Source organism: Burkholderia sp. BKH01 (genome assembly GCF_025685725.1).
GTDB classification, from domain to species: Bacteria; Pseudomonadota; Gammaproteobacteria; order Burkholderiales; family Burkholderiaceae; genus Burkholderia; species Burkholderia pyrrocinia_C.
In genome coordinates this window covers 55,808-108,601 of the sequence record NZ_JAOTQT010000025.1, presented here as the reverse complement: position 1 = coordinate 108,601, position 52,794 = coordinate 55,808, and the positions used below count along the sequence as shown (strand labels likewise).

The 52,794-nt window shown below is 67.9% G+C and carries 50 protein-coding genes and 3 pseudogenes (1 of these 53 running past the window's edge); 36 read left to right on the top strand and 17 right to left on the bottom strand.

Annotated elements, in window-relative coordinates; genetic code table 11:
• Window positions 1-597, bottom strand: a 597-nt coding sequence (locus OEJ37_RS28060; RefSeq protein WP_411859293.1) for an MFS transporter, incomplete at its 3' end; no start/stop codon positions are given.
• Window positions 598-726: 129 nt separating this feature from the next.
• On the opposite strand from OEJ37_RS28060, the gene OEJ37_RS28055 reads away from it, so the two are divergent.
• Window positions 727-1,236 (top strand): MarR family winged helix-turn-helix transcriptional regulator, encoded by a 510-nt coding sequence (locus tag OEJ37_RS28055; RefSeq protein WP_263347656.1) that lies wholly within the window; start codon window positions 727-729, stop codon window positions 1,234-1,236.
• Window positions 1,237-1,371: 135 nt separating this feature from the next.
• Here the strand turns inward: OEJ37_RS28055 and OEJ37_RS28050 are convergent, their stop codons facing one another.
• The 3 genes from OEJ37_RS28050 to OEJ37_RS28040 form a co-directional block, all read right to left on the bottom strand.
• Window positions 1,372-2,076 (bottom strand): glutathione S-transferase N-terminal domain-containing protein, encoded by a 705-nt coding sequence (locus OEJ37_RS28050; protein ID WP_072441031.1) that lies wholly within the window; start codon window positions 2,074-2,076, stop codon window positions 1,372-1,374.
• A gap of 198 nt (window positions 2,077-2,274) precedes the next feature.
• The gene (locus OEJ37_RS28045) at window positions 2,275-3,399 is read right to left on the bottom strand and encodes a porin (RefSeq protein WP_263347654.1); all 1,125 of its coding nucleotides are present in this window, start codon (window positions 3,397-3,399) and stop codon (window positions 2,275-2,277) included.
• A 354-nt stretch (window positions 3,400-3,753) separates the two neighbouring features.
• Window positions 3,754-6,447, bottom strand: a complete 2,694-nt coding sequence (locus OEJ37_RS28040; RefSeq protein ID WP_263347652.1) for a LuxR C-terminal-related transcriptional regulator — start codon at window positions 6,445-6,447, stop codon at window positions 3,754-3,756.
• Window positions 6,448-6,701: 254 nt separating this feature from the next.
• Here OEJ37_RS28040 and OEJ37_RS28035 point away from each other — a divergent pair, with 254 nt between their 5' ends.
• From OEJ37_RS28035 to OEJ37_RS27955, 17 genes are all read left to right on the top strand, one after another.
• Window positions 6,702-7,619 carry a universal stress protein gene (locus OEJ37_RS28035; protein ID WP_263347650.1) on the top strand — a complete coding sequence of 306 codons (918 nt, stop codon included), beginning with the start codon at window positions 6,702-6,704 and terminating at the stop codon, window positions 7,617-7,619.
• 18 nt (window positions 7,620-7,637) lie between these two features.
• Complete coding sequence (locus OEJ37_RS28030; RefSeq protein WP_174418955.1) at window positions 7,638-8,618, top strand: quinone oxidoreductase family protein; 981 nt, start codon at window positions 7,638-7,640, stop codon at window positions 8,616-8,618.
• A gap of 10 nt (window positions 8,619-8,628) precedes the next feature.
• On the top strand, window positions 8,629-9,477 hold the full coding sequence (locus tag OEJ37_RS28025) for a TauD/TfdA dioxygenase family protein (RefSeq protein WP_263347646.1): 849 nt from the start codon (window positions 8,629-8,631) through the stop codon (window positions 9,475-9,477).
• 117 nt (window positions 9,478-9,594) lie between these two features.
• Complete coding sequence (locus tag OEJ37_RS28020) at window positions 9,595-10,650, top strand: 3-keto-5-aminohexanoate cleavage protein (protein WP_263347645.1); 1,056 nt, start codon at window positions 9,595-9,597, stop codon at window positions 10,648-10,650.
• Window positions 10,651-10,804: 154 nt separating this feature from the next.
• The gene (locus OEJ37_RS28015) at window positions 10,805-12,133 is read left to right on the top strand and encodes an MFS transporter (protein ID WP_263347644.1); all 1,329 of its coding nucleotides are present in this window, start codon (window positions 10,805-10,807) and stop codon (window positions 12,131-12,133) included.
• A 17-nt stretch (window positions 12,134-12,150) separates the two neighbouring features.
• Complete coding sequence (locus OEJ37_RS28010; protein ID WP_263347641.1) at window positions 12,151-12,744, top strand: RBBP9/YdeN family alpha/beta hydrolase; 594 nt, start codon at window positions 12,151-12,153, stop codon at window positions 12,742-12,744.
• A 134-nt stretch (window positions 12,745-12,878) separates the two neighbouring features.
• Window positions 12,879-13,052 (top strand): hypothetical protein, encoded by a 174-nt coding sequence (locus OEJ37_RS28005; RefSeq protein WP_175920480.1) that lies wholly within the window; start codon window positions 12,879-12,881, stop codon window positions 13,050-13,052.
• 105 nt (window positions 13,053-13,157) lie between these two features.
• Window positions 13,158-13,439, top strand: a complete 282-nt coding sequence (locus OEJ37_RS28000; protein WP_263347638.1) for a type II toxin-antitoxin system death-on-curing family toxin — start codon at window positions 13,158-13,160, stop codon at window positions 13,437-13,439.
• 380 nt (window positions 13,440-13,819) lie between these two features.
• Window positions 13,820-14,995 carry an ABC transporter substrate-binding protein gene (locus OEJ37_RS27995; protein ID WP_263347634.1) on the top strand — a complete coding sequence of 392 codons (1,176 nt, stop codon included), beginning with the start codon at window positions 13,820-13,822 and terminating at the stop codon, window positions 14,993-14,995.
• Between the two features lie 49 nt (window positions 14,996-15,044).
• Window positions 15,045-16,124 carry an ABC transporter ATP-binding protein gene (locus OEJ37_RS27990; RefSeq protein ID WP_175920483.1) on the top strand — a complete coding sequence of 360 codons (1,080 nt, stop codon included), beginning with the start codon at window positions 15,045-15,047 and terminating at the stop codon, window positions 16,122-16,124.
• A gap of 37 nt (window positions 16,125-16,161) precedes the next feature.
• On the top strand, window positions 16,162-17,031 hold the full coding sequence (locus tag OEJ37_RS27985; RefSeq protein WP_175920484.1) for an ABC transporter permease: 870 nt from the start codon (window positions 16,162-16,164) through the stop codon (window positions 17,029-17,031).
• Window positions 17,031-17,954 carry an ABC transporter permease gene (locus OEJ37_RS27980; protein ID WP_263347630.1) on the top strand — a complete coding sequence of 308 codons (924 nt, stop codon included), beginning with the start codon at window positions 17,031-17,033 and terminating at the stop codon, window positions 17,952-17,954. The genes OEJ37_RS27985 and OEJ37_RS27980 overlap by 1 nt, the downstream gene beginning before the upstream one ends.
• Before the next feature lie 159 nt (window positions 17,955-18,113).
• Window positions 18,114-18,551: a hypothetical protein gene (locus OEJ37_RS27975; protein ID WP_263347628.1), complete on the top strand. Its 438-nt coding sequence runs from the start codon at window positions 18,114-18,116 to the stop codon at window positions 18,549-18,551.
• 683 nt (window positions 18,552-19,234) lie between these two features.
• Complete coding sequence (locus OEJ37_RS27970) at window positions 19,235-20,350, top strand: ABC transporter substrate-binding protein (protein ID WP_174418944.1); 1,116 nt, start codon at window positions 19,235-19,237, stop codon at window positions 20,348-20,350.
• A gap of 45 nt (window positions 20,351-20,395) precedes the next feature.
• Window positions 20,396-24,088 (top strand): response regulator, encoded by a 3,693-nt coding sequence (locus tag OEJ37_RS27965; RefSeq protein ID WP_263347625.1) that lies wholly within the window; start codon window positions 20,396-20,398, stop codon window positions 24,086-24,088.
• 57 nt (window positions 24,089-24,145) lie between these two features.
• Window positions 24,146-26,728 carry an EAL domain-containing protein gene (locus OEJ37_RS27960; protein ID WP_263347622.1) on the top strand — a complete coding sequence of 861 codons (2,583 nt, stop codon included), beginning with the start codon at window positions 24,146-24,148 and terminating at the stop codon, window positions 26,726-26,728.
• Window positions 26,729-26,879: 151 nt separating this feature from the next.
• On the top strand, window positions 26,880-27,092 hold the full coding sequence (locus OEJ37_RS27955; protein WP_006497261.1) for a hypothetical protein: 213 nt from the start codon (window positions 26,880-26,882) through the stop codon (window positions 27,090-27,092).
• Between the two features lie 292 nt (window positions 27,093-27,384).
• On the opposite strand, the gene OEJ37_RS27950 is transcribed toward OEJ37_RS27955, so the two are convergent.
• On the bottom strand, window positions 27,385-28,350 hold the full coding sequence (locus tag OEJ37_RS27950) for a D-2-hydroxyacid dehydrogenase (RefSeq protein ID WP_174418941.1): 966 nt from the start codon (window positions 28,348-28,350) through the stop codon (window positions 27,385-27,387).
• Window positions 28,351-28,619: 269 nt separating this feature from the next.
• On the opposite strand from OEJ37_RS27950, the gene OEJ37_RS27945 reads away from it, so the two are divergent.
• From OEJ37_RS27945 to OEJ37_RS27905, 9 genes and pseudogenes are all read left to right on the top strand, one after another.
• Window positions 28,620-29,810, top strand: coding sequence for a CaiB/BaiF CoA transferase family protein (locus OEJ37_RS27945; RefSeq protein ID WP_263347597.1), 1,191 nt, complete (start codon window positions 28,620-28,622; stop codon window positions 29,808-29,810).
• Between the two features lie 29 nt (window positions 29,811-29,839).
• The gene (locus OEJ37_RS27940) at window positions 29,840-30,802 is read left to right on the top strand and encodes a hydroxymethylglutaryl-CoA lyase (RefSeq protein WP_263347594.1); all 963 of its coding nucleotides are present in this window, start codon (window positions 29,840-29,842) and stop codon (window positions 30,800-30,802) included.
• 23 nt (window positions 30,803-30,825) lie between these two features.
• A complete protein-coding gene (locus OEJ37_RS27935; protein ID WP_263347591.1) occupies window positions 30,826-31,209 on the top strand; it encodes a VOC family protein in 384 nt (127 codons plus the stop codon).
• A gap of 90 nt (window positions 31,210-31,299) precedes the next feature.
• A pseudogene (locus OEJ37_RS27930) lies at window positions 31,300-31,866 on the top strand (alpha/beta hydrolase); the annotation flags it as partial.
• A gap of 59 nt (window positions 31,867-31,925) precedes the next feature.
• Entirely contained in the window at window positions 31,926-32,819 is an 894-nt protein-coding gene (locus tag OEJ37_RS27925) for a LysR family transcriptional regulator (protein ID WP_047900702.1), read from the top strand.
• A 469-nt stretch (window positions 32,820-33,288) separates the two neighbouring features.
• On the top strand, window positions 33,289-33,873 hold the full coding sequence (locus OEJ37_RS27920) for an RNA polymerase sigma factor (RefSeq protein ID WP_175944456.1): 585 nt from the start codon (window positions 33,289-33,291) through the stop codon (window positions 33,871-33,873).
• A 12-nt stretch (window positions 33,874-33,885) separates the two neighbouring features.
• The gene (locus OEJ37_RS27915) at window positions 33,886-34,194 is read left to right on the top strand and encodes a hypothetical protein (protein WP_175920492.1); all 309 of its coding nucleotides are present in this window, start codon (window positions 33,886-33,888) and stop codon (window positions 34,192-34,194) included.
• A 2-nt stretch (window positions 34,195-34,196) separates the two neighbouring features.
• The gene (locus OEJ37_RS27910) at window positions 34,197-34,493 is read left to right on the top strand and encodes a 4Fe-4S dicluster domain-containing protein (protein ID WP_263347585.1); all 297 of its coding nucleotides are present in this window, start codon (window positions 34,197-34,199) and stop codon (window positions 34,491-34,493) included.
• A 21-nt stretch (window positions 34,494-34,514) separates the two neighbouring features.
• Window positions 34,515-34,724, top strand: a pseudogene (locus OEJ37_RS27905) (hypothetical protein); the annotation flags it as partial.
• A gap of 65 nt (window positions 34,725-34,789) precedes the next feature.
• Here the strand turns inward: OEJ37_RS27905 and OEJ37_RS27900 are convergent.
• The 4 genes from OEJ37_RS27900 to OEJ37_RS27885 form a co-directional block, all read right to left on the bottom strand.
• Complete coding sequence (locus OEJ37_RS27900; RefSeq protein ID WP_174418935.1) at window positions 34,790-36,253, bottom strand: MFS transporter; 1,464 nt, start codon at window positions 36,251-36,253, stop codon at window positions 34,790-34,792.
• Window positions 36,254-36,492: 239 nt separating this feature from the next.
• On the bottom strand, window positions 36,493-37,407 hold the full coding sequence (locus OEJ37_RS27895) for a LysR family transcriptional regulator (protein ID WP_174418934.1): 915 nt from the start codon (window positions 37,405-37,407) through the stop codon (window positions 36,493-36,495).
• Between the two features lie 75 nt (window positions 37,408-37,482).
• Window positions 37,483-38,439 carry an agmatinase gene (speB, locus tag OEJ37_RS27890; RefSeq protein WP_263347583.1) on the bottom strand — a complete coding sequence of 319 codons (957 nt, stop codon included), beginning with the start codon at window positions 38,437-38,439 and terminating at the stop codon, window positions 37,483-37,485.
• A 33-nt stretch (window positions 38,440-38,472) separates the two neighbouring features.
• Window positions 38,473-40,011, bottom strand: a complete 1,539-nt coding sequence (locus OEJ37_RS27885; RefSeq protein ID WP_263347580.1) for a sodium:solute symporter — start codon at window positions 40,009-40,011, stop codon at window positions 38,473-38,475.
• On the opposite strand from OEJ37_RS27885, the pseudogene OEJ37_RS27880 reads away from it, so the two are divergent.
• Window positions 40,000-40,278, top strand: a pseudogene (locus OEJ37_RS27880) (AAA family ATPase); the annotation flags it as partial. The gene OEJ37_RS27885 and the pseudogene OEJ37_RS27880 overlap by 12 nt on opposite strands.
• Before the next feature lie 66 nt (window positions 40,279-40,344).
• On the opposite strand, the gene OEJ37_RS27875 reads toward OEJ37_RS27880, so the two are convergent.
• Window positions 40,345-40,665, bottom strand: a complete 321-nt coding sequence (locus OEJ37_RS27875) for a hypothetical protein (RefSeq protein ID WP_263347577.1) — start codon at window positions 40,663-40,665, stop codon at window positions 40,345-40,347.
• Between the two features lie 63 nt (window positions 40,666-40,728).
• Window positions 40,729-41,361 carry a 5-formyltetrahydrofolate cyclo-ligase gene (locus OEJ37_RS27870; protein WP_263347574.1) on the bottom strand — a complete coding sequence of 211 codons (633 nt, stop codon included), beginning with the start codon at window positions 41,359-41,361 and terminating at the stop codon, window positions 40,729-40,731.
• 233 nt (window positions 41,362-41,594) lie between these two features.
• On the opposite strand from OEJ37_RS27870, the gene OEJ37_RS27865 reads away from it, so the two are divergent.
• From OEJ37_RS27865 to OEJ37_RS27840, 6 genes are all read left to right on the top strand, one after another.
• Entirely contained in the window at window positions 41,595-42,521 is a 927-nt protein-coding gene (locus OEJ37_RS27865) for a LysR family transcriptional regulator (protein ID WP_263347570.1), read from the top strand.
• A gap of 230 nt (window positions 42,522-42,751) precedes the next feature.
• Window positions 42,752-44,008, top strand: a complete 1,257-nt coding sequence (locus OEJ37_RS27860; RefSeq protein ID WP_263347567.1) for an MFS transporter — start codon at window positions 42,752-42,754, stop codon at window positions 44,006-44,008.
• Window positions 44,009-44,269: 261 nt separating this feature from the next.
• Window positions 44,270-45,370 (top strand): NAD(P)H-dependent flavin oxidoreductase, encoded by a 1,101-nt coding sequence (locus tag OEJ37_RS27855; protein ID WP_263347564.1) that lies wholly within the window; start codon window positions 44,270-44,272, stop codon window positions 45,368-45,370.
• Between the two features lie 184 nt (window positions 45,371-45,554).
• Entirely contained in the window at window positions 45,555-45,926 is a 372-nt protein-coding gene (locus OEJ37_RS27850) for a GFA family protein (protein ID WP_175920501.1), read from the top strand.
• Window positions 45,923-46,051: a hypothetical protein gene (locus OEJ37_RS27845; protein ID WP_263347561.1), complete on the top strand. Its 129-nt coding sequence runs from the start codon at window positions 45,923-45,925 to the stop codon at window positions 46,049-46,051. Before OEJ37_RS27850 ends, OEJ37_RS27845 begins: the two co-directional genes overlap by 4 nt.
• A gap of 129 nt (window positions 46,052-46,180) precedes the next feature.
• Window positions 46,181-46,636, top strand: a complete 456-nt coding sequence (locus tag OEJ37_RS27840; protein WP_263347559.1) for a MarR family winged helix-turn-helix transcriptional regulator — start codon at window positions 46,181-46,183, stop codon at window positions 46,634-46,636.
• 48 nt (window positions 46,637-46,684) lie between these two features.
• Here the strand turns inward: OEJ37_RS27840 and OEJ37_RS27835 are convergent, their stop codons facing one another.
• The 4 genes from OEJ37_RS27835 to OEJ37_RS27820 form a co-directional block, all read right to left on the bottom strand.
• The gene (locus tag OEJ37_RS27835) at window positions 46,685-47,401 is read right to left on the bottom strand and encodes a GNAT family N-acetyltransferase (protein WP_263347556.1); all 717 of its coding nucleotides are present in this window, start codon (window positions 47,399-47,401) and stop codon (window positions 46,685-46,687) included.
• Between the two features lie 246 nt (window positions 47,402-47,647).
• On the bottom strand, window positions 47,648-47,974 hold the full coding sequence (locus tag OEJ37_RS27830; RefSeq protein WP_175920503.1) for a DUF4148 domain-containing protein: 327 nt from the start codon (window positions 47,972-47,974) through the stop codon (window positions 47,648-47,650).
• 66 nt (window positions 47,975-48,040) lie between these two features.
• Window positions 48,041-48,460, bottom strand: coding sequence for an organic hydroperoxide resistance protein (locus OEJ37_RS27825; RefSeq protein WP_175944442.1), 420 nt, complete (start codon window positions 48,458-48,460; stop codon window positions 48,041-48,043).
• 268 nt (window positions 48,461-48,728) lie between these two features.
• Window positions 48,729-49,193, bottom strand: coding sequence for a RidA family protein (locus tag OEJ37_RS27820; RefSeq protein ID WP_175920505.1), 465 nt, complete (start codon window positions 49,191-49,193; stop codon window positions 48,729-48,731).
• Between the two features lie 215 nt (window positions 49,194-49,408).
• Here OEJ37_RS27820 and OEJ37_RS27815 point away from each other — a divergent pair, with 215 nt between their 5' ends.
• Window positions 49,409-50,374: a LysR family transcriptional regulator gene (locus OEJ37_RS27815; protein ID WP_174418921.1), complete on the top strand. Its 966-nt coding sequence runs from the start codon at window positions 49,409-49,411 to the stop codon at window positions 50,372-50,374.
• Window positions 50,375-50,405: 31 nt separating this feature from the next.
• Here OEJ37_RS27815 and OEJ37_RS27810 read toward each other — a convergent pair whose 3' ends face one another.
• Both OEJ37_RS27810 and OEJ37_RS27805 read right to left on the bottom strand, forming a co-directional pair.
• The gene (locus OEJ37_RS27810; protein WP_175920506.1) at window positions 50,406-51,113 is read right to left on the bottom strand and encodes an SDR family NAD(P)-dependent oxidoreductase; all 708 of its coding nucleotides are present in this window, start codon (window positions 51,111-51,113) and stop codon (window positions 50,406-50,408) included.
• 656 nt (window positions 51,114-51,769) lie between these two features.
• Window positions 51,770-52,645 carry a lipid A biosynthesis lauroyl acyltransferase gene (locus OEJ37_RS27805; RefSeq protein WP_263347547.1) on the bottom strand — a complete coding sequence of 292 codons (876 nt, stop codon included), beginning with the start codon at window positions 52,643-52,645 and terminating at the stop codon, window positions 51,770-51,772.
• A 140-nt stretch (window positions 52,646-52,785) separates the two neighbouring features.
• On the opposite strand from OEJ37_RS27805, the gene OEJ37_RS27800 reads away from it, so the two are divergent.
• On the top strand, window positions 52,786-52,794 hold the 5' end (the start) of the coding sequence (locus OEJ37_RS27800) for a hypothetical protein (protein WP_263347545.1). The gene runs 246 nt beyond the window's last position; only the first 9 of its 255 coding nucleotides appear in the window; the start codon lies at window positions 52,786-52,788; its stop codon lies beyond the right edge, outside the window.

The following is a 52,794-nucleotide window of genomic DNA, read 5'->3' as shown; positions in this document are numbered from 1 at the left end:
CGCGGTGGATGCCGCGGCCGGCGGGGCGGCGAGCGCATCGCCGCCGCGACCGGCCAGCGGCCAGGCGAGCGCGGCCACCGCGGCCGGCAGCGCCCAGCCCGCGAGCGCGGCGAGCCAGCCCCAGCGCGCCGCGGCGAACGGCGCGACGACGCTCGCGAGCACCGCGCCGCCCATGATCGACGTCGAATAGACGCCCATCGCGCCGCCGACGCGCGTCGCGAAATGCGCCTTCACGAAACCGGGCAGCAGCGCCTGCACCATCGCGATCCCGACGCCCGCGCAGCAGGCGCTCGCGAGCAGCAGCCACGCGTGCTGCGCGCCGATGCGCGACACGCAGGCCAGCCCGATCAGCGCGACGCCGAGCCATACGCCGCCCGCGATGCCCGTCACGCGCTGCAGGCGCCGCGCACTCAGCGCGCCGAGCCCCATCAGCAGGATCGGGATCGTGGTCAGCAGGCTGGCCGCGCCGTCGCCGATGCCGGTCGCGCGCTGGATCATGTCGAGCAGCGGGCCGACCGCGGCGAGCGCGGGCCGCAGGTTCAGCCCGACCAGCAGGATGGCGGCGAGCCGCCATCCGGGGGAAGTGAAACGATTCATCGACAGGCCCTCGATATCGGTGCACGGCATCCGTCCGGGTGCCGTGCGTTTTCATGTAAAGTATCTCGACATCAAGATAAACGCCGATTTATCTCGACGTCAAGATAACTGGTGAGCCGAGGAGGGTTAATGGATCGAGCCGCGCATGCGCTCGCGCAATGGCGCTCCGAGCGTCCGGATCTCGACGCGTCGTCGATGGTCGTGATGGGGCGATTGCAGGAAGCCGCGCTGGTGATCGCGCGCGACCGTCTCAATCCGCTGTTTGCGCGCTACGGGATGCAGCCGGGCGAGTTCGACGTGCTCGCGACGTTGCGGCGCGGCGGCGCGCCGTTCGCGCTGACGCCGACCGCGCTGTACGACGCGCTGATGATGTCGTCGGGCGGGATGACCGCGCGCATCGACCGGCTGCAGAAGGCCGGCTGGGTCGAGCGCCGGCCGAACCCGGCCGACGGGCGCGGCACGCTCGTCGCGCTGACCGAAGCCGGCCGCGCGCTGATCGACGAAGCGGTCGTCGCGCATATCGACAACCAGCGCGCGCTGCTGGCCGCGCTGTCGGACGCGGAACAGGCGCAGTTGTCGCAATTGCTCGGAAAGTTGCTGGCGGGGCTGGCCGGCGGAGCGCCTGAACGACCGGAATGACCGGAGGGGCCGGCCGGAAAGTAGCGCCGGCGAACGGTGGGCGCGAACGCGCCGGGAGGAAGCAAGCGCCACCCGCCGCGCGATGCGGCGGGCTACGCGGATCGCGGGCCGCACACGGCGTGCCCGCGCCGCCGGTCAGCTGCGTGCCGGGATATTGAGCCCGCGCGCGACGGCCGGCCGCGCGACGAACGCGTCGAGCGCCCGCGCGACGTGCCGGAATTCGCTGAAGCCGACCAGATCGCCCGCTTCGTAGAATCCGACGAGGTTGCGCACCCACGGGAAGATCGCGATGTCGGCGATCGTGTACGTGTCGCCCATCATCCACTTGCGGTTCGCGAGATGCGCGTCGAGAACCGCGAGCAGGCGCTTCGACTCGTCGACGTAGCGGTCGCGCGGGCGCTTGTCCTCGTAGTCGCGGCCGGCGAACTTGTGGAAGAAGCCGACCTGGCCGAACATCGGGCCGATGCCGCCCATCTGGAACATCACCCACTGGATCGTCTCGTAGCGGCCGGCGAGATCCTTCGGGATCAACTGGCCGGTCTTGTCCGCGAGATAGATCAGGATCGCGCCCGATTCGAACAGCGGCAGCGGCTTGCCGTCGGGGCCGTTCGGATCGATGATCGCCGGGATCTTGTTGTTCGGGTTCAGCGACAGGAACGCGGGCGACAACTGGTCGTTCGTGTCGAAGCGCACGAGATGCGGCTCGTACGGCAGGCCGGTTTCCTCGAGCATGATCGACACCTTGACGCCGTTCGGCGTCGGCAGCGAGTACAGCTGGAGACGGTCGGGATGCTGGGCCGGCCATTTTTGCGTGATCGGGAAGGCGGACAGGTCGGGCATGGAAGTTCGCTCGTCGACGAGGTGGGTGATCCGCGCTCCGCCGTGCCACCGCGCTCGCGCACGGTCCGCGGCGCGGCGACGGCGCCGGGGCGCGCCGAAAAACGCCCACTGTAGCCGATCCCCGGAATCGATGCAGGCGGCGGCCGGGATTCGCACCCGGGCGCCGCCACGCCCGTGCCGCGTCAGGTCATCGCATCGTCAGAAGTTGTGCCGCAGCCCGATCATCGCGGCCGTCGTGCCGACACCCGGCGCGACCGGCTGCCCGTACACGAGCATCTGGCCCATCGTGCCGCGGTTGTTCACGCGGCCGACCTGCGCATACACCATCGACCGTTTCGACAGGCTGTAGTCGGCCGCGAGCACGACCGCCGTCGAGCGATTCTCGGAACGGTTGCGGTCCTTCAGGTAGTACACGGCGGAGGTGACCTGCAGCGCGGGCGTGAAGCGGTAGCCGACGCCTGCCGACAGCATGTCGAGGTTCACGCGGTCGGCATGCGCGGGATTCCTGCCGTTGCCGTACGACGCCGACACCGAGAAATCGCGGATCGTGTATTTCGCGCCGACGTACATGAAGCGATTGTTGTCGACGCCGGTCGGCGCGACGCCCGGCGCGGGGTTCGAGTCGTGGCCGTTGTAGTAGAGCGCCGACGCGTTCAACCCGTAGTTCGAGTACTTGAGCACGACGGACTCGCGCGTGCCGCCCTGGAACTGCCCGGCGACGCCGCCCGGCGCGTATTCGAGCGCGATCGACGCGCCCGCGAACGTCGGCGACTGGTAGACGAGCGCATTGCTGTCGTACAGCGCGCCGATCGAGCCGTTGGTGCTGGTCCCCGGCCAGCCGGCCGCGGTGTTCAGGCCGAGCCACGCGGTCAGCACGCTGCCGAAGAACTGCGCGTTGCGCACGTCGGTGTCGGCCATCGCGTAGATCATCGGCACGATCTGGCGGCCGGCCGTGAACGTGCCGAACGGGCCCGACACGCCGAGCGACGCGACCTGGTTGAAGATCGCGACGGCGCCCGGCGTGTCGCTCAGTTGCAGCTTGCCGGTGCCGCTGTCGAACGAACCCTGCAGCTTGAAGTTGATCTTGTAGCCGCCGCCGATGTCCTCGCTGCCCTTGATGCCCCAGAAGCTCGAATAGATGCCGCCGTCCTTCATGCGGAACACCTTGCCGGTATTCGGCGCGGTCGGGCTGAACGACGCGGCCGACGTGCTCTGGTACAGCAGGCCCGTGTCGACCACGCCGTAGAGCGTGACGGAGGATTGCGCGTGAGCGAGCGCCGAACAGCCGGCAAGCGCCGCGAGCGCGGCCAGTTTCGTCTTCATGAAGTCTCCAGGGTCGTATTGGACCGGACGGGATCGAGCCCGGCCGGGTGAAGCGGGGAAGCATCGGGGCAGGCGGGAGGGCGACACATGCGACGCCGGCGCGAGCCGTGCGGAAAGACTACGCAACGGCGGGCGGCCGCTCCCCCCCATGCACGGGGGGCAGGGTTGCGGAGAATTGGAATGGGGTCAGGGCCTGTGCAAGCTGATGACGGGCTTGCGAACGTGCGTTTCAGCCCGTCCCCCAAGGGGACTTCCTTCGGGCGCGTGCAACGAGAGAGGTGGCGCAATAGCCGCAGCTATCGCAGCGACGAACGACGCCGCAATGCGGGCGGAACAGGCGGTTTCAGGCCAGCGTCAAGGCGTGCTTTCAAGCAGCCCGAGCACGAGCGCGCGGCGCACCGCATGCTTGCGCGAACTGGCGTCGAGCTTGCCGAACAGGTTCTTCAGGTGCCACTTCACGGTTTCCTCGCCGACGGCGAGCGCGACCGCGATCTCCTTGTTCGACAGGTTGCGCGCGAGCAGTTCGAGAATCGCGCGCTCCTTCGGCGTCAGCACGACGCTCGGCACCGCCCGCGGGCTGCCCGCGCCGCGCGGCGCGGGCGGCACGATGCGCGGCTGCGGCAGCGCGTGCCGCGCGGGGCCGTCGCCGGCGGCCGCCTCGTCGCCGACGCGGCGCGCCCAGTCGGCAACGGCCGGATGCGCGTCGGCGAGCGTGCGCGTGAGCCCGAACATGTCCGCGAGGTTCATCGCCTCGTCGAGCAGCGCGCGGCCGCCGCCACCCGACTGCTCGAGCGCGAACGCGCTGAGCGCCATGATCTCGATGCGCTCGCGCCCCATGCTCATTTCGCGGGCCAGCACGGCGGCTTCGTCGAGCGCGGCGCTCGCGTCGTCCCAGCGGCGCGCGGCGAGCGCCGCGCCCGCATGCGCGGTCGCCTGCAGCAGCACGACGGGGCGCCGCCACAGCGGGCCGTGCGACGGAAACTCGGCCGCGGCGATCGCGTCGATGCGCTCGACGAGCGCGTGGCAGGTCGCCTCGCGATAGCGCGCGGCGTGAATCCGCACTTGCTCGGCGAGACTCGCGACCGACAGGCGCGGCAGCCGGCGCGCGACGCCCATCGCGTCGAGCGCCTCGAGCAGGTCGATCGCGCGATGCTCGACGCCGCGCAGCAGCGCGATGCGCGCGGCGGTGCGATAGCCGAGCAGCACGGTGTCGGGCGTGCCCGCGTGTTCGAGCACGTCGAGCCGGTTCGCGAGCAGCGCGGCGGCCTGGTCGACGCGGTCGGCCTCGTAGGCGATCGCCGCGCACATCGCCGCGAGCATGCAGGTCAGCGGATGGCGGCGGCCGAGATCGGCTTCCGCGCGCGCGAGCGCCGGCGACAGCGCGTCGTCCGCGAGCCGGATCTGGCCTTCGCGCAGGTAGCTCAGGCCCGTGATCAGCTCGCCCCAGCGCGCGACGTAGCCGAACCCGGCCGCCGTCTCGCCGCGCGGTGCGGCCTGCTGGAAGCGGCGCGCCTGCGCCGGTTCGCCGACGATGATCGCGCGCGCCGACAGCCGGTTCGCGTGCATCTGCGCGAGCCACGTCGCCGCCGGCGGCGTGAAGTCGGCCCACGGTTCGAACAGGTCGACGAAGCGATCGATTTCGTCGGCGTAGTACGCGGCCGCGCTGAGGATCAGCGCGCACTCGTAGCGCATCGCCGCGGGCGTGCCGGGGTCCGCGAGGATGCCCGCGATCTGCCGCTGCGCCTCGACATGGCGCTCGCCGAGCGCCAGCGCCCAGGCGACCGCGATCCGCAGCGTCGGGCGCTTGTCGAGCTCCGCGTCGGGCAGCAGCGCGAGCCAGTCGAGCACGTCGTTGATGCGACCCTGCTTGATCGCATCCTCGAGGCAGCGCTGCGCGAGCGCGTACGCGGCTTCGACCTGGCCGGCCGCATACGCGTGGCGCGCGGCTTCCTCGGTCATCCCGTGCGCGTCGAGCCACGCGGCCGCGCGTGCATGCAGCACGCTGCGCTCGGCGTCCGGGCCCGCGGCCAGGCGGTCGCGCAGCGTGTCGCGCACCAGCGGATGCAGCCGGCACCAGTCCGAATCGTCCGACGCAATGAACAGCGGCGTGTCGCGCGCGAGCCGCGCGAGCCGGTCGGGCGCGCCCACGTCGTCGAGCAGCGCGGCGCACAGCGACGGATGCAGCCGATCGGCGACGCTCGTGCGTGTCAGGAACGCGGTGTCGTCGGCCGACAGGTTCGCGAGCAGCAGCTCGACGAGCCGGTCGCGCGTGCCGTCCACACGTGCGGCGAGCGCGTCGACGGCCTGGCGCGGATCGGCCGAGCGCGCCATCGCGGCCATCGCGAGCTGCAGCCCGAGCGGCCAGCCGTCGACGCGCTCGAACAGCCGCGCGCATGCGTCGGCGTCGACGCGCTGCGCAAAGCGCGCGCCGACCAGCGCGATCGTCTCGTCGAGCGTGAAGCGCAGCCAGTCGGCGCCCGCGAGCGTGCATTGGCCGCCGGCGAGCAGGTCGCCGGCCGCGTGATCGAGCCCGCGCCGCGCCGCGACGACCACGTGCAGGTTTTGCGGCGCGTTGTGCAGCACGTAGGTCAGCGCGTCGAGGCCGGCGGCCGGCAGCCGCTCCGCGTCGTCGACGATCAGCAGCGCGTCGATCGACAGTTGCGCGACCTCGGCCAGCCATGCGGTCAGGCCGTCCAGCGCGCGTGCCGCGCCACCCGGGATCAGGCGTCCGAAGCCGGGCCGCGCGCAGCCGGTGCGCACCGCCTGCACGAGCCCCTGCAGCAGCCGCGGCGCGTCGTCGCGTTCGTCGGCCGACAGCCACACGACCGCGCGGCCGAGCGCGAGGTATTCGCGGCGCCATTGCGCGAGCAGTGACGTCTTGCCGTAGCCGGCCGGCGCCTGCACGAGCGTGACCGGGCGGCCGTCGAAAGCCGGCGCGGCGAGGCTCAACCGCGCACGGGCGAGCAACTGCGCCGGCACGCGCGGCGCGGTCGTCTTCAGGACCAGTTCGGTGGGGGGCGCGTCGGCGCGATCGGGTGGGTGGGCCATCGGGGCAGCAGTCGGAGTCCGGCGGTGCCGTGCGGGCCAGCGTCCGGGGTGGGCGTGGGGGGAAGGATCGTTCGAACCGCGTTCGCGCGTCAATCCCCCCCCCCCGCGACGAGTGGGGCCGCACCGGCGCCGCGCCGATAGCATGGGTTCCAATGCATGACGAATGACGAACGCCACGAGGAGGGTACCCATGAAGATCGTATCGACCGGCGCGCGGCGCAGCGCGCCGACCGCCGGATAAGCGGAGCGGCGCGATGTACCGCCATCTGCTCGTGACGGTCGACGGCGCACCCGGCGGCATCGACGCGATCGGCCATGCGCTCGAACTGGCCCGTGCGGTCGGCGCGCGGGTCACGTTCGTGCTGCCCGGCACCGCGCCGGACTCGCGTTTATCCGGAGCGCGGCTGCCGGAACACGGTGCGAAAGTGGAAGCCGCCGCACGGGCGCAGGGTTTGTCCTATGCGATCGCGGGGGCCGGCCACCCGGCGGCCGGCGACACATCGCCCGGCACGCTCGCCGGCGAGCTCGGCTGCGACCTGATCTGTGTCGCGGCGCTGCCGCACGATGCCGATGCGGCAACCTGCGCGCGGCGCCAGCATCTGTTCGCGACGAGCGGCGTGCCGGTGCTCGTATGTACGTCGCAGCGTTCACCGGCCGAGGCTCGCGTGATGGCCCGCTGCCTCGATGCGCATCGCGCGGTCGGCGTGCTGCTGCAAACGCTGATGGCGTGCGGCGAACTCGCGAACGGGCCGCGGCGGCAAGCGGTCGATGCGCGCGGTGCGCTGGCCTCGCTCGCCGCGCTGCAGCACGCGCGGTTCGGTACGGCCACCGAAGCGCGGCTGTTCGCGGCATTGCGCGCCCGTGCGGAGTGCGTCGCGGCCGAACTGGACGAACTCGACCGCCAGCGGCAGCGCGACGCGCAAGCGCTCGACGCACTGGCGCGAATCGCCGGGGACGGGCTGCCGTCGGCCGAATTCGACACGGCGCTCGCGCGCTATGCACACGGCGCGTTCGAGCAGATGGGGCGGATGGAAGGCGTGATATTCCCGGCCGCGCGGCGCTACCTGGGCGACGCCGACTGGGCCGAACTGGACGAGCCCCCGGCGGGCGGCGCAGCCGCGACGCCGCCGGGCGCGAACGAACCCGACGATGCGCGACGCGCATCAGACTGACACCATACGGAGAACAAGATGGCACATGCAGTGCGATTCCACGAAACCGGCGGCCCCGACGTGCTGCGCTGGGAAGAAGTCGCCGTCGGCGACCCGGGCCCCGGCCAGGTGCGCCTGCGGCACGAGGCGGTCGGCCTGAACTTCGCCGATACCTATTTCCGCAGCGGCCTGTATCCGGTGCCGCTGCCGTCCGGCATCGGCGTCGAGGCGGCCGGCGTGGTCGAGGCCGTCGGCCCCGGCGTGACGAACGTCGCCGCAGGCGATCGCGTGACCTACACCGGCTTCATCAACACGCTCGGCGCGTACAGCACCGAACGGCTGATCCCGGCCGCGCCGCTGATCCGGCTGCCGGACGGCATCGCGTGCGACACCGCCGCGGCGATGACGATGCGCGGGCTGACCTCCGCCTACCTGCTGCGCCGCATCCATGCGTTCGCACCGGGCGACACGCTGCTGCTGCACGCGGCCGCCGGCGGTGTCGGGCTGATCGTGTCGCAATGGGCGAAGCTGCTCGGGCTCAAGGTGATCGGCACCGTGTCCAGCGAACACAAGGCCGGCATCGCCCGCGCGCACGGCTGCGACCATACGATCGACTACAGCCGCGAGGATGTCGCGAAACGCGTGCGCGAACTGACGGACGGCGCGGGCGTCGACGTCGTGTTCGACAGCGTCGGCCGGGACACCTTCGAAGGCTCGCTCGATTCGCTGAAGCGGCGCGGGCTGATGGTGTGCGTCGGCACCGCGTCGGGCCCGATCCCGCCGTTCGATCCGCAGCGCCTCGCGATGAAGGGCTCGCTGTACCTGACGCGCCCGGCGCTGGCCGACTACATCGCCGATCCGGCGGAGAAGAACGACCTGGCCGGCGAACTGTTCGCGCATGTCGCGGCCGGCCGCATCCGGATCGAGATCAACCAGCGTTATGCGCTGCAGGACGCCGCGCAGGCGCACCGCGATCTCGAATCGCGCAAGACGACCGGTTCGTCGGTGTTCATCGTCTGAGGAGGCGCGTATGCGAGTCGAACCCCTGACCTGCGCGATCGGCGCGGAACTGCTGGATGTGAGCCTCGCCGACGCCGTGCACGACGACGGCCTGTTCGCCGAGATCCGCGCGCAACTGCTCCGGCATCGCGTGCTGTTCCTGCGCGACCAGGACATCACGCGCGCCGAGCATGTCGCGTTCGCGCGGCGCTTCGGCGAGCTCGAGGATCATCCGGTCGCCGGCAGCGACCCCGAGCATCCGGGGCTCGTGCGGATCTACAAGTCGCCCGACCAGCCGAACGACCGCTACGAGAATGCGTGGCACAGCGATGCGAGCTGGCGCGTGGCGCCGCCGTTCGGCTGCGTGCTGCGCTGCATCGAAGGTCCGCCGGTTGGCGGCGACACGATGTGGGCGAACATGGTGCTCGCGTACGAAAACCTGCCGGAACACGTGAAGCAGCAGATCGACGGGCTGCGCGCGCGCCACAGCATCGAGGCGAGCTTCGGCGCGGCGATGCCGATCGACAAGCGCCTCGCGCTGAAGGCGCAGTATCCGGACGCCGAGCATCCGGTCGTGCGCACGCATCCCGAAACCGGCGAGAAGGTACTGTACGTGAATGCGTTCGCGACGCACTTCACGAACTTCCATACGCCGCAGCGCGTGCGCTTCGGCCAGGACGCGAACCCCGGCGCCGGCCAGTTGCTGCAATACCTGATCAGCCAGGCCACTATCCCCGAATACCAGGTGCGCTGGCGCTGGAAGAAAAACAGCGTCGCGATCTGGGACAACCGCAGCACCCAGCATTACGCGGTGATGGACTACCCGCCGTGCGTGCGCAAGATGGAGCGCGCGGGCATCGTCGGCGACGTGCCGTTCTGAGCGCGCCCGCGCCGTAACCGATTCGCAACCCCACACAACGCGCCGGGCCTGCCGCCCGGCGCGGCGGGATACGCACGCCCGTACACCCGAATACAACGATTTCCACTGGAGGACGACATGCAATTTCTCGACGATTCGCTGCACCCGGAAAACCAGGACAAGGTAGTCATCACGGTCGCGCCGTACGGCCCCGAATGGATGCCCGCCGATTTTCCGGAAGACATTCCGGTGACGATGGACGAGCACGTGCAGAAGGCCGTCGACTGCTACAACGCGGGCGCGACGGTGCTGCACCTGCATGTGCGCGAGCTCGACGGCAAGGGCAGCAAGCGGCTGTCGAAGTTCAACGAGCTGCTCGGCCGGCTGCGCGAAGCCGTGCCCGACATGATCCTGCAGGTCGGCGGCTCGATCTCGTTCGCACCGGAAGGCGACGGCGCGGAAGCGAAATGGCTGTCCGACGACACGCGCCACATGCTCGCCGAGCTGACGCCGAAGCCCGACCAGGTGACGGTCGCGATCAACACCGTGCAGATGAACATCACCGAGCTGATGAACCGCCAGGACATCGCCGGCACGTCGCTGAACGAAACCGCGTACTGGGACGCGTACCGCGAGATGACCGTGCCGGCCGGCCCCGGCTGGGTCGACGAACACCTGCGCCGCCTGCAGGCGGCCGGCATCCAGCCGCATTTCCAGCTCACCGGCATGCACGCGCTCGAAACGCTCGAACGGATCATCCGCCGCGGCGTCTATCGCGGCCCGCTGAACGTCACGTGGGTCGGCATCGGCGGCGGCTTCGACGGCCCGAATCCGTACAACTTCATGGAATTCGTGCGGCGTTGCCCGGACGGCGCGTGCATCACGCTCGAATCGCTGATGAAGAACGTGCTGCCGATCAACACGGTCGCGATGGCGCTGGGCCTGCATCCGCGCTGCGGGATCGAGGACACGATCATCGACCAGAAGGGCAACCGGATGACGTCGGTGCAACAGGTCGAGCAGTGTGCGCGCATCGCGCGCGAACTCGGCCGCGATATCGCGACCGGCAAGGAAGCGAAGGCGATCTACCGGATCGGCGTGCAGTACGACGGTATCGACGAAACGCTTGCGCAGCTCGGGATGGCGCCGAACCGCCGGCCCGGCCAGGTGAGCGTGCCGCTGCGCGCGGCCTGACACGCCGCGCATCCGGGCGGCCCGAGAGCGCCGCCCGCCGATCGATGTGGTGCGGCACCCACCCTCGCGCTTCGCGAGGCAAGCTCCGCCGAACGGAGCGGGGCCGCGCAAGCCGCGCCGGCGCGTTATCGCGCCGGTGCCGGAGGAGACACGCATGTTGATTCATCATGTCGAGCCGTCGCTGCAGGACCTGACGGCCGCCGAGCGGCGCGCGCCTGCATATGCATGGCTCGTGTTCGGGCTGACCGTCGGCCTGCTGCTGTCGGACTACATGTCGCGGCAGGTGCTCAACGCCGTGTTTCCGCTGCTCAAGCACGCGTGGAACCTGTCGGACACGCAGCTCGGTTCGCTATCCGGCGTCGTCGCGCTGTTGGTCGGCCTGCTGACGTTTCCGCTGTCGGTGCTCGCCGACCGCTTCGGGCGCGTGCGCAGCATCGTGCTGATGGCCGCGTTGTGGAGCGTCGCGACGCTCGGCTGCGCGCTGTCGACCAACTACGCCGAAATGCTGGTCGCGCGCGGCCTCGTCGGGCTCGGCGAAGCCGCGTACGGCAGCGTCGGCGTCGCGCTGATCCTCAGCATCTTTCCAGCCCGCCTGCGCGCGACGCTGACCGGTGCGTTCATGGCCGGCGGCGCCTTCGGCTCCGTGTTCGGGATGGCGCTCGGCGGGCTGGTCGGCGCACACCTCGGCTGGCGCTGGTCGTTCGGCGTGATGGCCGCGCTCGGCATCGTGCTGCTCGTCGCGTATCGCTGCGCGGTGACCGAACGGCGGCTCGCCGCGTACCGTGTCGAGCCGTGCCGGCGCGATGCCGACGCGCCGCGCGACATGCGCGGCAGCGCACGCGCGCTGATGTCCGGGCTGTTCGCGTCGCGTTCGGTGATCTGCGCGTATCTCGGCAGCGGGCTGCACCTGTTCGTGCCGGGCGCGCTGTTCGCGTGGCTGCCGAGCTACCTGAACCGCTACTACGCGATGGCGCCCGACCGTGCCGCCGTGCTCGCGGCCGGCTTCGTGCTGCTCGCGGGCGTCGGGATGGTCGGCTGCGGCATCGTCACCGACCGCGTCGGCCACGCCGACGGTTCGCGCAAATGGCTGACCGCGATCGCGTATTGCCTGCTGACGGGCGTCTGCCTCGCGGTCGCGTTCCGGCTGCCGCCCGGGCCGCTGCAGCTCGCGCTGATCTGCGCGGGCATGCTGGTCGGCGCGGGCGCGTCCGGCGCATCGGGCGCGATGGTCGCGAACCTGACGCCGGCCGCGATCCACGCATCGGCGTTCGCGACGCTCACGCTCGCCAACAACCTGCTCGGCATGGCGCCGGGCCCGCTGCTGACGGGGTGGATGGCCGATCGCGCCGGACTCGTCGGCGCACTGCAATGGATTCCCGTCGTGCCGCTCGCGGCCGCCGTGCTGTTCGCGATCGGACGCGCGAGCTACGCGGCCGATCTCGTGCGCGTCGAACGCGAACGGCGCGCGACACACCTTTCCTGAACCCTCCCGGAGGCTGCATGACCCTGGCGACCACGCCCACCATCCTGATCGTGCCCGGCTTGCGCGATCACGTCGAAGACCACTGGCAGACGCACCTCGAACGACGCCTGCCGAACGCACGCTCCGTCGCGCCGCTGGAAGCCGACAAACTGAGCCGCGCCGCGCGCGTCGCGGCGCTCGATGCCGCGCTGGCCGCAATCGACGGCCCCGTGATCCTCGTCGCGCACAGCGCGGGCGTGATGATCGCCGTGCACTGGGCGCTTCAGGCCACGCGCGCGATCCACGGCGCGCTGCTCGCGACGCCGGCCGATCTCGATACGCCGATGCCGGCCGGCTATCCGGCGCCCGATGCGATCGATGCGCACGGCTGGACGCCCGTGCCGACCGCGCGGCTGCCGTTCCCGAGCATCGTCGCCGCGAGCCGCAACGATCCGCTCGCGCGCTTCGAACGCGTCGAGGCGCTGGCGGCCGGGTGGGGCGGCAAGCTCGTCGATCTTGGCGAGGTCGGGCACCTGAACCCGGCATCCGGCTATGGGGAGTGGCATGACGCGGAGCGGCTGATCGGCGAGGTGGTTGCGCTCGGCGAAAGCCGCACCGATTTGATCGATTGACACGCCTGCATCGTTTTCCTGCGCGGACGTTCTGAGGCGGTTCGTTGGGCGCTATGATAGGCCGAAGTGTGGCCGCCGCATGCCAATGCGGGATAAGTGGCTGATTACTATTATTTTTTTATCGGAAATCTGTCATGGCTCCCAAAAGGAAAACGCTGTACGGAGTCGAGCTGAAACCTCGCACGATCATTCGCCCCACGACGGAGGTCAAGGTTTCGACCGAAACCGAGAAAGGCGACGTGCTGCGTGCAGCACGAAAAGTCATTACCGAACACCGCGAGGTGCTGATCGCGCTGAAGGATCGCTGATTTGCTGGATCTCGATTACGTCATCACCATTCATGATGAGATCATCCGGGATCTCGGCGGCCCAGCGGTTTCGCTCATGCCGGCCGAGGCGGCGTCGAGGCCGCCTTGCATCGCGTCGAAAATCATGTTCATTACGCGGGGCTTGATGACGTGTTCGATATTGCCGCGACTTATGCCGTCGCAATCGCGCGCGGCCATGTGTTCAATGATGCAAACAAGCGTACCGGCCTCACTTGCGCGTTGACGTATATGGAGCGGCAAGGCATCTCGATTCCTCGCCTTGCCGATCTCGAAGACCTCATGGTCGATGTCGCCGACGGCGGCGTAACGAGCGAGGAACTGGCCGAGTATTTCAGCGCGGTCTGGGAATTGTCCCTGTCCCGTTGACCCCTCCCTCGCGCAGCCATGCTCTGCGGCATCGTTCTGATGACCACGCGCCGATAACCCGATAGACGCACGGGCTCGATAGGTCTTCAGGGTATCCGGTCGACCTTTCATCCTTCCCGCGACACACGCCGGCCGGGCGTTCCCGACGTACCAGACTGATTCCTCTCTCGCGTCGACATACGATGTCTTAACACGCTTGATCCAACCCGTCGCAGCGCACCCGGCATCCGTTCGGCCTGTCGAATCACGTCATCGCAGAAGGGTTTTTGTCAGGGAAAGTCCCGCCCCGCGCGCCGTGGTTTTTTGTTGACCGACATCGTATAACGCCGTCATGATTTCCTGAAAAGAAAGGTCCCATCCACCGACCGAAGCGAGGAGACATGAACACAACCACGATCGCGCGCCGTGCCCGCCGGATTGCCGTCGCGCTGGGCATCACGCTGACGGCGGCGGGGGCCGCGACGGCCGTTGCCGCGCCCGTGTCGCTGAACATCGTCGACGTCGCGGGCAACCTGCAGCTCACGCAGAAGGCCATCGAGGCGTTCAAGGAGAAGAACCCGAACCTCGTATCGAACGTCACGTTCACGAATGCGCCGGCGCCGCAGTTGCCGGGCAAGATCAAGGCGATGCAGGCGGCAGGGCGCTCGGACATCGACCTCGTGCTGACGGGCACCGACGCGCTGGCCGCCGGCATCGAACAGAACCTGTGGCAGAAACTCCTGCCCGACGACGCGGCCGCGTTCCCCGGCGTGCTCGACAGGTACGCGCCGGGCCCGCGCAAGATGCAGGATCTCGCGCAAGGTTTCGGCCTCGCCGTCACCTACATGCCGGCCGGCCCGCTGCTCGAATACAACCCGGCGAAGGTGAGCAACCCGCCGAAGACGCCCGACCAGCTGCTCGCGTGGTGCAAGGCGCATCCGAACAAGCTGATCTACGCACGCCCGGCGAATTCGGGCCCCGGCCGCACGTTCCTGATGGGGCTGCCGTACGTGCTCGGCGACAAGAATCCGCAGGACCCGATCAACGGCTGGGACAAGACCTGGGCGTTCCTGAAGGCGCTGAACGACTGCGTCCCGTACTACCCGGGCGGCACGTCGGCCGTGATGAAGGAGCTCGGCGAGGGCACCCGCGACATGACCGTGACCGTCACCGGCTGGGACCTCAACCCGCGCGCGCTCGGCATCGTGCCGACCGAGTTCCGGGTCCAGGCGTTCGACAACATGACGTGGGTCAACGACGCGCACTACATGGTGATCCCGAAGGGCGTGCCGAAGGAAAAGCTCGACGTGCTGTTCAAGCTGATGAACTTCCTGCTCGAACCGGCGCAGCAGGCGATGACCTACGACGACGGCTATTTCTATCCGGGCCCGGCGGTGAAGGGCGTGACGCTCGAGATGGCGCCCGCTCACAGCCAGGAGGTGATCCGCAAGTTCGGCCGCCCCGAATACGCGAAGCTGCTCGCGGATCGCCCGCACGTACAGCCGCTCAGCGCGCAGGCGATGGTCGCCGCGTTCCAGAAGTGGGATCGCGAGATCGGTTCGCAGAAGTCGAAGTGACGCTTGAACCGGCGGGCGCCGCGGCGCCCGCGTGCATGGAGTTCGCGCAATGAAGCACAGTTTCGAACGCTTGCGGCTCGACGGCGTGTGCCGCAGCTTCACCAATGCGGAAGGCGCGCAGGTCGCCGCGCTGAACGGGCTCGACCTCGAGATCCGGCGCGGCGAGTTCATCGCGCTGCTCGGCCCGTCGGGCTGCGGCAAGTCGACCGCGCTGAACTGCATCGCGGGGCTGCAGCCGCTCACGAGCGGCGGCATCTGGCTCGACGATACGCGCATCGACGTGCTGCCGCCCGAACGCCGAGGCTTCGGCATGGTGTTCCAGAACTACGCGCTGTTTCCGCACATGTCGGTGCTCGACAACGTCGGCTTCGGCCTCAAGATGCGCGGCATGCCGAAGCAGGAAACGCGGCGGCGCGCGCAGCAGGCGCTCGAACTCGTGCAGCTCGTCGGCCACGAGGGCAAGCTGCCCGGGCAGCTGTCGGGCGGGCAGCAGCAGCGCGTCGCGATCGCGCGCGCGATCGTCATCGAGCCGCCGCTCGTGCTGATGGACGAGCCGCTGTCGAACCTCGACACGAAGCTGCGCATCGAGATGCGCGCGGAGATCCGCCGCATCCACACGCAACTCGAACGCGCGACGATCTACGTGACGCACGACCAGGACGAGGCGCTGTCGATGGCCGACCGCATCGTCGTGATGAAGGAGGGCGTCGTGCAGCAGGTCGCGTCGCCGAAGGACGTCTACACGCGCCCGCACAACCTGCATGTCGCGCGCTTCATGGGCTATCGCAACGTGCTGCCGTTCACGCTCGAAGGGATGGCCGGCGATTATGTGAACGTCGCGGCCGGCGGCGTGCGTCTCGCGGGCGTGCCGATGGCCGGCTTCGACGCGAAGGACGTCGTGGTCGCGCTGCGCCCCGACGACATCGAGCGCGCGGACGACGCCGGCAACAACGCGTTCGACGCGACGGTCGAAACGGTCGAGTACGGCGGCCGCGATTCGCTGATCCGCGCGATCGCGCCGTTCGGTTCGATCTGGGCCCGCGTCGCCGGCGAATTCGCGGAAGGCGAACGGCTGCGGCTGCGCGTCGCGCCGTCGCGCACGCTCGTCTATGCGGGAGCGCCGGCATGAGCGGCCCGACCGCGGCGCCATCGCGCCGGGAGGCCGCATGAGCACGCTCGCGGCCGGCACGCCGCGCGACGCGAAGGCCTGGCTCGTCACGCCCGCGCTCGGGTTCATCGTCGCGCTGTTCATCTATCCGTTCGCGTACGGCCTCGTGCTGTCGTTCCAGCCGATGAACGGCGGCGGCGCGCTCGCGAACTACGTGCAGTTCTTCACCGATACCGCGATGTGGCCGACCGTGCTCGTCACGCTGAAGCTCGCGGTGCCGGCCACGCTGATCAACGTCGGCGTCTCGGTGCCCGTCGCGTTCGCGCTGCGCCGCAGTTCGCCGTACCAGAAGTTCGTCACGACGCTGCTCGTGATTCCCGTCACGCTCGGCACGGTGCTCGTCGCCGACGGGATGCTCACGTACTTCGGGCCGAACGGCTGGTTTCCGCAGGCGCTGCAGGGGCTGCACCTGTACACCGATGAAGTGCGCCTCACGCACAACTACTGGGGCGTGTTGCTGTCGCTGATCGTGTCGGGCTTTCCGTTCGCATTCCTGCTGATGCTGTCGTACATCAGCGGCATCGACCCGACGCTCGCGCGCGCGGCGGCGACGCTCGGCGCGAACCCGTGGCAGCAGTTCCGGCAGATCTACCTGCCGCTGCTCGTGCCGGGGCTCACAATGGCCGCGTGCCTGTCGTTCGTGCAGGCGTTCTCGGTGTTCCCGTCGGCCGTGCTGCTCGGCGCACCGGCCGGGCCGACGCGCGTGATCTCGATCGCGGCGGCCGAGGCCGCGTTCGAGAGCTACGACTATTCGCTCGCGTCGGCGATCGCGATCGTGATGGGCTTCGTGCAGTTGCTGGTGGTCGCCTCGATGCTCGGCGCGCGCCGTTTCTTCTACACGGGGCCGGTGACGGGGGGCAAGGGCTGATGGCGACCGACAATCATGCCGCGCCGGCCTGGCCGCCGAAGCCGGGCTCGCCCGACGCACGGCCCGTCAATGCGAGGACACCGCAGAAGATGAGAAGCAACCTCGCCGGCCGTGCCTGGAAGGCGCTCGTCTGGGGGCTGATGGCGTTTTTCCTGCTGAACGTGATGCTGCTGATCGCGACCGTCGCGGTGAACTCGATCGCGACACGCTGGTTCGGCACGCCGCTGCCGCAGGGCTTCACGCTGCACTGGTATGCGAAGGCGTGGGAGGACTTCCAGCTCGCGAGCGTGCTGTGGGTGACCGTCGAGGTCGTCGGCGCGGTCGTGCTGCTGTCGATCGCGCTCGGCGTGCCGGCCGCCTATGCGCTCGCGCGCGTGCAGTTTCGCGGCAAGCGCTTCGCGCTGCTGGTGTTCCTGCTGCCGCTGATGGTGCCGCCCGTCACGTACGGGATCCCGATGGCGACCGTGATGTACAAGGTCGGGCTCGCGGGCACGCTGCCGGGCGTGATCCTCGCGAACCTCGTTCCGGCGCTGCCGTTCGTGATCCTCGTGATGACGCCGTTCATCGAGCAGATCGACCCGAATCTCGAAGCCGCCGCACGCATCTTCGGCGCGAACACGTGGCGCTATTTCCGCTACGTGCTGCTGCCGCTGCTCGTACCCGGCATGCTCGCGGCGGCGCTGCTCGTGCTGGTGCGCACGATCGGGATGTTCGAGCTGACGTTCTTCACCGCGGGCCCGAGCACGCAGACGCTCGTCGTCGCGCTGTATTACGCGGTGTTCTCGACCGGCGTGCGCGCACCGCAGTCGATCGACGCGATGGCGATGATCTACATGGCCATCACGCTCGTGTGGGTCGTGATCGCGCTGCAGTTCGTGAGCCCGACGCAGCTCGTCAGCCGCGTGAAGCAGGAGCGGCAGTAGGCACGGTCGCGCCGTGCCGCCGCGCGTCGGTGCAATTGGTTACAAATGGATACCGCGAACGACACGCGGACGTTGCAGACTACGCGGCATACCGGCCCGGCGAGCGTGTTCCCGTACGTCGCCGCGCGCCACCCGACGCTCACCCGACAACGGATCTCCATGAAGTTTCAAACGCTGCTGACTCTCGGCTGTGCCTCGACGCTGCTGGCCGCCTGCAACCTGCTCCACGACGGCCCCGGATCGAGGGACGTCGACGCCGCGGTGCGCCGCGCGCTCGAAGCGGAAAACCACGGCGGCCTGAGCGCGCTGTTCGGCCAGCCGCTGCCCGTGTCGGCCGATGTCGTGTCGGCGAAGCCGGACGGCGACTGCAAGAAGCTCGGCGATCGCACGTACTCGTGCGACGTCGTCGTCACGTGGCGCAATGCCGATTACTCGCCGTCGCGCGCGAACCTGACCTTCGTGAAGGCCGCCGACGGCTCGTGGCAGACGTCGGGCGTCGACGCGGCGCTCGCGACGGGCACCGCGAAGTCGCTGATCGACCAGATCGGCAAGGCATGGCATGGCGACGCGGCCAGCGCGGCGTCGGCGCCGAAGTGACGCAGCCGCGGCGTCGTTCGCCTCTGTTCCGGCGCGCCGCGGACTCCAGTTTTCCATCGAGAGATCACGGCATTCGGGCCGTGCAGGCGAGCTTCCCGCCGCGTTGCAGATCGGCGGCCGGTTCCGTTTTCGAATCGGGACCGGATCGTGCCACCACGCGCGCATTCATCGCGATTCGAATGAGCGAATTTCGGCAAGAAAACAGCGAATTAAAAATCGAATCGAAATTCTGAAAGCAAAACAAAATGCAGCCTTCGCGCGATAACGTTCCCGCGCGTGAAGCGCAATGCCGTCGATAAACCGCGTTTATTCGCCCTCCGGCTTGCAGTCGCATTTGATGCAATCTATATATATGACTAATTGCATCGTGCCGCGTCGGTCATCCGGCATGCGGCGGGCATGACCGGATCAAGGAACCGGGGGCGGAAGGGGAACCCAGCATGGGCAATGGCGTGTCTGCCGCAAGAATGTGGTCGGGTACCCGGTTTCCGCATGTATTGCGCGCGCTTGCCCGTGTCGGCCGCCGGCCGTTTGCGCCGATCGCTCGATCGCCGAGCCCGCGCGGCCCGGGATGGATGGCGCCTGCCGTCGGGCCTGAACAGGAACGGGCACGCGCGGTTCGCCGGCCCGCGCGACGCGCGACGCTGCGCCGGACCCTGACGCTGATGGCCTGCGTCGCTCCCATGATCGGCGCCGGTGCCTGCGTCGCGGCGGAGCCCGGCGTGACCGACGGCGCGATCCGCCTCGGCATGGTCAACGCGCAATCGGGCAATTCGGCGGGCCTCGGGCGCGGGCTGCTGACGGGCGCGCAGGCCGTGTTCGACGACATGAACGCGCGCGGCGGCGTGCATGGCAGGAAGATCGACCTCGTGGTCGCCGACGATCGCTACGAGCCCGACAGGACCGTCGACAGCACGCTGGAGATGATCGAACGGGGCAATGTGTTCGCGCTGTTCGGCTATGTCGGCACGCCGACGACCACCGCGGTGCTGCCGATCATCCGGGAGGCCGGCATTCCGCTCGTCGGCCCGTTCACCGGCGCGATGGCGCTGCGCAAGCCGGTTGTGCCGGAGGTCTTCAACATCCGCGCCAGCTATGAAGACGAGACCCGCGCGCTGGTCGACCATTTCATCGCGCACGACGGCGCGAAACGGTTCGCGGTGTTCTATCAGGACGACGGCTTCGGGCTCGCGGTGCTGGCGGGCACGCGGCTGGCGCTGCAGCGCCATGGCCTGGAGGTCGTCGCGACCGGCACGTTCCGCCGCGGGACCACGGCGGTCGACACGGGCCTCGCGTCGCTGCTGGACAGCCAGCCGGATGTCGTCGTCATGGCCGGTCCCTATACGCCGATTGCCGCGTTCATTCGCGCGGCACGTCGCGAAGGCCTGAAGGCCCGGCTCGCATCGGTATCGTTCGTCGGCACCGACGACCTGCTGCGCCTGATCGGCGACGAAGGGAACGGCACGCTGATCTCGCAGGTCGTGCCGCTTCCCCACAACGACCGGGACGTGATCCGCGATTGCGCGCGGCTGATCGAGCGGCGCTTTCCGGGAGAGCACGTGGGCGTGGTGCACATCGAAGGCTGCATCGACGCGAAGATCATGCTGATCGGCCTCGAGCGCGCCGGCCCGTCGCCGACCCGGGCGGCGCTGAAGCAAGCGCTCGAATCGATCAGGCATCTCGACCTGGGCGGCCTGGTCGTCGATCTGGGCGCGGACAATCACCAGGCGCTGAATGCGGTGTTCCTCTCCGAAATCGCGCACGGCCGCATCGCGCCCCTGGACGCGTCGGCCAGATAACCAGCCGGATGGCCGCGCGCGGGCCGTCCCGATCCCGGAGGCTGCATGGACATCAAGGCCAAGCTTGTCACCGGCACCAGCCTGATGCTGCTGGGTGCGCTGGCGATTTCCGCGACCAGCCTGATCGCGGTGCACGGCATTGCCTCCGGTGTGAGCACGCTGACGACGGAATCGCTGCCGTTGCAGGTGCGCAGCAACGAACTCCAGCGCGCGTACGCGGAGCTCGCGGTGGATTTCAGCCGGCTCGAGCAGGCGCAAGACGCGTCCGAGCAGCAGCAGGCGACGTCGGAGATCGAAACGCAATTGCGGCGGATTGCCGCCGTCACGGCCGCCGTGCGCGCGATCGACGGGCACGGCATCGACGCGCCGTCCACCGACCTGCGCACGATGCTGCGCTCGATGAGCGAAGGCGTCGGCCAGCGTCTGCGGGACGATGCGCGGCTGGGTGACGAAAGCCGTCTGATCGAGCGCGTCCAGGCACGGGGCGACGCATTCCTGAGCACGATCCGCGCCGAAACCGAACGGCTGGACAGCCAGGCCAACGCGGCGGTGAGCGATGCGCTGGCGGCCAACACCGCGTACAACCGGACGATTCATGCGCTCGACCAGGTCCGCATGAACGTCAAGGACATCGTCAGCGTTGCCGATCACGTCGACGGCGTGCCGAACCGGTACCGGCTCGCCCCGCTGCGGGAGCGCATGCATGCGGCCATCGACGGTGCGCGCAATGCGCTGGCGATCGCGGCGCCGAACCTCGAAGCCGCCACGGCGCAGGACGTCGCGAATACGCTCGGGCGCGTGGCGGCCGACATCCTCGACGGCGACGACAGCCTGGTCGCGCTGCGCGGCAGGATGTTCGTGGAGCCGTCCGTCGCGACGCGCTACCACGCCAGGGAGGACAAGGTTCTGCAGTCCCTCGACGCGCTGGACACGAAGCTGGCGGAAATCGCCGACCCGTTCGCGTTGCGGATCGTCAAGGCGCGACAGCGTCTCGACGAAACGATCGCGTTCCAGCGGCAAGCGGCCCGGATCAGGTACCTGTCGACCGTCGTCAACGGCGGCATCAAGGAATTGGCGGCCGACCTCCGCGTGGTCGCGCAAAGCAAAAGCACGGAACACCTCAAGCGCGCCGACAGCGACGCCCGCGAGAATATCGGCAAGCTCGCCGCCGCCGCGAGCACGCTGCGCGATGCGCTCGTCGCCGGCGGGCAGCGCGAGTCGAGCCGCGCGCAGGATGTGATTCCGCTGGTCGCGGAGCTGGCCGGATCCGCGCGCCGCATCCTCGCGGTGAGGTCGAACATGTTGTCCAACGACGCGAGCATGCAGCGCATCGTCGCGGATGTGGACACGACCGCGAATCGCCTCGCGGCCTATACGGAACAGGAGGCCGTGCGCGTCGATCTGCAGCAGCGGGGCATCGTGTCGCAGGTCAATCGCGCGGTGACGAGCGCCATCGCGATGATCGTCGTCGTGTCGTATTTGCTCGCGATCGGCAGCCTCGTGATCAGTCATCGCCTCGGCACGTCGATCTCCCGCCCACTGGCGAATCTGACGCGCACCATGGCTCGCATCCGCAGCGGCAGCGACCTGTCGCTGCGCATGTCCCACAAGGGCCGTGACGAGGTCGCGACCCTGATCGCCGGCTTCAATACGATGCTCGACGAAATCGAACGCCGCGACATCGACTTGCAGGCGGCAATCGCCGCGGCCGAAACCGCGAATTCGGCGAAATCGGAATTTCTCGCGAGAATGAGCCACGAGATCCGCACGCCGATGAACGGCGTGCTGGGCATGACCGAGCTACTGCAACGCACGCGCCTGACGTCGAAGCAACGCAAGTTCGTCGACACCGTGTATCGATCCGGCCAGACGCTGCTGATCATCATCGACGACATACTCGATTTTTCGAAGATCGAGGCCGGCAAGCTGACGCTGGAGCGCATCGATTTCAACCTGCATCAGTTGCTCGACGACGTCGTCGCGCTGCTGGAGCCCAATGCGCAGCGCAAGGAACTTGCGCTGGTGTTCCGCAAGGCGGATACCGTGCCGCAATGGATGCGCGGCGACCCGGTCCGGCTGCGCCAGATCCTGACGAACCTGATCGGCAATGCGATCAAGTTCACCGAGCGCGGGCGGGTCGAGCTGGCCGTGTCGTATGCGGGCGACGGCCGCGTCGTGTTCGCGATCGCCGACAGCGGCATCGGCATCGCGCCGGACGTGGCCGCGCAGTTGTTCCGGCCGTTCCAGCAGGCCGACAGTTCGACCGCGCGCAAATACGGCGGAACCGGGCTGGGGCTCGTGATTTCCCGCCAGCTGGCCGAGATGATGGGCGGCACGCTCACGCTCGAATCGACGCCCGGCAAGGGCTCGGTGTTCACCGTGACCGCGCGGCTCGAACCGGTGTCCGGCGTGGTCGACGTCGCGGCGGGCGCACGGTCGTCGCTGGCGGGATTGAGGGTGCTGATCGTGGACGACAGCGAGACCGATCGCAGCGTGCTCGTCGAACATGCGATCGAATGGCAGCTGTGCGTCGCGACGGCCATCGGCGGCGACGATGCGCTGTCGCAGTTGCGGGCGGCCGTCGCCGACGGGGCGCCGTTCGATCTGGCCATCGTCGACGTGCGGATGCCGGGCATGGACGGCATCTCGCTCGTGCAGCACATCCGCCACGATCCGTCGCTGCGTGCGCTCAGGATCGTCACGCTGACCGCGTTCGAGATGATGGACAGCATCCAGGTCGCGCGCGAGCTCGACATCGACGCCCGGCTGACGAAGCCGCTCCATGGCGCGGAGCTCTATGCGGCCATCGCGTCGGCGATGCACGTGAGGCCGCCGCCGCTGCCGTTGGCCGCGCCGGTGTCCGACGAAGTCGGGCCGGACGCGGCGGCGCCGCCCGACACCGGATCGGCGCGCGTGCTGCTGGTCGAGGACAACGCGGTCAATCAGCAGATCGCGCTGGCGATGCTGGAGGACACCGGCTATCGGGTGGCCGTGGCCGAAGACGGCCGGCAGGCGCTGAAGATGCTGGCGGACGACGTGTTCGACGTGGTCCTGATGGATTGCCAGATGCCGCTGCTGGACGGCTTCGAGGCGACGCGGCTGCTGCGCCGGCACGAAGCGGAAGCCGGCGCGCCGCGTCTGCCGGTCATCGCACTGACGGCCAATGCGCTCAGCGGCGACCGCGAGCGCTGCCTGGCCGCCGGCATGGACGACTACCTGGGAAAACCGTTCCGTCGCGATGCGCTGCTGCAGGTGCTCGCGCGCCATGCCCGCGGCGCGGCGTCCGGGCCGGCCGTCACGAGCGGCGACGCGGGAACCAAAGCGGGCGGCGAAGCGGGCACCGAAGCGGCCGCGGCAGCCATCGCCGATCCGGACGGCGACGCGAACGTGATCGACCGCAAGGCGCTCGACGCATTGCGCGCGCTCCAGCGGCCGGGCCGCCCCGATATCCTGACCCGCATCATCGATCAGTTCACGCTGGATGCGCCGCGGCTGATCCGCGACATGCACGCGGCCGTCGAAGCGGGCGATGCCGATGCGCTGAGGCTGGCCGCCCATACGCTGAAATCGAGCAGTGCGAACGTCGGCGCGCACATGCTGTCGGCCCGCTGCAAGGCGATCGAGCAACTGGCGCGCGCCGCCGACGTCGCCGCGGCAGCCGGCCTCGTCGCCGGCACGGACGCCGAATTCGGGCACGCGCGGGCCGCGTTGACAGCGGAACGCATGGTGGAGGGTTGAGCGGCCGCAGCACGATCGCGGTGGCGGTCGCGGCGGGTCGGAAACAGGAGAACGGTCGTGAGCCAGGAAAATGCCGATGCGCCGGTGATTCTGATCGTTGATGACGATGCGATGACGCGCCTGCTGGTCGTGGAGACCCTCGAGCCGGAGGGTTTTCGCGTCGAGGAAGCGACCGGGCCGCAGGAGGGCATCGACGCGTTCCTGCGTCATCGTCCTGCCGTGGTGCTGCTCGACGTCGAGATGCCCGGCGGCGACGGCTTCGCGTGCTGTCGCCGGCTGCGTGCGCTGCCGGAAGGTCGCCGCGTGCCGATCGTGATGCTCACGGGCAACGACGACGATGCGTCGATCGCCAGCGCCTTCGACGCCGGCGCGACCGATTTCGTCTCCAAGCCGATGCGCTGGAAGCTGCTCGGCTACCGGATCCGCTACCTGCTGCGCGCCGCGGCGACGCTCGAAAAGCTCACGACCACCGAGATCAGCCTGACGCATGCGCAGGCGCTCGCGCATCTGGGCAACTGGGAGTATCAGGCCGGCCGGCCGGACGGCAGCTGGTCGCCGGAGCTGTACCGGATCCTCGGCCTCGACCCCGAGCGCACGTCGCCGACCTTCGATCGGCTGCTGCAAGCCGTTCCGGTCGACGAGCAGCCGCTTTTGATCCAGTCGTTCACGAGCCTGCGCACCGAGGGCGCCCCGTTTTCGCTCGAGCATCGGCTGATTCACCCGGACGGCACCGAGCGCCACGTGCTGCACCAGGCGGAGGCGGGGCGCGACCTGAGCCACGCGATCATCCTGCGCGGCATCGTGCAGGACATCACCGAGCGCAAGATGCAGCAGGGGCGCATCGAATACCTCGCCAACCACGATGCGCTGACCGGCCTGCCCAATCGCAACCTGCTGAGCGACCGCATGGAGCAGGCGATGTCGCAGGCACGGCGCACCGGACACCTGGTCGCGGTGATGGTGCTCGACCTGGACCGCTTCAAGCACATCAACGACACCTTCGGCCATTCGGTCGGCGACGGCCTGCTGCGGGCCGTCTCGGCTCGGCTCAAGGCTTCCGTGCGGGACGGCGACACGGTCGCGCGGCTCGGCGGCGACGAGTTCGTGGTGATGCTGGTCAACCTGTCGACCGCGACGGATGCGGACGCGGTCGCCCGCAAGGTCCTGAACACCTTCGGCGCGCCGTTCGTGCTCGACGGACACGACCTGCACGTGACGACGAGCATTGGCGTCAGCGTCTGTCCGACCGATGGCGCCGACGCGGAAACGCTGCTGAAGACGGCCGACGCCGCGCTGTATTGCGCGAAGGAGCGCGGGCGAAATGGCTACAGCTTCTACACGCGCGAGCTGGGTGCACGCGTGGAAGAACAGGCCGAATTCGAAAACGCGCTGCACGAGGCCGTCGCGAACGGCGAACTGGAGCTGTACTACCAGCCGAAGGTCGATCTCAAGACCGGCCAGATCAGCGGCGTCGAGGCGCTGATTCGCTGGCGCCGCCCCGGCATCGGCGTGATTTCGCCTGACCGCTTCATCCCGATCGCAGAGGAAACCGGGCTGATTCTGCCGATCGGCGAATGGGTGCTGCGCACGGCCTGCGCGCAGGCCGTCGCGTGGCGCCAGGACGGGCATCCGCCGCTACGGATCGCCGTCAACCTGTCGGCACGCCAGTTCCGGCAGCAGAACATGGCCGACGTGGTGCGCAGGGCGCTGCGGGATACCGGCCTGGAGCCAGCCTGGCTCGAACTCGAGTTGACCGAAAGCGTGCTGATGCAGGACCGCAACGCGATCGCGCACACGCTGCGCGAACTGAAGGCGCTCGGCGTCGTGCTGTCGCTGGACGACTTCGGCACCGGCTATTCCAGCCTGTCGTACCTGAAGGACCTGCCCATCGATGTCGTCAAGATCGACAAGTCGTTCCTCAGCGACGTCACCACGAGCGCGGAAGGCGCGTCGCTGACGCGCTCGATCATCGCGATGGCGGAGTCGCTGCACATGGAAACGGTGGCCGAGGGCGTGGAGACGGAAGCGCAGCTTTCGTTCCTGAACCGGCACCGCTGCCATGCGATGCAGGGTTATTACTTCAGCCATCCGGTCACCGGGACGGAAATCGCCGACATGCTCTCCGCCGGCTCGGAGCTTCCCGAGCATTGCCGGCAGCGCGAGCTACTGCACCGGACGCTGCTGCTGGTCGACCACGACCCGGCCGTCCTGCAGACGCTCAGGCAGGCGCTGAGCCGCGACGGCTACGAGATTCTCGGCACGACCGATCCCGGCGACGCGCTCGACCTGCTCGCGCAACATCGCGTCGGCGTGATCGTGTCGGACTTCCGCATGCCGAACCTGTCCGGGATCGACCTGTTGCAGCGCGTCAAGGCGCTTTATCCGGACATCGTGCGCATCCTGCTGTCCGGCTATGGCGAAGGGCAGTCGATCGCGGCCACGTCCGGCAACGGATCGGTCCAGAAGCTGCTGATCAAACCGTGGGATGCCGCGCTGTTGCGCCAGCACATTGCCGAGTCGTTCAAGCGCTTCGAGCGCAGCACGTTGCACAACCGGATAGGCCTCGACGCCGCCCGCATCGGCATGCGCCCATCCCCCCTCGGGCCGGTCGAAGCGGCCGCTCCCCGCGATCCGGCTTGAGGGACGCTGCGACGGTCGCGCGGGCGCGGATCGGTGGGCGATACGACGACGAAAAGGGGGGGCGATCACGTCGATCCCCGGCATGCGTCCGGTTGCATAGGGAAAACCCTTATCTCAAGGTATAATCACAGGCTGAGAGAAAGGTCGAACCATGCCAGAACGTTTCCAAACCCTTGAAAAATTTGTGTTTTCCCTCGTCGTGATGTCCGCGGTCGTGTGCTCGGCATTCCTCGCGTACGAGCGTCACCCCGAGATCAAGATCGCGCTGCACGAAGGCGAAGCGCTGATGCGCGAGAGCGCCAAGTATTCGGTCATCTGCTCGCCGTCCAAGGTCGATCCTTGCGTCGAGATGTCCGCTTACTGAAATTTGCGTCGGGGTCGGCGCGCCGAGCGGTGCGCGGCAGCCGAAACGGACGTTTTTCATGATTCGTCCCGTTCGGTTTCAGACTGGCCCTACAGCGTTGGCGGTTCGAATTCCTTGAAGTAGTGCGCATCAGGCGTTCAGAAACCGGCCGCACGATAGCGCGGATGCACGAACCCGTCACGTGCCGAGTCGCTGGCGTAAGCAGCCCCCGGATTCAGTCGGCCCCGCTTCGAGCAATCGAGCGGGGCCGTTCCGTTTGCGCGCGTGAATCGATCTGCCGCGGCGGCACGAATCACACCACATGCCGCGGCTCGCCGCCGGCAAACGCGGCGACGTTGTCGACGAGCTGATCGGCGAGCGCCTGCATCGCCTCGTCGCTTGCCCACGCGACGTGCGGCGTCAGGATGAACGCCGGATGCGACAGGATCGCGTGGAACGGATGCGCGGCCGGCAGCGGTTCCTGCGTTACCACGTCGAACCCGGCGCCCGCGATCTGCCCCGACTGCAACGCATCGACCAGCGCGCTTTCGTCCACGAGCCCGCCGCGTGCGGTATTGATCAGCAGCGGCCGGCGCGCCATCCGCGCGAACGCGGCCGCGTCGATCAGGTGCCGCGTCGCCGGCGTGAGCGGGCAGTGCAGCGTGATCACGTCGCTGTCGCGCAGCAGCGTGTCGAGCGGCGCGTAGTCGTCGCCTGCGGCATCGCCGTGCGCCGCGAACAGCACGCGCATGTCGAGCGCACGCGCGATGCCGGCCACCGCGCGCCCGAGCACGCCGTCGCCGACGATCCCGAGCGTCGAGCCGGCCAGGTCGCGGATCGGATGGTCGAAAAAGCAGAACTGCCCGCTGTCGAGCCAGCGTCCGGCGCGCACCGCGTCGCGGTAAGCCACGAGACTGCGGCGCAGCGCGAAGATCAGCGCGAACGTATGCTCGGGCACCGTGCGGACTGCATAGCCGCGAATGTTGCTCACGACGATCCCGTGTGATGCGCACGCGCCGAGATCGACGATGTCGGTACCGGTCGCAGCGATCGCGATCATCCGCAGACGGCGCGCGGCGGCGAGCGCCGAAGCGTCGAGCCGCACCTTGTTGGTCACGACGATGTCGGCGTCGGCAATGCGCGGCGCGATTTCGTGCGCGCTCGTCCGGTCGAACGTCTGCAACACGTGCGGGAACGGGAATGGCTTCAGTACGGTTTGCGGCGACAGCGTCGCGCGATCGAGAAACACGATCTTCGCGGGAGAGGAAACAGAAAACATGGCGGGTCTCGCTGACAGGGACAGGCGCCCGGCGGGCGCGGAACGGCTTCGATTCTGCCGGCGGCGCGCACGGCGTCGTTTGACCGTTGCGCGAGCGCGCTTTCCCGGATGGAAAGGCTGACGCATTCCGCTCGGGAACGACCGTAGCGATCGCACCGACGTGCGCCTTTCCGTTTTGGAAAGGCTGGTTGAGCATCGATCGATTTTCGCGGTGCGCGAACGCCGTCATGATCGCCGTCATCGACAACACGATTTCATCGGAGACAGCCATGACGCGACCCCTCGACGGCATCCGCGTGCTGGAACTCGGCCAACTGATCGCCGGGCCGTTCGCGGGCCGGATGCTTGCCGAATTCGGCGCGGACGTGATCAAGGTCGAACCGCCCGGCCTCGGCGACCCGCTGCGCAAATGGCGGCTGCTGCACGAAGGCACATCGGTCTGGTGGGCCGCGCAGTCGCGCAACAAGACCTCGCTCACGCTCGACCTGCGCACGCCCGAAGGGCAGGACGTCGTGCGCCGCCTCGTCGCCGAGACCGACGTGCTGATCGAGAACTTCCGGCCCGGCACGCTCGAGGGCTGGGGGCTCGGCTGGGACGCGCTGTCCGCGATCAATCCGGGGCTCGTGATGCTGCGCGTGTCGGGCTTCGGGCAAACGGGCCCGTACCGCGACCGTCCCGGCTTCGGCGTGATCGCCGAGGCGATGGGCGGCCTGCGGCACCTGACCGGCGAACCCGGCCGCACGCCGGTGCGCGTCGGCATCTCGCTCGGCGATTCGCTGTCGGCGCTGCATGGCGTGATCGGCGTGCTGCTCGCATTGCGGCATCGCGAGCAGCAGGGCGGCAACGGGCAGGTCGTCGACGTCGCGCTGTACGAATCGGTGTTCAACATGATGGAAAGCCTGCTGCCCGAATACTCGGCGTTCGGCGCGGTGCGCGAGGCGGCCGGCAGCAGCCTGCCCGGCATCGCGCCGACCAACGCATACCGCTGCCGCGACGGCAGGTACGCGCTGATCGCCGGCAACGGCGACAGCATCTTCCGGCGCCTGATGGAGCTGATCGGCCGGCCCGATCTCGGCAACGATCCCGCGCTCGCGCACAACGACGGCCGCGTCGCGCAGGTCGAGCGCATCGACGCGGCGATCGGCGAGTGGAGCGCACGCCACGATCTCGACGACGTGCTGGCCGCGCTGAACGACGCACGCATCCCGTCCGGGCGCATCTACGACGTCGCGGACATCGCGGCCGATCCGCATTACCGCGCGCGCGACATGATCGTCGACGCCGCGCTGCCCGACGGCACGCCCGTGCAGGTGCCGGGCATCGTGCCGAAACTCGGCGCGACGCCAGGGCGGATCGAGCGCCCGGCGCCCGCACTCGGCGCGGATACCGATGCGGTGCTCGAATCGATCGGCATCGATGCGGCAACGCGCGGCGACTGGCGCGCGCGCGGCGTGATCTGAACCGGCAACAGGAGACAGGGAGAGACATCATGAGCAAGCTGCGCAAACGACTCTACATCCACGAAGTCGCGACGCGCGACGGTTTCCAGAACGAAGCGGCGTTCGTCGACACCGACGCCAAGATCGCGCTCGTCGATTCATTGAGCGCATGCGGCTACGCGAAGATCGAAGTCACGTCGTTCACGTCGCCGAAGGCGATCCCCGCATTGCGCGACGCGGAGGCCGTGATGCACGGCATCGAGCGCGCGCCGGGCGTCGTCTATACGGTGCTCGTGCCGAACGTGCGCGGCGCCGAGCGCGCGCTGTCGTGCGGCGTCGACGAAGTGAACCTCGTGATGTCGATGAGCGAGAGCCACAACCGCACGAACCTGCGGATGACGCGCGAGCAGTCGTTCGCGCAGCTGCGCGACGTGATCGACGCGGTGCGCGGCTCGGGTGTCGCGATCAACGTGTCGCTGTCGACCGCGATGGGCTGCCCGATGGAAGGCGACGTACCGGCCGAAACGGTGCTCGCGTGGATGCAGCGCTTCGCGGATCTCGGCGTGCACGGCTTCACGTTGTGCGACACGACGGGCATGGCGTTTCCGTCGCAAGTGCGCGATTTGTCCGAGCGTGCACGCGAGCGCTTCGGCGCGCTGCAGCTCACGCTGCATTTTCACAACACGCGTGGGATGGCGCTCGCGAATACGCTCGCGGCGCTCGACGCGGGCATCGACCGCTTCGACGCGTCGCTCGGCGGGCTCGGCGGCTGCCCGTATGCGCCGGGCGCGACCGGCAACGTGTGCACCGAGGAACTCGTGCACATGCTCGAACTCGACGGTTACGATACGGGCATCGACCTCGCGGCCGTCCTCGCTGCGTCGGCACGGTTGCCCGCGCTGATCGGGCATGACGTGCCGAGCCAGATCCTGAAGGCCGGGCGCCGCTCGGATCTTCATCCGCCACCGCGCGCCGACGCCGGCGACATGCCCGCGCAGCGCGCATTCTCATGAACAGGAACACAGGAGCGAATTCCATGGCACTGATCGATCACCTCGACCATCTCGTGCTGACCTGCGTCGATCCCGACCGGACGAAGCATTTCTACACCGAGGTGCTGCAGATGCAGCTCGAAACCTTCGGCGCCGGCCGGCTTGCGTTCCGCTTCGGCTACCAGAAGATCAACCTGCACGTGCGCGGCGCGGAGTTCGAACCGAAAGCGCATGTGCCGGTGCCCGGCGCGCTCGACCTGTGCTTCATCGCGGCGGTACCGCTCGACGACGTGATCGCGCACCTGAAGCGCGTCGAATGGCCGATCGTCGAAGGGCCGGTCGAACGCACGGGTGCGACGCAGAAGATCCGCTCGGTCTACGTGCGTGACCCCGACCTGAACCTGATCGAGATCTCCGAGTTGATCTGACCGGCGGCGGCCGGCCTGCCGCGCGACCGGACGCGCTGCTTCCGCGCATCGATCCGTTCGGTCGCGCGAGCACCGGCACGACGCGGGCACGGTTTTGGCGTCGTGCTCGCCGAATACACGCCCGCGCCGATCGCGACGATGACCGACATCGTCGGCGAGATCGGCGCGCTGCTCGATTTCCTCGTCACCGAACCCGACGGCGTCGGTACCGCGAACCGGCCGATCCATCTGAGCTGGCATTCGGCGGGCGGCCATCTGACGGCCGTCCTTCGCGAGCATCGCGGCGTCGTGTCGGCACTCGCGATCAGCCCGCTCGTCGATCTCGAACCGATCTCGCTGTGCTGCCTGAACGACAAGCTGCAGCTCGCCGCGCAAGAGGTCGATGCATGCAGCCCGCTGCGGCATATCGGGCCGGGTGCGCCGACGGTCGTCGCGGTCGGCGACGCCGAACTGCCCGAACTCATCCGGAAAGCGCATGAATACGCGTCGGCGTGCGAAGCGGCCGGCGAACGGGTCGCGCGCACCTGGCTGCCCGGCATGCAGCACTTCGCGGTGCTCGACGATCTCGCGAAGCCGGACGGCGCGATGCTCGCCGCGTTGCAGGCGATCGCGCCGCGCCAGCCGCGCGATATCGCACGCGCACGGCCGGGCGTATGATCGGCGTCAGGCCGCCGCGATGATGGCGCGCGCCGCACGGCCTTCCCAGGACCCACGACATGGTGAACCCGCTTCATTTCGATCTGCAGTCGCTGCGCGTGTTCGCGCTCGTCGCCGAACACGGCAGCCTGACGAAGGCAGCCGAACACGGCCAGCTCACGCTGTCCGCGGTCAGCAAGCGCATCGCCGAACTCGAAAGCGTGACCGGCAGCGCACTGTTCGTGCGGCATGCGCGCGGCGTCGAGCTGACGCCCGCGGGTCGCGCGCTGCTCGACCATGCGGCGAAGGTGATCGAGCAGGTCAACCGGATGGCGCACGAGATGAGCGACTACGTCGCCGGCGTGCGCGGCCATATCCACGTGTGGACCAATACGTCCGCGATCGTCCAGTTCCTGCCCGCCGATCTCGCCGCGTTCCTCACCGACAACCCGGGCATCAAGGTGAGTCTCGAGGAGCGGCTGAGCCACGAGATCGTCGATGCGCTAGGGTCCGGCAAGGCCGATCTCGGCGTGTTCGCGGACAACGTGCCGGCACCCGGCATCGAACGGCGGCTGTACCGGCGCGACGAGCTCGTGCTGCTCGTGCCGCGCGCGCATCGCTTCGCCGCACGAGACAGCATCCGTTTCGCGGAAACGCTCGACGAGGATTACGTCGGCTTGAGCGACGGCAGTTCGCTGCTCGCGCGCATGACCGACGCCGCGTTCGCGGCCGAGCGCTCGCTGAAAGTGCGGATCCAGGTATCGAATTTCGACGGCGTGAGCCGGATGATCGAGGCCGGGCTCGGCATCGGCGTGCTGCCGCGCGATGCGGTGACCGGCGAGCGCGCCGCGCGGCTTGGTGTCGTGAAGCTCGACGACGCGTGGGCGACGCGCACGCTGTGGGTCGGCGTGAAGGCCGGCACCGTGCTGACGACCGACATCGCGAAGCTGTTCGATTTCATGTCGGCGCGTTGAGGCCAGCCCGCAAGCGGTAGACGTTGGCGCGGTGCGGCTTCGAGGAAGTGCGATCATCGGTGCGCGTTCAGCCCACCGCTGCAGGACGCCGATTCGACGCATCCGCGCCAGACCGACCGGCAGACGACCGCGAACTACCGTCGCGTCGTACGGTTCGGCGGCAGCCGACAATCGCGAGCACGGCACGCGCTTCCCCATCTCGCCCCGGGAAGGCCGATGCCGGGGCATGCGCCCGCCGCACGCACGTTTCGCTGCCGCGAAGCGCATTTCCCGCCTTGTCGTCGCGGGTTCGTTCCTTGCACTATCTTTACACCGTTCCCGGCCGTGTCGGCGATGACCTCCGGGCCGGACAAACGGGTATTCCCCTGGCTTGGCGGCGTGATCGACATCTCCCCGTGAAGCCGACGCGTTCGGCAGTCATTTTTCGCACTCGACACAATATTCGCGCGCCTGAAACGTCTTCAGGCACATGGAATCGCCACCCACTTCACGCACGATGACCGACCCAGACCGCGACATCACCGCGATAGTGACGCGTGAGCGAACGAGACTCGTGAGCTTTATCCGGCGTCGGATACGCGATCCGGACGATGCCGAAGACATTCTGCAGGACGTGTTTCACGAATTCGTTCAGGCTTACCGGCTTCCCGCGCCAATTGAACAGGTGAGCGCGTGGCTTTTCCGTGCCGCGCGCAACCGTATCGTCGACCGCTTTCGCAAGAAGAAGGAGCAGCCGCTGACGGACCTGTTCGAGGCCGAGGACGAAGCGAACAGCGAGTATCGCCTGGACCTTGCGCTACCGGCACACGATGCCGGCCCCGAAGCGCTCTACGTTCGCACACTGGTGCTCAAGGCCTTGCAGGATGCGCTCGACGAATTGCCGGCGAATCAGCGCGAGGTATTCGTCGCGCACGAACTGGACGGCCGGTCCTTCAAGGAGATGGCCGCGCAAAGCGGTGTCGCGCTCAATACGCTGCTCGCTCGCAAACGTTATGCGGTCTTGCATCTGCGTGCCCGACTGCAGCGCATTTATGACGAATTGGACAATACCTAGAGGAGTCGACAGATGAATTTTCGAATCAGATGTGCGGGCAAGGCGCTGTTCGTCGTGATCGCCATAGGCGTGCTCGGATGGGTCGTCATGATGTTATGGAACTGGGTGATCCCGGCGCTGTTCGTCGGCGCCCGTACGATCGACTTCGCCCATGCGCTGGGCCTGCTCGTGTTGAGCCGCATCCTGTTCGGCGGATTCCGCGGACACCACGGCTGGCGCGGCCGGCGCCACTGGCGCAAGTGGGAATCCATGACACCCGAGGAACGCGAGCATTTCCGGACCGCGTGGCAAGCCGGCGGCAACCGGCCCACGGGAGAGTGAACGTGCGCGAAACATCAACGGGCGACTGCAAACAGAAACCGGGCGTGATAGCGCCGGTCGTCGATCTGAAGCGTTGCGAAGGCAAAGGGGATTGCGTCGCGGTATGCCCCGAGAACGTGTTCGAGATCCGGCGCATCGACAAGGCCGATTACGTCGGCCTTGATCTGATGCATCGCTTGAAGCTGCGCGTGCATGGAATGAAAGTCGCCTACACGCCGAACGCGGATGCCTGCCGTTCATGCGGACAGTGTGTGACGGCGTGCCCCGAGCGCGCCATCACGCTCGCCCGAGCGGCTTAGCAGTCCCCGTGTAGCACCGCGATCGAGCGCCTGCTACGCCCGGGATCGATCGTCCTCGCCGACAACATGTACACGGCCGAGGACGCCGTTCGACCGTACAAGCACTACCTCGATGACGATCCGCGGTTCTCGACCATGACACTGGATTTTGAATCGGGGATCGAATTCACGGTCGTCGTTTCTCAAGCGGGAATGTCGTCGACGGGTCCTTGCCGCGCAGGCTCGGACTGAAGGACGCAGCCATCGATCGACACGCATCTCGCGTCGGACTGCGCCCGCCATCGGCTGGCACACGCTCAAACCGGATTGATCTCATCCTGGCTGCGCCGCGTGGTCAGCGGCCCGAGCACGCGTAGCGTGACCGCGACGATACCGAGCGCGATCGAGATCACGCCGAACATCGCGCCCGCCCCGTAGCTGACGAGCACCGGCAGCAGCACGAACGGCAGCGCGCCGCTGACGATGCGCGACAGCGCGTACGTACTGCCGATCGCCGTCGAGCGCACGCGCGCCGGAAAGATCTCGGCCTGGTACACGTGATACGCGTTGCTGAACACGTTCGACGCGCAGGTCGTCAGCAACCCGAAGCCGACGATCAGCACGATATTGCCCGAATACGCGAAGCAGAGCCCGAATACCGCGATCGACAGGATCGACACGATCACGAGCGTGCGGCGCTCGATCCAGTTGAGCAGCGGAATCGACAGCAGCGAGCCGATCGGATAACCGACGAACGACAGCGCGATGAACAGCGTGCTGTCCGTCACGTCGAAACCGCGGCTCTTCACGACCGTGCCGGCCAGCGTGCCGAAACCGTAGTAACCGAAGCCCTGCAACAGGTGAAAGATCGCGAGCATCACGTAGCGCGCGCCGTAGGGTTCGCGGCGCAGCAGCGCGATGCGCTCGCCGAGCCCGAGCGGCCGCTGCGGCTCGGCCGGTTCCGCGAATTGCTCGGGCACGCGCACACCGGTGCCCTCCGCGAAGCGCCGCAGCGCCGCGTGCGCGTCGGCGGTGCGGCCTTGCGCGAGCAGCCAGCGCGGGCTCTCCGGCAACCGGTGCTGGACGAACAGCACATAGACGGCGCCGAGGCTGCCGATCGCGAGGATGATGCGCCAGCCGGCCACGCCGGCCACATGCAGCGGATTCAGCCACAGTGCGAGAAAGCCGACCAGCGGCACCGCGACATAGGAAGTCGTATAGGCCCACGCGGCGAGCCGCCCGCGCTTTTCCTTCGGCAGGATTTCGGACAGGAAGCTGTCGGCGACCGGATAGATCGCGCCGACGCCGATGCCCGTCAGGAACCGGCACGCGACCAGCATGTCGGCATTCACCGAAAACGCGCCGACCAGCGAGAACACGCTGTACCACACCAGCGTCAGCAGGAACGCCTTGCGCCGGCCGATACGATCGGCGAGGCTGCCGAGACACATCGCGCCGACGAACATCCCGATGAACGCCGATGCCAGCAGCAGCTTGAAGTCGGTGCTCTGCCGGCTCAACCCGTATTCGTTCTGCAACGCGGAACCGATCGTGCTGACGAGGAAGATCTCGTACATGTCGAAGAACAGCCCGACGCCGATCACCCAGACGACGAACCGGTGCAAGGCACCGACCGGCAAGTCGTCCATGAAATCGCCGAGCGTGACGCGGCGGGCGGGGAAGGCCGCTGCATCGGCGCCGACGCCGGCGGGCGCGGCCGGCGGCCGGGCGGAGGCGGGCTCGCCCGCGGTGCCGCCCAGATCGAGGGATTGGCTGTTCATCGTGTCTCCTGATTATCGGTATGCCGCGGCGCGTGGCCGGGCCATCCGCGGCCGGCGGGAGGCCGGCCGCACGATTGGGCGGCAGCCGCCGCTCGGGCCCGCGAAGGGCCGGATGCGCGGGCTGCGCCCATCGTCCGGCACATAGTCGGCGATTTTCCCGCTCGCGATAATTGAGGAAGCTTCAAGCGTCCTTTCCCGGACAGAAAGGCTGGCGCGCCGTGCGGCCCGGCGCGCGGCGATCACGCGCCGCCGAGCGCCGACTGCGCATCGTCCAGCGCGGCGAGAAACGCATCGAGCGTTCCGCTCGGCTCGGCGCCCTGGCGCGTGACGCAATGAAACGCCGACAAATAGGCGAGCTGTGCAGGACGAATCGCGCGCAGGCGTCCCTCGGCCGCCCAGGCAGCGGCGTAGTGGGTCGGCAGGTAGCCGACGAAGGTGCCGCTGAACACGAGGGTCGCGATGGCCTCCATGCTGTAGGCGCTCGTGCCGTGACCGAAGACGAGGCCGTGCGGCCGTTGGCTCTCGGCCATGTAGCCGCGCCCGACATAGTCGGCGGCGCAGATTTCGTCCAGTTCGGGTTCGGGGTCGCGGCGCGCGAAGAACGGATGTTCGCGCGCGCAGTAGAGATTCTGTTCCTCGCGAAACAGGAACCGGTATCGCAGCCCGGACAGGCGATGATGAAATGCGCCGACCGCCAGTTGCAGGCGCTCCTCGAGAACGGCGTGTTCGAGCTCGTCCGGACGCTGCGTATGCAGGTTCACGCGCACGCCGGGAACGCGCTCGCGGAACAGCCGGATCGCGAGCGGCAGCGGCGCGCACGGCTGGCCGATCACACCGTCGACACAGCCGATCTGGAGCGTCTCCCGATCGCGGCCGCCGAGGCCGCTGACCTGCTCGCGAAACCGCTCGATGTCGCCGAACAGGCCCTGCGCGGCCTCGTACAGTTCCTGTCCTTCGTCGGTGAGCTGGAAGCCGCTGCTGCCGCGCCGACACAGCGAATAGCCCAGCCGCATTTCCAGATCGCGCACCAGCACGCTCAGGCGCGACAGGCTCGTGTTCAGGCGCACCTGGGCAGCGGTAAAGCCGCCTGCCTCGACGATCGCGCAGAAGGTGCGAAACAGGCGCAGGTCAACGTTGGAAAGATTGCCAAGCATGGAGATCCTCGCTGCTGTCGGACGAGCCTCGTTTATAGCCCGTCCGGCGTTGCCGCGCGATCCCCCGGGCCTGTTTCAGCCCCTCGCGGCGACCGCATCGGCGAGGAGGCACAGCAACTCGAACATCATGGTCGCGCCCACCAGCGCGGTGGCGCCGCCCGCATCGAACGGCGGCGACACCTCCACGACGTCCGCGCCGACGAGATCCAGGCCCTGCAGCCCGCGCACCAGATGCTGGGCGTCGAGGGTCGTCATGCCGCCGATTTCGGGCGTGCCCGTGCCGGGCGCGAAGGCCGGATCGAGCACGTCGACGTCGAAGCTGACGTAGGTCGGCCCGCTGCCCGCCACGCGGCGCGCCTCGGCGATCGTGGCCGCGACGCCCAACTCGACGAATTCCTCCATCGAGATGACCCGGATCCCGCATTCCCGCGCGAACGCTTCGTCGTCGGCCGAGTAGACCGAGCCGCGGATGCCGATCTGGACCGTGCGCGCCGGATCCAGCAGACCTTCCTCGATCGCGCGGCGAAACGGCGTGCCGTGCGTGTACGGGTTGTCGCCGAAGTAGCGATCGTTGGTGTCCGAATGGGCGTCGAAATGAACCATGCCGATCGGCCGGTCGGCGGCGAGCGCGCGGAAGATCGGCAGCGTCACCAGATGGTCGCCGCCAACCGACAGCGGCACCGCGCCGGCCGCATGAATGCGCCGATAGAAGCGTTCGATCCGTGCGAGCGAATCGAGCAGGTCGATCGGATTGGTCGGCGCGTCGCCGAGATCGCCGACGCGCGCGAGGTCGTACGGCGCGATGCGGCTCACGTGATGCACCCGGCGCATCAGGCTCGACTGGTTGCGCACTTCGCGCGGGCCGTGGCGTGCGCCGGCGCGATTGGTGGTGCCGCCGTCCCAGGGCACGCCGACCAGCGCGATCCTCACCTGCGCCGGATCGTCGAAAACCGGCAGGCGCATGAACGTGGGAATACCGGCGAAGCGCGGTATCTCGGCCGCGTCGAGGGGTTGCGGGGAGTCGTGGGGCATGAGTCGTCTCCTGGCTTGGAGGAAGAGGGCCGTTCAGTCCGATTGGGGTTCGAGGGCCGCCGCCGGCCGCCCGGCGAAACTGACCGCGACGAAGGTCACGAGGCTGGCCGCCAGCCCGTAGACGATCGGCGTGGTCGCGAGCACACCGTCGAGCACCATGAAGAACACCACCACGACGCTGCCCGCGACGATGCAGGCGATCGCGCCGCGGGCGGTCGCGCGGCGCCACAGCAGCGCGCCGAAGATCGGCACCAGCAGGCCGCCGACGAGCAGGTTGTACGCGATGCTCAACGCGGCGATGACATCGTTGACCATGCACGCGAGGACAAGCATCGCCACGCCCATCATCAGCGTGAACAGGCGGCTCTCGCGCAGGGTGCCGGCGCCGCCGGCGCGCATGAACCGCGCATAGACGTCCTCCTGAAGCACGGTGGCGGCCGCCAGCAGGCAGCCGGACGCCGTCGACATGATGGCCGACAGCGCCGCGGCCACCACGAGGCCGCGCAAGCCCGTCGACAAGACCTGGCGCGTCACTTCGGCGTACGCGTTTTCGGGCACCGCGAGATCCGGTATCAGCACGCGTGCGGCCGCGCCGATCAATGCGCAAGCCACGCCGTAGAGCATGCAGTAGATCCCCGCGCCAAGGCCCGCGTAACGCACGACCGTCTCGCTGCGCGCGGTGAACACGCGCTGCCAGATGTCCTGGCCGATCAGCGCGCCGAAGAAATACAGCAGGAAGTAGGTGACGATGGTTTCCAGGCCGATGTGCCCGAGATCGAAGAAGCCCGCCGGCAGCACGGCCTGCATCCGCGCGAGGCCGCCCGCATCGTGAATCGACAGCGGCAGCAGCACGAAAAAGATCCCGATAGTCTTGATGACGAACTGGATGATGTCGGTGAGGGTCAGCGACCACATGCCGCCGATCACCGAATAGACGATCACGATGCCGCCGCCGCACAGTATCGCCGCGATGCGCGGGACGCCGAATACCACCTCGGTGACCGAACCGATCGCGATGGTGGCGGTAACGGCCACCATCAGGTCGTACGCAACCATCACGATGCCGCCGATCAACCGCGACGACGCCTGATAGCGCTGTTCCAGCACCTGGGTGACGGTAAAGACGTTCAGCCGGGCGATCTGCCGCGAAAACACGAGGCTCAGAACGATGATCCCCAGGCCGAGCATGAAGACCAGCCACAGCCCCGACAACCCGTACTGGTAACCGAGCTTGACCGTGCCGATGGTCGATGCGCCGCCGAGCACCACGGCGGCCATCGTGCCGAGATACAGCCCGGGGCCGAGGCGCCGGCCGGCGACCAGGAAATCGTTCCGGTTGCGCGCCTTGCGCATGCCGTACCAGCCGAGCGCGAGCATCGTCAGCGCATAGACCAGCATGACCAGATAATCGAGCAGCATGATGGGGATCTCCGTTTGCTTGTTGTCGTTCTGGCAGCCCACCTGGACTGCTTTCGCGGAGTCTGAAGCGTCGGGTGCCAATAAGGAATTCCCGATTCGACAACTCAAATTTCGCGCGCGATAAAGTGTGCGGCGGCGCAGCATGGTTGCCATGCCGCGAAAGCGCTGCTGCGCGACCGGCGGCCGTTCGTGTGGAACGCGACGCACCTGTCGCCGCTGATGCGCAAGAAGACGCTCGACCTGCTGGTTGCGTACGGCGCCGACGTGACGCTCGTCTACCTCGAACAGCCGCGCGCGGAACTGTTGTGCCGCAACGCGCGGCACGACACGTCACTGACGAATCGTGCGCTCGAGGCGATGCTGCTGCGCTGGGATCTGCCGCTGCCGACCGAGGCGCATGCGGTGCGGTACGAAGTCTGAAACGACAGCGCCGTTGCTCGCGCCGGTACGCCGGATGTCACGAGCGGCGTGCCGGCGCGACGCGCATCATTTCAATTCCGGATTCTGCTGCGTCGCGCATGCGCGCAGCGCGGTGACGAGATCCGTCTTGCCCAGCTTCTCGAACAGATCGGCCATCTCCATCTGCGCAACGGGGTCGCCTTCGCGCGCCGCGCGCCAGCGCACCTGGTCCTTCAGTGTGCGATCGAGCGTCGGGCGCACGTCGCTTTCCTTCATCGACGCGAACACCCAGTCGGTGCGGGCATGGCGCGCGGCGTCCCAGTCGCTATCGGCGACGGCGTGTTGCGCGAACGCGAGGCAACCGGCCAGGCAGCCGATCCGGAACAGCTTTCGGGCAGGAGATTTCATCACTGATTCCGGTGGAGCGCAGGGTGGCCGTCGCGTTGCGACACGCATCGCGATGCGACGGTCTTAGCGCGCCATTACGATGAGCGTGGTGAGCGCGATCGGGGCCAGCGCGACGCCCAGCAGGCCGAGCGCGCCGTCGGCTGCCATCGTGATCGGCGACAGCGCAAGCTTTACCCCCTTGCCGAGCACCGACGGCCGCTCGATCACCTTGACGTCGTACTCGTGATTGAACGCCTGCGGAACCGAGGCCGGCGTGACGTCGTTCGGCTGGTAACGCGTGCCGCTGATCGTGCCGTCCGCCACCAGCTCGAAGCGGGTGTCCTTGAAGCCGTCCGCGAGCGCGCGCTCGCGCAGTTCGGAACCGGGCGGCGCATCCTCGCGCGACAGGTGCATCCGGTAACGCCCGGTGATCTTGTCGCCGTGCGTCTCAAAATCGTCGAGATCGGTATACAGCTTGGGGCGATAGGGCGCCGTGAGGTTGACGGCGAGGGCCGGCGGCACATCGAAAATGTAGTGATACCGCTTGCCGAGCACGACGAGTTTCTTCCCGTCCGCGCTGATCAGAAACGCCGAGAGCGTTTCCCGGTATTCCGGGTCCTTCATCATGCGATTGGTGACGGGACCGAAATCGCTGCAGCCGGCAAGCATGCCGGACGCTGCCACGGCGGGCAGCGCGAGAAATGTTCTTCTTTTCATGAGTGCTGTATGGGTTGTTGTTCGTTATTCAGCGCAACCGCTTGAATGTCGGACGCCGCGTTCGATGAACGCGGCGTCGTGACGGCCGTTCGTGCGGTTTCTTCGCCTGCGCATTGTAGGGCCAAAACCGCTACCGCAGCATCCCCCCGGCAAAGCGCCGCGCCCGCGTGCGGTAGACTGCACGCTCGCTTGCCCGCCGCCAATCACACGACCGCTCGCCCCATTCACACGCCATGGATCGAATCGATGCGATGAAGGTGTTCGTCGCCACGCTGGACGAGGGCAGCCTCGCGGGCGCGGGGCGGCGGCTCGGCCGGTCGCCGGCGGCGGTCAGCCGCGCAATCGCCTTTCTCGAGGAGCACACGGGCACCGCGTTGCTGTACCGGACCACTCGGACGATTCGCCTGAGCGAGGCCGGCGAACGCTACGCGGCCGCGTGCCGCCGCATCCTGTCCGATCTCGAGGAAGCCGACATGCTGATCGCCGACGAACGCTCGGCGCCGCGCGGCATGTTGACGATCACCGCACCGGTCGCCGCGGGCGAGGACGTGCTGCGCGCGCTGCTCGACGAATTCATCGAGCGCCATCCGGCCGTGTCGATCCGCCTGCAGCTGCTCGACCGTCCCGTCAGCCTGATCGAAGAAGGGATGGACGTCGCGCTGCGCATCGCACACCTGACCGATTCCACACTCGTCGCGATTCCGGTCGGCACGGTGCGGCGCGTCGTCGTGGCATCTCCCGGCTATCTGGCGAAGCATCCGGCAATCGAAACGCCGGCCGATCTCGCACGGCACCGGATCATCTCGATGACGCACTTCGGGCTCGACTCGTGGAGCTTCCCGCCGTCCGGGCCATCGGCGCTGCCGCAGGTCGTCCAGTTCGCGCCGCGCTTCATCATCAACACGATCCGCGGCGCGGTTGCGTCAGCCGTCGCCGGCCACGGCGTCACACGGCTCTTTTCGTATCACGTCGCCGAACCGGTGCGCGACGGCGCGCTGCGGATCGTGCTGAGCGACAGCGAACATGCGCCGCTGCCCATCCATCTCGTCACACCTTACGGACGGCTGTCGGTCCCGAAGGTGCGCGCGTTCGTCGATTTCGCGGCGCCGAGGCTGCGCGAGCATTTCGCACGGCTGGCCGCCATCACCGACGGCAATTGAACCGCAACGCGGAAGAATGGCTTTCGCGTGATGGGCATTCTCTCGCCATTCGACTCAATCTAGACTTTCTTCAACCGACGGACGCGCGTGGCGCCCGTCCAGCGAATGGAGGTCGACATGCATCAAGCGCTTCTGGATCAGCCGCGTGCGCGTGTGCTCAACGCGTGGCGCGTCACTCTGTGTGCCGCCGGTGCCGGCCCGGTCGGCCCGATTCGTATCGCGAGGGCGCGATGAGCACGACCGCACACGTACCAGCCGCGGCGCTCGCCGAACGGCCCGCGGCCAGCTATGCGGAACGCAACGTGCGCTACTGGCGGCGCAATCTCGCCGTCTGCGTGTTCGGATCGTTCACGACGCTCGTCAGCCTGAGCATGCTGCTGCCGTTCCTGCCGCTGTACGTGCGGCAACTCGGCGTCGACTCGCAGTCGGCCGTGATCCAGTGGTCGGGCATCGCGTTCAGCGCGACGTTTCTCGGCACGGCCGTCACCGCGCCGCTGTGGGGCCGGCTCGCGGATCGTTTCGGCCGCAAGCCGATGCTCGTGCGCGCGGCGATCGGGATGGCCATCGTGATGTCGCTGATCGGCATTGCGCACAACGTGGTCGAACTCGTCGCGCTGCGACTGATCGCGGGGCTCGTCGGCGGCTATGCGTCTGCATCGACCGTGATGGTCGGCACGCAGGCGCCGCGCGAGCGTGCGGGCTGGGCGCTCGGCATCCTGTCGACCGGTGCGCTCGCGGGCAATCTCGTCGGGCCGCTCGTCGGCGGGCTGCTGCCGGGCTGGGTCGGGATTCGCGGCACGTTTTTCGCCGGTGGCGCGATGATCGCCGTCGCCGCGCTGCTGACGATCTTCGTCGTGAAGGAAGACTTCCACGCGGACACCGACGCGAAAGCTCGTACCTCCGGTGCGGCCGCGGGCACGGCGCAACGCACGAATCGCGCGGCGGTCGCCGCGCTGCTGGTGACGGCGATGATGGTGCTGCTCGCGAACATGTCGATCGAGCCGATCATCACGGTCTATATCGGCGGCCTCGGCGTAGGCGGCGACCACCTCGCGCGCGTCGCCGGCGTCGTGATGGCCTGTTCGGCGCTCGGCAGCATGCTGACCGCCGCGCGGCTCGGCGCGCTGGCCGACCGGATCGGCAGCTGGAACGTGATCGTCGGCTGCCTGCTGCTGACCGCGCTCGCGATGGTGCCGCAGGCGTTCGTCACGCACTGGTGGCAGCTTGCCGCGCTGCGCGTGCTGATGGGCATGACGCTCGCGGGGCTGCTGCCGTCGATCGGCAAGCTCGTGCGGCAGTCGGTCGACGAGCGCGCGACGGGGCAGATGCTCGGTTACCTGCAGTCCGCGCAGTTCAGCGGGCAGGTGATCGGCCCGGTGATCGGCGGGCAGATCGGCGTCGCGCTCGGCCTGCATTCGGTGTTCTTCGTGACGGGCGCGCTGCTGGCGGCTTGCGCGGTGCTCGCGCACTGGGCGCGCGGCCGATAGCGGCTGGCCCGCGGATCATCGAGGGCTGGCGTAGGATGGGCGCAGTTGCAGATGCGCGCCCGGAAGCGGCGATAACACGCACCGTCGCCGAGCCTTCCGCGCACCGCACCTTGACGCTGCCCATCGCTTTCAACACCGGTTTCACATGTCCGGCTACGCGCGAAGCATGACGAACGCGCGTCGCGCCGGACCCGACCAACACGCTTCGGCCGGCATGCGGCCGACGCATTTCGATGACGGATCGTGCAGGAGGCAAGCAACATGAATCACTCGACCGATAACCGGACGCTGTTGCGCGCGCTCGGCATTCGCACGCCGATCGTCCAGGCGCCGATGGCCGGCGTCAGCACGCCGGCGCTGGCTGCCGCCGTGTCGAACGCGGGCGGGCTCGGCTCGCTCGGCGTCGGCGCGACGAACGCCGACGGCGCGCGCAAGATGATCCGCGACACACGCGCGCTCACCGACCGGCCGTTCAACATCAACGTGTTCTGCCACAGTCCGGCCCGCGCCGACGCGGCCGTCGAACGCGCATGGCTCGACTGGCTAGCACCTGCGTTCCGCGCATACGGTGCGACGCCGCCCGCATCGCTGTCGGAGATCTATACGAGCTTCGTCGCGGACGACGCGATGCAGGCGATGCTCACCGAAGAAAAGCCGGCCGTCGTCAGCTTCCATTTCGGGCTGCCGTCCGCGGACGTGATCGCCGCGCTGAAGCGCGCGGGCATCACGCTGTTCGCAACCGCGACGAATCTCGACGAAGCGCGGCAGATCGCCGCCGCCGGCATCGACGCGATCGTCGCGCAGGGCATCGAAGCCGGCGGGCACCGCGGCGTGTTCGATTCGACCGCCCACGACGATCGGTTCGGCACGTTCGCACTGACGCGCCTGATCGTGCGCGAATGCACGCTGCCCGTGATCGCCGCCGGCGGCATCATGGACGGCGAAGGCATCGCCGCCGCGCTTGCGCTCGGCGCGCAGGCCGCGCAGCTCGGCACCGCCTTCGTCGCATGCCCGGAGACGTCGATCGACGACGGTTATCGCCGAGCGATCCTCGGCGACGCGGCGCGCCGCACGACGTTTACGTCCGCGATCTCGGGCCGGATCGCGCGCGGCATCGCGAACCGGCTGACCGCGCTCGGCGACGACCCGCACGCGCCGGCCACGCCCGCGTATCCGATCGCGTACGACGCGGGCAAGGCGCTGCATGCGGCCGCGAAAGCGCAGGGCGAATTCGGCTACGGCGCGCAGTGGGCCGGGCAGGCGGCGCCGCTCGTCCGCTCGCTGCCGGCCGCCGAGCTGTTCGCGGCGCTCGAGCGCGAAACGCGGACCGCGATCGAGCGCCTGCAGCACGCGCTGGACTGATCGCGCTCGGCCGACAAGCCGCGCGCAAGTGCCGGCGATCATGCCGCGGATCGCCGCGCCGAACGTGCGCCGCCCGCCGCCGATTTGCAATGCTCTGTATCTGCGCGGACTGCGGATACAGAGCGATACAACCCAGGTTCGAGCGTCCGCTATAAAGCAGGCATGACTTCTTCGAGGGCACATCATGTCTGCAACCTGGTTCAAAGGGTCCTGCCATTGCGGGGCTGTCAAATTCGAAGTGAAAACGGCTATTGCGCCGGCGGCCCGCTGCAACTGCAGCCTGTGCCGTCGCCGCGGCGCGCTGATGAGCCCGATGCTCGCCGCTGCCGACCTGAAGATCGTCGAAGGCGAGGGCGCACTGACGTGCTACCGCTTCAACACACGCACGGCCCGTCACTATTTCTGTAGCCGTTGCGGCGTCTATCCGTTCCATCAGACGCGCCTGGACCCCGCATGCTGGCGCGTCAATCTCGGCTGCCTCGACAGCGTCGATCCGTATGCGCTCGACGCAGCGGTCGCAAACGGCGCAAGCCTGTCGGTCGTGGAGGACGCATGAAACGCTGGCTGATGATCCTGCTGTTTGCCGCAGGCGGGCTCGCGACCGAAATTGCGCATCCGGTGCAATGCTCGCTGCTGTCGGCAAGCCGGTTGCAAACCGGCAAGCGACACAGGCAGGACTGACGGGCGTCGATCCGGCCGCGTTGCGCCATCCCGCCGGTTCATCGACACCGATTTATCATGCTTCCGATAAGATCGCACGCGATATATAATGCGCTTATCTGCGACCGTTCGCGCCGCTGGAGGAAGTTCATGAAACCGACCGAAGCACCATCGCCCGCCGCGCCGAAGCTGTCAGAATTCCTGTGCTTTGCGATCTACTCGGCGAACCTCGCGTTCGGCAAGGCCTACAAGCCGATCCTCGACGAGCTCGGCCTCACGTATACGCAATACATCACGATCATTGCGTTGTGGGAGCAGGACAACCAGACGGTCGGCCAGCTCGGCGAGAAGCTGTTCCTCGAATCCAATACGTTGACGCCGATCCTGAAGAAGCTCGAGGCGATGGGTTACCTTGAGCGGCACCGTGATCCGTCGGACGAACGCCAGGTGCTCGTCAGCCTGACGAAAAGCGGCCGGCGCGTGCGCGAGAAGGGGCTCGACATGAACCTGATCGAAGCCACCGGGTTGAAGCAGGACGAATTCGCGAAGGTGCAGAAGGCGATCGTCACGCTGCGCGGCAACCTGATCCGGTCGACCGAAGACTAAACACACTGGCGACAAGCGGCCGACGCTCGCATCGCGTCGGCCGCGTCGTCATGCATGCTCGTCGCCCAGCACCAGCAGGTTCATCTCGCGGCGGACGATAAAACCAAGCGCGAGGTAGCGCTCGATAGCGACCTGGTTCGACGTGAGGACGTGCAGGAACGGCGTGTCCGATCGCGCGCCGATGGCCGCGATCAACGACCGGATCAGCCGCGCCGCAAGCCCTTGCCGCCGAAACGCGGCATCCACGCAGACGGCGCTGATCTCGGTATACCCGTCGACCCGCATCCGCTCGCCGGCCATCGCGGCCAGCCGGCCTTCGCTGCGCACACCGATATAGTCGCCGAGTTCGATCGTGCGCGGGCCGAACGGGCCGGGCTGCGCGGCCGTGGTCAGTGCGAGCATGTCCGGCACGTCGGCTTCGGCGAGTGCGACATGCTCCGATGCATGCGCCGGATCGGGCGCCCCTTGCCAGATCATTTGAAGCAACGTCGCGCGCCGGATCACCGGCAATCCCGCCGGCGGCGGGATCTCGTCCGGCGTGACCAGCGCGGCCGGGCCGTGCGCGGCGATCAGTTCGCGCAGCGCATCGAACGATGCCGGGCTCGTGTCGGCGATCGCCGCGAACGGCGCAATGGCCGCGGGAAACCGCAGCGCGCGGTCGCTGCCGAGCGCAAAGCGGCGCTGTTTGCCCGTGAGCGCGTTCCAGACGACATGGTCGAGCGGGTGTGCATCGCCTGTCGTGTTTCCGGTTGTGGCTTCCGGCATCGGCTGCTCCTCGATTGAAGATTTCGTGCCGCACAGAATAGACCGGATCGACCGGGCAGGTCGCCCCGCAACGACATGGATCGCGTCATTGGCCTGAAGCGTGTGCGCTGGCCTTCTTCGTTCTCGATGATCCAGATCCGGAAAACGTCGATGCAAATCCGGTCGCCCAAAATAGAAAAGCGCACGCGACTACATCGCATGCGCTTTATATGGTGGACGTGGACGACCGATTCCGTCGTGCAATGCTCAATGACCGAAGTAGATCGAGCGCTCGGCGATGCGCGTCGCGGGCCGGCTGCCCGACCGCGTGGCGGCGGCGGCTTCGCGGCCATAACCGGATGCCGCTGCATCGGCCGCCACGGCGTCGTTCGCGTGAACGCGCGTCAGTGCGGCCTGCAGGTCGTCCGGATAGTGCGGATCGTTCGCGCGTCCCGGCCGATAGCCGGCTTGTTCGAGCTGCACGAGTTCGGCGCGCACTTGCGCGCGGGACACGACGGCTTCATCGGCAAACGCCGGGGCGGCAACGGCGGCCGAAACGGCCACGAGAACGGCAGCGATCAGTTGGGTTTTCATCATTCACCTCGATAGAAAAGAAGTCGGGAATTCGGCAGGGCGGCGCTCGGCCGCCCGATGCAACGTTCAGGCGATACGGATGTCGACGTCGATGTTGCCGCGCGTCGCCTTCGAATACGGGCAGGTCTGGTGCGCGGCATCGACGATGCGCTGCGCGACGTCGCGATCGAGCCCCGGCACGCTCACGTTCAGCCGGGCCTGCAGGAAGTACGCGTTGTCGGACGTGCCGAGATCCACTTCGGCGTCGACGGCGAGATCGGCCGGCAGCGTCACTTTCGCGGCGCGCGCCGCAAGCTGCATCGCACCGATGAAGCAGGCCGACCAGCCGGCCGCGAACAGTTGTTCCGGATTGGTGCCGGTGCCGGCGCTGCCCGGCGACGACAACTGGATGTCGAGGCGGCCGTCGGAACTGCGGGCCGTGCCGTCGCGGCCGCCCGAAGTCGTATGCGTCTTGCCCGTGTACAGCACTTTTTCGATCTTGCTCATCATTTGCTCCGTCAGTTGGCAGGTTTTTTTCAGATGCGATTCGATCGCATGCGATGGAGTTTCGTCGAGCCGATCGGCCATGTCAATCGCATTCGATTAAATCGCATGCGATATTTTGTATTCCAATGTATCCGGAACGTGTCGCGCTTTGCCAGGCAGGGCTTTCGGCCGATCGCGCACCGATATCCCCGGTAACGGGGCCGGTGACGAACCCCGGGCAGGGCGGGCGGAAACGCCCGCGGGAATGGATTGTCGCTTTCCAAGGACGTCACGCCGGATCGATCTCGGCGATCACGACGAGGACGACGGCCGCGTCGGCCGGCAACTGGCGCTGGGAGAACGCCGAGCGCGCGTGCCCCGCCTTGCCGCCCAGCACTGCGGCGAACAGGTCGGACGCGCCGTCGATCACGGCCGGCTGCCCGTAAAAACCGTCGGCCGAGCTCACGTGCCCCTCGACGCGCACGATCTTGCGCAAGCGGTCGAACCCGCCCAGATGCCTGCGGATCTGCGCGAGCACGTTCAGCGCCGCGAGCCGCGCGGCATCGCGGCCTTCGTCGACGCTCAACTGCTCGCCGACGCGGCCGGTATAGGCGATCCTGCCGTCGACAAGCGGCAGTTGTCCCGATACGAACAGCAGGTTGCCGGCTTCGATTGCGGCCGTATAGCTCCCGAGCGGGTTCGGCGGTTCGGGTAACGCGAGGCCGAGTTCGGCCAGTTTCTGTTCGACGGTCATGTCTTGCTCCTTGCGGGAAAGTGGATCGGGCGATCGATGTTGCCTGTCGGTCACTCTAGTCATCCGGCCGAAGCCGGTAAATGTCAGCGGCGCAATTGATTCGGGACACCATGTAACGAATCACGCCACGCGCGCCGGCTGGTTTCCCGCGCGATATTCATGCACACTCGTTGCTTCATCGCGCGCGCCACACCGGAGACGGCAGGAACCGCACCATGCAACGACAATTCGACGATCTGCTGCTGGGCAGCATCGAGCTGTTCTGTCTCGCCGCCGAACTCGGCAGCTTCACGCTGGCGGCAACCGCGGCGAGCGTCACGCCGGCCGCGGTCAGCCGGTCGGTGGCGCGGCTCGAGGAGCGTCTCGGCGTGCGGCTGTTCGTGCGTACGACACGGCAGATCCGCCTGACCGATTCCGGCCGGCGCTATTTCGAGCAATGCCGCGATGCGCTGTCGCAGCTCGTCGACGCGGAACGCGAAGCGACCGGCCAGCAGGCAACGCCCGCCGGCGTGCTCCGGATCAGCATGCCGACGCCGTACGGGCACTACCGCGTGCTGCCGCTGCTGCCTGCGTTTCGCGAGCGCTATCCGGACGTGCGCGTCGAAACCCACCTGAGCAACCGCAACATCGATTTCGCCGAAGAAGGCTTCGATCTCGCGATCCGCGGCCGCGCGCCGGCCGATTCGAACCTGGTCGCGCGCAAGCTTGAGGACGCCGAGCTCGTGATCGTCGCGACGCCCGGTTATCTGAAGCGCGCGGGCACGCCGACCGCCATCGACGATCTGCATGCGCACGAATGCATCCAATTCGAGCTGCCGAGCAGCGGGCGGCCGATTCCCTGGCTGTTCCACGACGGATCGGACGAGATCGATATCGCGACGACCGGCAGCTACAGTACGTCGGGCGACGTCCTCGCCGGCGTGACGCTCGCGCGCAGCGGTGCGGGCCTGTTCCAGACCTACCGCTTCATCGTCGAACAGGATCTGCGCACCGGTACGCTCGTGGAGGTGCTGCCCGGCCTTGGCGGCCGGTCGCGGCCGTTCATGCTGCTGTATCCACATGCGCGTTTTCTGTCGTCGCGCGTGCGCGTGTTCGTCGACTTTCTCGTCGAGCATCTGGAGCGCGCGCCCGCCGGGCAGGCGCGCGGCACACGTACCAAACGAGCCGCCGCATCGCGATAGGTGCGCCGGCTCGTTCTTTCGATGCCGTCGCTCAATGCCCGGCGCTCTGGCCGCCGTCGACGTGCAGGATCTCGCCGGTGACGAACGGCGCCGAGTCGAGATACAGGATCGCGTCGACGATGTCGCTCATCTCGCCCATGCGGCCGACCGGGTGCAGCGACGCGAGCGTCGCATGCGTTTCGGGCGCATGCATCGGCGACTTGATGATGCCCGGCGACACCGCATTGACGCGGATGCCGGCCTTCGCGTACTCGATCGCGAGCGATTTCGTCGCCGCATTCAATCCGCCTTTCGTCAGCGATGCGAGCACCGACGGCACGTTGCTGTTCGCGTGATCGACCAGGCTCGTCGTGATGCTGACCACGTGCCCGCTGCCGTGCTGCTGCATCGAGGCGATCGCGCGCTGCGTGACGTGGAAGAAACCGTTCAGGTTGACGCCCGTGACCTGCGCGTAGTCGTCCGCGGTGTACTGCGTGAACGGCTTCGCGATGAACACGCCGGCGTTGTTGACGAGCGTGTCGACGCGGCCGAAGCGTTCGATTGCCGCGTCGACCACGCGACGCGCGACGGCCGGATCGCCGATGTCTCCCGCGACGGTGACGAGATCGGGATCGTTCGACGGCCCGATCGAACGGGAAGTCGCGACGACGCGATGGCCGCGTGCGCGGAACGCGTTGACCGTTTCCGCACCGATGCCTTGCGATGCGCCAGTGACGATGATGACTTTGGATGTGCTCATGACATGCCTCGACAGGTGAATGGTGTTCGGCTGCAGTGCCGACCGGATCGATGAATCCGATGGGCAAACTGTAGGCGCGCCGATCGCGATTTCGAACACCCGCCGTGGAGCAACAGTCTTGCGTCGCGGGAACAAATGCGGGGGAGGGTGAGGTTGACGCGTGGCGCGCTCATCGAGGAGATCGATTTTCCCCGTGGCCCGATGGGTGAGCCGCCGAAGCTGCGGCGGTTACCGCGATGGCGATCGCCAGCACCCCGTTCACGACAACACGGTCGGAATACGACCAACACTGCATTCAGGTTTGTCTGCCACGGAACACGCAGTTGGATAAATCCATGCATCTATCCGGATAACTTTTCTTATCGCAATAGCACTATCGTGAATCGAAACTCGTCGTTTCAGAAACGTGCCTGACGTCACCGTCCAGACCATTCCGATGCGACTCTCCATCGATTCGAGGGCAGGGAAGCGGTCGTCAAGGCTCGGCCAGCGACGGGTTTGAAGCAAACGCCCGCATTCAACCCCGGGGGCTCATCCGCGCATGCAAATGGATTACGCAGCTGCGTTCGCTCAATCGCGCACGGACACGGACACGGAAAATATCCATCGAATTCGCATCCATGCACCAACGCCGCGTTTCGCCGCCCCCGCAGCCGTCAATAGACGCCTGGCTCGCCTGCCGGACGATGCTTGAACCGTCGGTGCACCCAGTAGTACTGCTCGGGAAATCGAAGGATCTGCTCTTCGAGAAAGGAATTCATCGTGCGCGCGTCGAACGACTCGCTGCCGGTCGGATAGCTGTCGAGCGGCTCGAAGATGGTCAGCTTGTAGCCGCGGAATGCCGGCAGCACTTCGGTCACGAACGGTACGACCCGCGCGCCGCTCAGCTTCGCCAGCCGCGATACCGACGTCAACGTGCAGGCCTGCACGCCGAACAGCGGCGCAAACACCGAACCCGTCGTGCCGTGATCCATGTCCGCGGCGAGCATCACCGGGGTGCCCGCGCGCAGAAGCCGGACCAGGTGTTTCGCGCTCGCGCTGCGTTCGATCATCTCGGCGCCGAAGCGCCCGCGCTGACGTTTGGCGAGATCGCATACGCGCCGATTCGACATGCGCGTATAGAGTGCCGCCACGGGCAGCGACGACGAATAGAGCATGCAGCCCACCTCGATGCCGACGAAGTGAAAACCCATGAAGATCGTCGGCGGCGCATCCGGATCGTGGAGATCGATGCGGCTGTCCATCTCGACCAGGCGATTGAGCGAGCGCGCGCTGCCGAACCACTGGAACCCGCGCTCCAGGTAGCTCCGGACGACATGTTCGAAATGGGCACGCGCGAGCACGTCGCGTTCCTCGGCGGTCTTCAGCGGAAAGCAGAGTTGCAGGTTGACATGCACCACGTGCTTGCGCCGGCTCGGTATCCGGTAGAGCGCCGCGCCGATGCCGCTGCCGGTTCTCGCGACCAGCGAGTACGGAAGAATGGACAGGAACCGTAGGAGGCCGAACAGCAGCCAATACCCGAGAGCGTTCATGATGATGATGGAGTTCCGTCTGTTGACTGCCCGGCGCCGCTCGAGTCGAGTGATGGGGTACGGGGAAATCGGGTTGTGTCGAGGCCGTGCAGGGCAGTTGCTTGCGCGGCCGCCTCCGACGGCGGCCGCGCGCCAGGCCGATGATGGCC

Bases quoted from the DNA above. Each gene is read 5' to 3' on its own strand.
- OEJ37_RS28015 (WP_263347644.1), top strand. From the start codon at position 10,805: ATGTTGATTCATCATGTCGAGCCGTCGCTGCAGGACCTGACGGCCGCC.
- OEJ37_RS27835 (WP_263347556.1), bottom strand. From the start codon at position 47,401: ATGCCGGAAGCCACAACCGGAAACACGACAGGCGATGCACACCCGCTC.
- OEJ37_RS28005 (WP_175920480.1), top strand. From the start codon at position 12,879: ATGGCTCCCAAAAGGAAAACGCTGTACGGAGTCGAGCTGAAACCTCGC.
- OEJ37_RS27920 (WP_175944456.1), top strand. From the start codon at position 33,289: ATGGAATCGCCACCCACTTCACGCACGATGACCGACCCAGACCGCGAC.
- OEJ37_RS27935 (WP_263347591.1), top strand. From the start codon at position 30,826: ATGGCACTGATCGATCACCTCGACCATCTCGTGCTGACCTGCGTCGAT.
- OEJ37_RS27900 (WP_174418935.1), bottom strand. From the start codon at position 36,253: ATGAACAGCCAATCCCTCGATCTGGGCGGCACCGCGGGCGAGCCCGCC.
- OEJ37_RS27895 (WP_174418934.1), bottom strand. From the start codon at position 37,407: ATGCTTGGCAATCTTTCCAACGTTGACCTGCGCCTGTTTCGCACCTTC.
- OEJ37_RS27875 (WP_263347577.1), bottom strand. From the start codon at position 40,665: ATGAAATCTCCTGCCCGAAAGCTGTTCCGGATCGGCTGCCTGGCCGGT.
- OEJ37_RS27825 (WP_175944442.1), bottom strand. From the start codon at position 48,460: ATGAGCAAGATCGAAAAAGTGCTGTACACGGGCAAGACGCATACGACT.
- OEJ37_RS27965 (WP_263347625.1), top strand. From the start codon at position 20,396: ATGGACATCAAGGCCAAGCTTGTCACCGGCACCAGCCTGATGCTGCTG.
- OEJ37_RS27805 (WP_263347547.1), bottom strand. From the start codon at position 52,645: ATGAACGCTCTCGGGTATTGGCTGCTGTTCGGCCTCCTACGGTTCCTG.
- OEJ37_RS28020 (WP_263347645.1), top strand. From the start codon at position 9,595: ATGCAATTTCTCGACGATTCGCTGCACCCGGAAAACCAGGACAAGGTA.
- OEJ37_RS27990 (WP_175920483.1), top strand. From the start codon at position 15,045: ATGAAGCACAGTTTCGAACGCTTGCGGCTCGACGGCGTGTGCCGCAGC.
- OEJ37_RS28055 (WP_263347656.1), top strand. From the start codon at position 727: ATGGATCGAGCCGCGCATGCGCTCGCGCAATGGCGCTCCGAGCGTCCG.
- OEJ37_RS27860 (WP_263347567.1), top strand. From the start codon at position 42,752: ATGAGCACGACCGCACACGTACCAGCCGCGGCGCTCGCCGAACGGCCC.
- OEJ37_RS27915 (WP_175920492.1), top strand. From the start codon at position 33,886: ATGAATTTTCGAATCAGATGTGCGGGCAAGGCGCTGTTCGTCGTGATC.
- OEJ37_RS27985 (WP_175920484.1), top strand. From the start codon at position 16,162: ATGAGCACGCTCGCGGCCGGCACGCCGCGCGACGCGAAGGCCTGGCTC.
- OEJ37_RS27840 (WP_263347559.1), top strand. From the start codon at position 46,181: ATGAAACCGACCGAAGCACCATCGCCCGCCGCGCCGAAGCTGTCAGAA.
- speB (WP_263347583.1), bottom strand. From the start codon at position 38,439: ATGCCCCACGACTCCCCGCAACCCCTCGACGCGGCCGAGATACCGCGC.
- OEJ37_RS28045 (WP_263347654.1), bottom strand. From the start codon at position 3,399: ATGAAGACGAAACTGGCCGCGCTCGCGGCGCTTGCCGGCTGTTCGGCG.
- OEJ37_RS27870 (WP_263347574.1), bottom strand. From the start codon at position 41,361: ATGAAAAGAAGAACATTTCTCGCGCTGCCCGCCGTGGCAGCGTCCGGC.
- OEJ37_RS28040 (WP_263347652.1), bottom strand. From the start codon at position 6,447: ATGGCCCACCCACCCGATCGCGCCGACGCGCCCCCCACCGAACTGGTC.
- OEJ37_RS27820 (WP_175920505.1), bottom strand. From the start codon at position 49,193: ATGACCGTCGAACAGAAACTGGCCGAACTCGGCCTCGCGTTACCCGAA.
- OEJ37_RS27945 (WP_263347597.1), top strand. From the start codon at position 28,620: ATGACGCGACCCCTCGACGGCATCCGCGTGCTGGAACTCGGCCAACTG.
- OEJ37_RS27925 (WP_047900702.1), top strand. From the start codon at position 31,926: ATGGTGAACCCGCTTCATTTCGATCTGCAGTCGCTGCGCGTGTTCGCG.
- OEJ37_RS27810 (WP_175920506.1), bottom strand. From the start codon at position 51,113: ATGAGCACATCCAAAGTCATCATCGTCACTGGCGCATCGCAAGGCATC.
- OEJ37_RS27970 (WP_174418944.1), top strand. From the start codon at position 19,235: ATGATCGGCGCCGGTGCCTGCGTCGCGGCGGAGCCCGGCGTGACCGAC.
- OEJ37_RS27940 (WP_263347594.1), top strand. From the start codon at position 29,840: ATGAGCAAGCTGCGCAAACGACTCTACATCCACGAAGTCGCGACGCGC.
- OEJ37_RS28035 (WP_263347650.1), top strand. From the start codon at position 6,702: ATGTACCGCCATCTGCTCGTGACGGTCGACGGCGCACCCGGCGGCATC.
- OEJ37_RS27845 (WP_263347561.1), top strand. From the start codon at position 45,923: ATGAAACGCTGGCTGATGATCCTGCTGTTTGCCGCAGGCGGGCTCGCG.
- OEJ37_RS27995 (WP_263347634.1), top strand. From the start codon at position 13,820: ATGAACACAACCACGATCGCGCGCCGTGCCCGCCGGATTGCCGTCGCG.
- OEJ37_RS27885 (WP_263347580.1), bottom strand. From the start codon at position 40,011: ATGGCAACCATGCTGCGCCGCCGCACACTTTATCGCGCGCGAAATTTG.
- OEJ37_RS28025 (WP_263347646.1), top strand. From the start codon at position 8,629: ATGCGAGTCGAACCCCTGACCTGCGCGATCGGCGCGGAACTGCTGGAT.
- OEJ37_RS27980 (WP_263347630.1), top strand. From the start codon at position 17,031: ATGGCGACCGACAATCATGCCGCGCCGGCCTGGCCGCCGAAGCCGGGC.
- OEJ37_RS28050 (WP_072441031.1), bottom strand. From the start codon at position 2,076: ATGCCCGACCTGTCCGCCTTCCCGATCACGCAAAAATGGCCGGCCCAG.
- OEJ37_RS27950 (WP_174418941.1), bottom strand. From the start codon at position 28,350: ATGTTTTCTGTTTCCTCTCCCGCGAAGATCGTGTTTCTCGATCGCGCG.
- OEJ37_RS27855 (WP_263347564.1), top strand. From the start codon at position 44,270: ATGAATCACTCGACCGATAACCGGACGCTGTTGCGCGCGCTCGGCATT.
- OEJ37_RS27975 (WP_263347628.1), top strand. From the start codon at position 18,114: ATGAAGTTTCAAACGCTGCTGACTCTCGGCTGTGCCTCGACGCTGCTG.
- OEJ37_RS27955 (WP_006497261.1), top strand. From the start codon at position 26,880: ATGCCAGAACGTTTCCAAACCCTTGAAAAATTTGTGTTTTCCCTCGTC.
- OEJ37_RS28030 (WP_174418955.1), top strand. From the start codon at position 7,638: ATGGCACATGCAGTGCGATTCCACGAAACCGGCGGCCCCGACGTGCTG.
- OEJ37_RS27850 (WP_175920501.1), top strand. From the start codon at position 45,555: ATGTCTGCAACCTGGTTCAAAGGGTCCTGCCATTGCGGGGCTGTCAAA.
- OEJ37_RS27815 (WP_174418921.1), top strand. From the start codon at position 49,409: ATGCAACGACAATTCGACGATCTGCTGCTGGGCAGCATCGAGCTGTTC.
- OEJ37_RS28010 (WP_263347641.1), top strand. From the start codon at position 12,151: ATGACCCTGGCGACCACGCCCACCATCCTGATCGTGCCCGGCTTGCGC.
- OEJ37_RS27830 (WP_175920503.1), bottom strand. From the start codon at position 47,974: ATGAAAACCCAACTGATCGCTGCCGTTCTCGTGGCCGTTTCGGCCGCC.
- OEJ37_RS27865 (WP_263347570.1), top strand. From the start codon at position 41,595: ATGGATCGAATCGATGCGATGAAGGTGTTCGTCGCCACGCTGGACGAG.